The organism is Desulfuromonas thiophila, from assembly GCF_900101955.1.
GTDB lineage: Bacteria > Desulfobacterota > Desulfuromonadia > Desulfuromonadales > Desulfuromonadaceae > Pseudodesulfuromonas > Pseudodesulfuromonas thiophila.
Genome location: NZ_FNAQ01000015.1, coordinates 4,423 through 57,817, shown reverse-complemented (window position 1 = coordinate 57,817; position 53,395 = coordinate 4,423). Strand labels below are relative to the sequence as shown.

51 protein-coding genes, 1 other RNA gene and 1 pseudogene are annotated in these 53,395 nt (G+C 61.3%); 19 read left to right on the top strand and 34 right to left on the bottom strand.

Going from position 1 to position 53,395, the window contains the following annotated elements; translation table 11 throughout:
- A pseudogene (locus BLR80_RS10610) lies at positions 1–250 on the bottom strand (hypothetical protein); the annotation flags it as partial.
- A gap of 257 nt (positions 251–507) precedes the next feature.
- Here BLR80_RS10610 and ssrS point away from each other — a divergent pair.
- The 3 genes from ssrS (at position 508) to BLR80_RS10595 (ending at position 2,589) form a co-directional block, all read left to right on the top strand.
- Positions 508–688: non-coding RNA, 6S RNA (gene ssrS / locus BLR80_RS10605), on the top strand.
- Between the two features lie 132 nt (positions 689–820).
- Positions 821–2,026, top strand: a complete 1,206-nt coding sequence (locus tag BLR80_RS10600) for a TraB/GumN family protein (protein WP_092079809.1) — start codon at positions 821–823, stop codon at positions 2,024–2,026.
- A 98-nt stretch (positions 2,027–2,124) separates the two neighbouring features.
- Entirely contained in the window at positions 2,125–2,589 is a 465-nt protein-coding gene (locus tag BLR80_RS10595; RefSeq protein WP_092079806.1) for a ferritin-like domain-containing protein, read from the top strand.
- A gap of 143 nt (positions 2,590–2,732) precedes the next feature.
- Here BLR80_RS10595 and BLR80_RS10590 read toward each other — a convergent pair whose 3' ends face one another.
- Positions 2,733–6,179, bottom strand: a complete 3,447-nt coding sequence (locus tag BLR80_RS10590) for a pyruvate carboxylase (RefSeq protein ID WP_092079803.1) — start codon at positions 6,177–6,179, stop codon at positions 2,733–2,735.
- A 340-nt stretch (positions 6,180–6,519) separates the two neighbouring features.
- Here BLR80_RS10590 and BLR80_RS10585 point away from each other — a divergent pair, with 340 nt between their 5' ends.
- A complete protein-coding gene (locus BLR80_RS10585) occupies positions 6,520–7,899 on the top strand; it encodes a sigma-54-dependent transcriptional regulator (RefSeq protein ID WP_092079800.1) in 1,380 nt (459 codons plus the stop codon).
- A 26-nt stretch (positions 7,900–7,925) separates the two neighbouring features.
- Here BLR80_RS10585 and BLR80_RS10580 read toward each other — a convergent pair whose 3' ends face one another.
- Genes BLR80_RS10580 through BLR80_RS10570 form a run of 3 tightly spaced genes read right to left on the bottom strand, consistent with a single transcriptional unit; the run spans position 7,926 to position 10,614 of the window.
- Positions 7,926–8,828, bottom strand: coding sequence for a selenium metabolism-associated LysR family transcriptional regulator (locus BLR80_RS10580; RefSeq protein ID WP_092079797.1), 903 nt, complete (start codon positions 8,826–8,828; stop codon positions 7,926–7,928).
- Positions 8,829–8,833: 5 nt separating this feature from the next.
- Positions 8,834–9,721, bottom strand: coding sequence for a methylenetetrahydrofolate reductase [NAD(P)H] (gene metF / locus BLR80_RS10575; RefSeq protein WP_092079794.1), 888 nt, complete (start codon positions 9,719–9,721; stop codon positions 8,834–8,836).
- Entirely contained in the window at positions 9,715–10,614 is a 900-nt protein-coding gene (locus BLR80_RS10570; RefSeq protein ID WP_171906420.1) for a histidinol-phosphatase, read from the bottom strand. Before BLR80_RS10570 ends, metF begins: the two co-directional genes overlap by 7 nt.
- A 192-nt stretch (positions 10,615–10,806) precedes the next feature.
- Between BLR80_RS10570 and BLR80_RS10565 the strand changes: the two genes are divergently transcribed.
- The gene (locus BLR80_RS10565; RefSeq protein ID WP_092079788.1) at positions 10,807–11,193 is read left to right on the top strand and encodes a Rid family detoxifying hydrolase; all 387 of its coding nucleotides are present in this window, start codon (positions 10,807–10,809) and stop codon (positions 11,191–11,193) included.
- 34 nt (positions 11,194–11,227) lie between these two features.
- On the opposite strand, the gene BLR80_RS10560 is transcribed toward BLR80_RS10565, so the two are convergent.
- Complete coding sequence (locus BLR80_RS10560; protein ID WP_092079785.1) at positions 11,228–12,097, bottom strand: tetratricopeptide repeat protein; 870 nt, start codon at positions 12,095–12,097, stop codon at positions 11,228–11,230.
- The gene (locus BLR80_RS10555; protein WP_092079783.1) at positions 12,094–12,801 is read right to left on the bottom strand and encodes a uracil-DNA glycosylase; all 708 of its coding nucleotides are present in this window, start codon (positions 12,799–12,801) and stop codon (positions 12,094–12,096) included. The genes BLR80_RS10560 and BLR80_RS10555 overlap by 4 nt, the downstream gene beginning before the upstream one ends.
- 108 nt (positions 12,802–12,909) lie before the next feature.
- On the opposite strand from BLR80_RS10555, the gene BLR80_RS10550 reads away from it, so the two are divergent.
- Positions 12,910–13,818 carry a zinc dependent phospholipase C family protein gene (locus tag BLR80_RS10550; protein ID WP_092079780.1) on the top strand — a complete coding sequence of 303 codons (909 nt, stop codon included), beginning with the start codon at positions 12,910–12,912 and terminating at the stop codon, positions 13,816–13,818.
- Positions 13,819–13,831: 13 nt separating this feature from the next.
- On the opposite strand, the gene coaBC is transcribed toward BLR80_RS10550, so the two are convergent.
- The 20 genes from coaBC to BLR80_RS10450 all read right to left on the bottom strand — a co-directional run bounded on the left by coaBC (position 13,832) and on the right by BLR80_RS10450 (position 33,053).
- Positions 13,832–15,079, bottom strand: coding sequence for a bifunctional phosphopantothenoylcysteine decarboxylase/phosphopantothenate--cysteine ligase CoaBC (coaBC, locus tag BLR80_RS10545; RefSeq protein WP_245691489.1), 1,248 nt, complete (start codon positions 15,077–15,079; stop codon positions 13,832–13,834).
- Positions 15,076–15,708: an MBL fold metallo-hydrolase gene (locus BLR80_RS10540; protein WP_092079777.1), complete on the bottom strand. Its 633-nt coding sequence runs from the start codon at positions 15,706–15,708 to the stop codon at positions 15,076–15,078. Before BLR80_RS10540 ends, coaBC begins: the two co-directional genes overlap by 4 nt.
- Entirely contained in the window at positions 15,698–16,903 is a 1,206-nt protein-coding gene (locus tag BLR80_RS10535; RefSeq protein WP_092079774.1) for a 3'-5' exoribonuclease YhaM family protein, read from the bottom strand. The genes BLR80_RS10540 and BLR80_RS10535 overlap by 11 nt, the downstream gene beginning before the upstream one ends.
- Positions 16,904–16,982: 79 nt before the next feature.
- The gene (locus BLR80_RS10530) at positions 16,983–18,611 is read right to left on the bottom strand and encodes an NAD(P)/FAD-dependent oxidoreductase (protein ID WP_143012138.1); all 1,629 of its coding nucleotides are present in this window, start codon (positions 18,609–18,611) and stop codon (positions 16,983–16,985) included.
- A complete protein-coding gene (locus tag BLR80_RS10525) occupies positions 18,608–19,810 on the bottom strand; it encodes a hybrid sensor histidine kinase/response regulator (RefSeq protein ID WP_245691487.1) in 1,203 nt (400 codons plus the stop codon). Before BLR80_RS10525 ends, BLR80_RS10530 begins: the two co-directional genes overlap by 4 nt.
- Positions 19,811–19,992: 182 nt before the next feature.
- Entirely contained in the window at positions 19,993–20,442 is a 450-nt protein-coding gene (locus tag BLR80_RS10520; protein WP_092079771.1) for a universal stress protein, read from the bottom strand.
- The gene (locus BLR80_RS10515) at positions 20,439–20,849 is read right to left on the bottom strand and encodes a response regulator (RefSeq protein WP_092079768.1); all 411 of its coding nucleotides are present in this window, start codon (positions 20,847–20,849) and stop codon (positions 20,439–20,441) included. The genes BLR80_RS10520 and BLR80_RS10515 overlap by 4 nt, the downstream gene beginning before the upstream one ends.
- A 124-nt stretch (positions 20,850–20,973) precedes the next feature.
- Complete coding sequence (locus BLR80_RS10510; RefSeq protein WP_092079765.1) at positions 20,974–21,792, bottom strand: purine-nucleoside phosphorylase; 819 nt, start codon at positions 21,790–21,792, stop codon at positions 20,974–20,976.
- Between the two features lie 3 nt (positions 21,793–21,795).
- Positions 21,796–22,554, bottom strand: coding sequence for a tetratricopeptide repeat protein (locus tag BLR80_RS10505; RefSeq protein WP_092079762.1), 759 nt, complete (start codon positions 22,552–22,554; stop codon positions 21,796–21,798).
- A 58-nt stretch (positions 22,555–22,612) separates the two neighbouring features.
- The gene (locus BLR80_RS10500; protein WP_092079759.1) at positions 22,613–23,527 is read right to left on the bottom strand and encodes a PfkB family carbohydrate kinase; all 915 of its coding nucleotides are present in this window, start codon (positions 23,525–23,527) and stop codon (positions 22,613–22,615) included.
- Entirely contained in the window at positions 23,524–24,402 is an 879-nt protein-coding gene (mtnP, locus tag BLR80_RS10495) for an S-methyl-5'-thioadenosine phosphorylase (RefSeq protein ID WP_092079756.1), read from the bottom strand. Before mtnP ends, BLR80_RS10500 begins: the two co-directional genes overlap by 4 nt.
- 68 nt (positions 24,403–24,470) lie before the next feature.
- A complete protein-coding gene (gene rlmN, locus BLR80_RS10490; protein WP_092079753.1) occupies positions 24,471–25,502 on the bottom strand; it encodes a dual-specificity RNA methyltransferase RlmN in 1,032 nt (343 codons plus the stop codon).
- Positions 25,503–25,616: 114 nt separating this feature from the next.
- On the bottom strand, positions 25,617–26,030 hold the full coding sequence (gene ndk / locus BLR80_RS10485; RefSeq protein ID WP_092079750.1) for a nucleoside-diphosphate kinase: 414 nt from the start codon (positions 26,028–26,030) through the stop codon (positions 25,617–25,619).
- 92 nt (positions 26,031–26,122) lie between these two features.
- Positions 26,123–27,022 carry a sensor domain-containing diguanylate cyclase gene (locus BLR80_RS10480; RefSeq protein WP_092079747.1) on the bottom strand — a complete coding sequence of 300 codons (900 nt, stop codon included), beginning with the start codon at positions 27,020–27,022 and terminating at the stop codon, positions 26,123–26,125.
- Positions 27,023–27,027: 5 nt separating this feature from the next.
- Positions 27,028–27,657, bottom strand: a complete 630-nt coding sequence (gene rdgB / locus BLR80_RS10475; protein WP_092079744.1) for an RdgB/HAM1 family non-canonical purine NTP pyrophosphatase — start codon at positions 27,655–27,657, stop codon at positions 27,028–27,030.
- Positions 27,654–28,376, bottom strand: a complete 723-nt coding sequence (gene rph / locus BLR80_RS10470; RefSeq protein WP_143012139.1) for a ribonuclease PH — start codon at positions 28,374–28,376, stop codon at positions 27,654–27,656. Before rph ends, rdgB begins: the two co-directional genes overlap by 4 nt.
- Before the next feature lie 171 nt (positions 28,377–28,547).
- Positions 28,548–29,615, bottom strand: coding sequence for an N-acetylmuramoyl-L-alanine amidase family protein (locus BLR80_RS10465; RefSeq protein ID WP_092079739.1), 1,068 nt, complete (start codon positions 29,613–29,615; stop codon positions 28,548–28,550).
- Entirely contained in the window at positions 29,612–30,637 is a 1,026-nt protein-coding gene (locus tag BLR80_RS10460) for a DHH family phosphoesterase (protein ID WP_092079736.1), read from the bottom strand. Before BLR80_RS10460 ends, BLR80_RS10465 begins: the two co-directional genes overlap by 4 nt.
- Positions 30,638–30,691: 54 nt before the next feature.
- Entirely contained in the window at positions 30,692–32,434 is a 1,743-nt protein-coding gene (locus BLR80_RS10455; RefSeq protein WP_171906419.1) for a chloride channel protein, read from the bottom strand.
- Positions 32,418–33,053: an epoxyqueuosine reductase QueH gene (locus BLR80_RS10450; protein ID WP_092079730.1), complete on the bottom strand. Its 636-nt coding sequence runs from the start codon at positions 33,051–33,053 to the stop codon at positions 32,418–32,420. Before BLR80_RS10450 ends, BLR80_RS10455 begins: the two co-directional genes overlap by 17 nt.
- A gap of 64 nt (positions 33,054–33,117) precedes the next feature.
- Here BLR80_RS10450 and BLR80_RS10445 point away from each other — a divergent pair, with 64 nt between their 5' ends.
- On the top strand, positions 33,118–33,888 hold the full coding sequence (locus tag BLR80_RS10445) for a UDP-2,3-diacylglucosamine diphosphatase (RefSeq protein ID WP_092079727.1): 771 nt from the start codon (positions 33,118–33,120) through the stop codon (positions 33,886–33,888).
- On the opposite strand, the gene BLR80_RS10440 is transcribed toward BLR80_RS10445, so the two are convergent.
- A complete protein-coding gene (locus BLR80_RS10440) occupies positions 33,837–35,279 on the bottom strand; it encodes a M16 family metallopeptidase (protein WP_092079725.1) in 1,443 nt (480 codons plus the stop codon). The two genes, BLR80_RS10445 and BLR80_RS10440, sit on opposite strands and share 52 nt — an antisense overlap.
- The gene (locus tag BLR80_RS10435) at positions 35,276–36,736 is read right to left on the bottom strand and encodes a M16 family metallopeptidase (protein ID WP_245691484.1); all 1,461 of its coding nucleotides are present in this window, start codon (positions 36,734–36,736) and stop codon (positions 35,276–35,278) included. Before BLR80_RS10435 ends, BLR80_RS10440 begins: the two co-directional genes overlap by 4 nt.
- Positions 36,737–37,751: 1,015 nt before the next feature.
- Here BLR80_RS10435 and BLR80_RS13120 point away from each other — a divergent pair.
- Positions 37,752–40,484: an Rne/Rng family ribonuclease gene (locus tag BLR80_RS13120; RefSeq protein WP_092079719.1), complete on the top strand. Its 2,733-nt coding sequence runs from the start codon at positions 37,752–37,754 to the stop codon at positions 40,482–40,484.
- Between the two features lie 122 nt (positions 40,485–40,606).
- Here BLR80_RS13120 and BLR80_RS10425 read toward each other — a convergent pair whose 3' ends face one another.
- The 3 genes from BLR80_RS10425 to BLR80_RS10415 all read right to left on the bottom strand — a co-directional run bounded on the left by BLR80_RS10425 (position 40,607) and on the right by BLR80_RS10415 (position 43,183).
- On the bottom strand, positions 40,607–40,837 hold the full coding sequence (locus BLR80_RS10425; protein WP_092079716.1) for a hypothetical protein: 231 nt from the start codon (positions 40,835–40,837) through the stop codon (positions 40,607–40,609).
- Positions 40,838–41,095: 258 nt separating this feature from the next.
- On the bottom strand, positions 41,096–42,067 hold the full coding sequence (locus tag BLR80_RS10420; protein WP_092079713.1) for a polyprenyl synthetase family protein: 972 nt from the start codon (positions 42,065–42,067) through the stop codon (positions 41,096–41,098).
- 150 nt (positions 42,068–42,217) lie between these two features.
- Positions 42,218–43,183, bottom strand: coding sequence for a helix-turn-helix transcriptional regulator (locus BLR80_RS10415; protein ID WP_092079710.1), 966 nt, complete (start codon positions 43,181–43,183; stop codon positions 42,218–42,220).
- A gap of 309 nt (positions 43,184–43,492) precedes the next feature.
- On the opposite strand from BLR80_RS10415, the gene BLR80_RS10410 reads away from it, so the two are divergent.
- From BLR80_RS10410 to BLR80_RS10390, 5 genes are all read left to right on the top strand, one after another.
- Positions 43,493–43,795: a cytochrome c3 family protein gene (locus tag BLR80_RS10410; RefSeq protein WP_092079707.1), complete on the top strand. Its 303-nt coding sequence runs from the start codon at positions 43,493–43,495 to the stop codon at positions 43,793–43,795.
- A gap of 61 nt (positions 43,796–43,856) precedes the next feature.
- Positions 43,857–44,123 carry a hypothetical protein gene (locus tag BLR80_RS10405; RefSeq protein WP_092079704.1) on the top strand — a complete coding sequence of 89 codons (267 nt, stop codon included), beginning with the start codon at positions 43,857–43,859 and terminating at the stop codon, positions 44,121–44,123.
- 112 nt (positions 44,124–44,235) lie between these two features.
- The gene (locus tag BLR80_RS10400; protein ID WP_092079700.1) at positions 44,236–44,859 is read left to right on the top strand and encodes a DedA family protein; all 624 of its coding nucleotides are present in this window, start codon (positions 44,236–44,238) and stop codon (positions 44,857–44,859) included.
- A 148-nt stretch (positions 44,860–45,007) separates the two neighbouring features.
- Positions 45,008–46,036 carry an agmatine deiminase family protein gene (locus BLR80_RS10395; protein WP_092079697.1) on the top strand — a complete coding sequence of 343 codons (1,029 nt, stop codon included), beginning with the start codon at positions 45,008–45,010 and terminating at the stop codon, positions 46,034–46,036.
- Complete coding sequence (locus BLR80_RS10390; protein ID WP_281241645.1) at positions 46,033–46,917, top strand: carbon-nitrogen hydrolase; 885 nt, start codon at positions 46,033–46,035, stop codon at positions 46,915–46,917. Before BLR80_RS10395 ends, BLR80_RS10390 begins: the two co-directional genes overlap by 4 nt.
- Positions 46,918–46,936: 19 nt before the next feature.
- Here BLR80_RS10390 and BLR80_RS10385 read toward each other — a convergent pair whose 3' ends face one another.
- Complete coding sequence (locus BLR80_RS10385; protein WP_171906418.1) at positions 46,937–47,788, bottom strand: 4Fe-4S binding protein; 852 nt, start codon at positions 47,786–47,788, stop codon at positions 46,937–46,939.
- A 38-nt stretch (positions 47,789–47,826) separates the two neighbouring features.
- On the opposite strand from BLR80_RS10385, the gene gloB reads away from it, so the two are divergent.
- Positions 47,827–48,579 (top strand): hydroxyacylglutathione hydrolase, encoded by a 753-nt coding sequence (gloB, locus tag BLR80_RS10380; RefSeq protein WP_171906417.1) that lies wholly within the window; start codon positions 47,827–47,829, stop codon positions 48,577–48,579.
- Here the strand turns inward: gloB and BLR80_RS10375 are convergent, their stop codons facing one another.
- Complete coding sequence (locus tag BLR80_RS10375) at positions 48,580–49,839, bottom strand: MFS transporter (protein WP_092079688.1); 1,260 nt, start codon at positions 49,837–49,839, stop codon at positions 48,580–48,582.
- Positions 49,840–50,082: 243 nt separating this feature from the next.
- Here BLR80_RS10375 and BLR80_RS12990 point away from each other — a divergent pair, with 243 nt between their 5' ends.
- From BLR80_RS12990 to BLR80_RS12985, 5 genes are all read left to right on the top strand, one after another.
- On the top strand, positions 50,083–50,220 hold the full coding sequence (locus BLR80_RS12990; protein WP_171906416.1) for a hypothetical protein: 138 nt from the start codon (positions 50,083–50,085) through the stop codon (positions 50,218–50,220).
- Positions 50,221–50,644: 424 nt separating this feature from the next.
- Positions 50,645–51,226 carry a hypothetical protein gene (locus BLR80_RS10370; RefSeq protein ID WP_092079685.1) on the top strand — a complete coding sequence of 194 codons (582 nt, stop codon included), beginning with the start codon at positions 50,645–50,647 and terminating at the stop codon, positions 51,224–51,226.
- Positions 51,223–52,386, top strand: coding sequence for a hypothetical protein (locus tag BLR80_RS10365; protein ID WP_092079682.1), 1,164 nt, complete (start codon positions 51,223–51,225; stop codon positions 52,384–52,386). The genes BLR80_RS10370 and BLR80_RS10365 overlap by 4 nt, the downstream gene beginning before the upstream one ends.
- Positions 52,383–52,949 (top strand): hypothetical protein, encoded by a 567-nt coding sequence (locus BLR80_RS10360; protein ID WP_092079679.1) that lies wholly within the window; start codon positions 52,383–52,385, stop codon positions 52,947–52,949. Before BLR80_RS10365 ends, BLR80_RS10360 begins: the two co-directional genes overlap by 4 nt.
- A partial coding sequence (locus tag BLR80_RS12985) for a hypothetical protein (RefSeq protein WP_216095209.1) occupies positions 52,950–53,395 on the top strand: 446 nt, incomplete at its 3' end.

Genomic DNA, 53,395 nt, shown 5'->3' with positions numbered 1-53,395 from the left:
GCATGGCCTGGTTGAGTTCAGTCTGGACGGGATCATTCTGGCGTTTTTTCAGCGACTCGTCGATCCCGGCCAGCGCTTTCTCTCGCCACTGCTCCAGGCGGTAGATCTCAATGCTCAGTTCGCGGGATAGCGCATCAACGGATTCGCCCCGCAGCAGACGTAGGACCACTTCACGCTTGCGGGCGGCACTCCAGCGCTGCCCCTCGGCCAACGGTCCTGTGACGGTTTCGTTCTGGTTCTGTTTGGTCATTGTCAATCTCCTTGGACACGGGGACATTACCCCAAATCAGTGTCCAAGAAAACCGGCGCCGCTCCACAGACTGACAATCTGATAATGGTAGCACGGCTGCACGATGAAACCAAGCCACCAGCGGCCCCTCCTCAACGACGGTTCGCTGCCTCCGTTTTACCCTTGCCAGACAAGATGAGCCTGACATATACTTTAGACAACAGCAGCACATAAGGAGAACTTCCTCTCCAGGCTGTTGCTAAAAACAACGATGATGCAGCTCTCTGCCCAGTGCGTGAAATCTGAACGCCCACGCGGAATATGCATGAATCGGGGTTTCTTCCAGAGGTGTTGTGTGCCAGCCCTCCCCGTAGAGGGACGCCTGATACGCCCACAAGGGACCCCACCTGTTTGGCTCTCGTTGTGAGGCCAAAGATTCACGGCTGGCGTGGAGAGCGCTTCATCTAGGCATCAGGTCACCCTGCCTGATGCCTTTGTTTTGTCTATCGTTGTTCCTCTTTTCCGCTGTCGGCGGCCACTTTTTGTCGCAGGGCGGTTCCCCGTCGGATACCGTCGCCTGCCGGAATTCCCATGTCCAGCACCGTACCCGAGAGAGCCACAGAGGCCCCGACTGCAACGGGCGATCTGCACCGCATCCACCACAACGGCCGCGAAATCCTGCTGGTCGGCACCGCCCACATCTCCCGCGCCTCGGTTGAAATGGTGCAACACACCATCGCCACCGAACAACCTGACGCTGTTTGTGTTGAACTTGATGCCCAGCGCTACGCGCACCTGACTGAACGTAACCGCTGGGAACAGCTCAATATCCGCCAGGTCATTCGTCAAGGCCAGATTCCCTTTCTGATGGCCAACCTGGCTCTGGCATCGTTCCAGAAACGTATGGGGCTGCAGACCGGTGTGCGACCTGGCGAGGAGCTGGCCGCCGCTGCCCAGGCAGCCGAAGAACGCAGCCTGCCAGTCCATCTCATCGACCGTGACATCCGCACTACCCTGCTGCGGGCCTGGCGCAAGACCGGGCTATGGCAGAAAATACAGCTGGTCACCACGCTCTTTGCCGGCCTGTTCGAAAAACACGAGATTGACGAGGAGGAACTTGCCCGCTTGCGCCAGTCCGACAGTCTCTCCTCCATGCTTGAAGAAATGGGTGATCTCTTGCCCGCCGCCAAAAGTATTTTGGTCGACGAGCGCGACCGCTGGATGGCCCATCAGCTTCGTCAGACGGCGGGTGCGCGGATCGTCGCCGTGGTCGGCGCAGCCCACATTCCCGGCATCTGCCGCCATCTCGCCCACAACGAAAGCGACGCCGCCCTGGCCGAACTGGCCAGCATTCCCGTCAAACCTCTTTATTCACGGCTGCTGCCCTGGCTGATTCCGTTGCTGGTCGCCGCACTGTTTGTCATTGGCTTCTTCTTTGCCGACCGCGAACAACTCTACCAAGCTGCCGGGGCCTGGATTCTGGCCAACGGCAGCCTCAGCGCTCTGGGCACGCTGGTTGCCTGGGGCCATCCGCTGACCGTGGTGGCCGCCTTCGTCGCCGCCCCCATCACCTCGCTGAATCCCACCATCGGCGCCGGCTTCGTCACCGCCTTCGTTCAGGCGCTGCTGGTCCCCCCCAAGGTGCGCGACATGGAGGCTGTGCTGGAGGCGGTGGTGACCCTGTCAGGCTGGTGGCGTAACCGCCTGACGCGGATACTGCTGGTCTTCTTTCTGTCTTCCCTTGGTTCGAGTCTCGGCACACTGGTGGCCTTCGGCTGGCTCAAGCAACTGCTGTGAGCAGGCGAAGCGGCAGGCGGCGATTGCAATATCAACGAAAGTTGGATACAATCGCGGCACTTTGTTGATGTTTTACCCATAGCGGAGGGATCCCAAACATGGAACAGCAAGAACTACAGCGGGCCATCAAGGCGGCCATGCAGACCGAAAAAGACGCCATGGATTACTATAAGTACGGGGCCGAGAAGATGGCGGACCCTAAGGCCCGGCAGTCTTTTGAAATTCTGGCCAACGAAGAGAAGCAGCACGCCCACATGTTTTTCAATATCTACAAGGGCGATGATGTGCCGTCTTTCGATGCCTTCATCAGCGCACCTCCCAATACCGAATCCTCCTGGTGGAAATCGCTGCAACAGGCCCTGCTGGCCGACTTTGACGAGCGCAAAGCGATTGAGCTGGCGATTGAGCAGGAAGAAGCCCTGGAAAAAGATCTGCTGGCCATGGCAGCGAAGATTAATGATGCCGATGTCAAGGCAGTCTATCTGGCCAACGCCCGTTCCACCCACAACCATTACGAACTCTGTGTCGAGGAATACAACGCTCTGCTGGGCAAATCGTCCTGATCACTGTTCATTCTCGCAGCCACACATAAAAAAACCGCCGGAGCCTGTGGGCTCCGGCGGTTTTTTTATGCAGATTTTGCTGCTCTGCCGCTGCTGATGCGGGCCCCGGTCTGCCTGACGGCAGGCCGGGGCCCGTGATCTTACTAACCCAACACCAACAGCAGATCGCCCTGCTGAACCTGATCGTTCTGCTTGAACAGAATCTGCTGGACAACGCCATCCACCTTGGCCTTGATGTTGGTCTCCATCTTCATCGCCTCGGTGACAATCAGGGTATCACCTTCCTTCACCTCGTCACCCACCGCGACATTGAGCTTGAAGATCTTGCCCGGCATGGGGGCACCAACCTGCTTATCGTTGCCCTTTTCCGCCTTCTGGTGCTCCACCTCGTCGGTTTTCACCGAACGGTCCTTCACCAGGATCTGGCGCGGTTCACCATTGAGCTCGAAGTAGATATTGCGGGTGCCATCCTCATGCACCTTGCCAATGGCCGTGAGCCTGACGATCAACGTCTTGCCAGACTCGATTTCGATGCTGGCTTCGTCCCCGACATCCAGGCCATAGAAATACAGCGGCGTTGACAACACCGAGGTATCGCTGAAGCGTTGGCGATGGTTATCGAACTCCTCGAACACGGCCGGATAGAGCACCGCCGAGGTCACATCGCGATCCTTCACCGGATGACCCAACTTGTTTTCCAGTTCCTTCTTGCGGGCGGCAAAGTCGACCGGCTCAAGGAACTCTCCCGGCCGATGGGTAAAGGGCTCCTCGTCCTTGAGAATGATCTTCTGCAGTTCCTTGGGGAAACCACCATGGGGCTGGCCCAGCATGCCCTTGAAGAAATCAACCACTCCCTGTGGGAAGGTCAACTCCTGACCACGCTGCATCACATCCTCCGGCTGCAGGTTGTTCTGCACCATGAACATGGCCATGTCGCCGACAATCTTCGACGACGGTGTCACCTTGACCAAGTCGCCAAACATGTCGTTGACCTTGCGGTACATCTGCTTGCACTCTTCCCAGCGGTGCCCCAGCCCCAAACCCTCGACCTGCGGCTTGTAGTTGGAATACTGGCCGCCGGGGATCTCGTGCTCGTACACCTGAGCCGTACTCGAACGCAGTTCGGACTCGAAGGGTTCGTAATAGGTCCGTACAGTCTCCCAGTAATTGGCCAGCTGCTGCAGGCCTGTGGTGTTGACGGCCGGCTCCCAGATAGTGCCCTTGAGGGTCGACAGCAGCGCATTCATGCTCGGCTGCGAGGTCAGACCCGAGATGGACGAAAGTGCCGTGTCGACGATGTCGACACCAGCCTGGGTCGCCATCAACAGCATGGTGCCACCATTGCCGGAGGTGTCGTGGGTATGCAGATGGATCGGTATGCCGATTTCGTTCTTAAGAGCCTTGATGAGTTTTTCCGCGGCGAACGGCTTGAGCAGACCGGCCATATCCTTGATGCCGAGAATATGGGCGCCCATCTGCTCGAGTTCCTTGGCCATGCCGACATAATATTCCAGCGGGTACTTGTCGCGCTTGGGATCGGTGATGTCGCCGGTATAGCACATGGCCGCCTCACAGATGGCGTTGTTTTTCTGCACCGCCTCCATGGCCACCTTCATGCCCTTGGTCCAGTTAAGCGAGTCGAAGATGCGGAACACATCGATACCGCCGGCGGCCGCCTTGGCGACAAAGTCCTCCACCACATTGTCGGCATAGTTGGTATAACCCACGGCATTGGAACCACGCAGCAGCATCTGGAACAGCAAATTGGGAATTTGCGCCCGCAGTCGGTCGAGCCGTTCCCAGGGATTTTCCGTCAAAAAGCGCATGGCCACATCAAAGGTGGCACCGCCCCACATCTCCAGCGAGAACAACCCGCCACCCAGATGGCTGGTGGCATGGGCAATGCGTTCCAGATCGTAGGTGCGCACACGGGTAGCCAGCAGCGACTGATGCGCATCGCGCATGGTGGTGTCGGTCAGCAACAGGCGCTTTTCCTTGAGCACCCAGTCAGCCAGCCCCTTGGGCCCTTCAGCCATCAGGATGTCACGGGTACCACGTGGCCGGATAGCGTCAAGGGGAATCTCCGGCACCGTCGCCTCGCGCAGCTCGCTGAAATGCAGACGCTTCTTGATATTGGGATAGCCGTTGACCGACACATCGCCGATATAGTGCAGCAGCTTGTTGGCGCGGTCTTTTTTCTCGCGAATATTGAACAGTTCCGGGTAGGTATCAAGATAGGAGGTATCGCACTGACCGGCCCGGAAAGGCGCGTGATTAACCACGTTTTCGAGAAAACCAATGTTGGTCTTAACGCCGCGGACACGAAATTCCTGCAGCGCGCGGTTCATGGTGCGACAGGCGTCGTTGAAGGTCAATCCCCAGGTGGAAACCTTGACCAGCAGTGAATCGTAATGCGGTGTGATCACCGCGCCGGAATAGCCATTGGCCGCATCGAGACGCACACCGAAACCCACCGCTGTGCGATAGGCTTTGATGATGCCGAAATCCGGCGCGAAGTTGTTGGCCGGATCTTCCGTCGTCACCCGGCACTGGATGGCGTAGCCGCGCAGCTCAATATCCTTCTGGCTCTTGATACCGATTTCCGGATCGGAGAGCTTATAACCCTGTGCGACCAGAATCTGCGTTTGCACCAGATTACGCATCGTCACCAGTTCGGTCACGGTATGTTCCACCTGAATGCGTGGGTTGGTTTCGATGAAGTAGAAATCCCCGTTTTTATCCATCAGAAACTCGACGGTACCGGCATTGACGTAGCCGACCTCGCGGGCGATCTTCATGGCGTAATCGCACACCAGACGCCGCTTGTCCTCGCCCAACGACGGTGAGGGTGCCAGCTCAATCACCTTCTGGTGACGACGCTGGATGGAGCAGTCGCGCTCGAAGTAGTGCACCAGATTACCGTGCTGGTCACCCATGATCTGTACTTCGATGTGCTTGGGATTCTCGATGAATTTTTCGAGGAACACGGTACCGTCGCCAAAGGCCGCTGCCGCCTCGGAGGCGGCCGATTTCAGCCCTTCGAGCAGTTCCTTCTGGTTGCGCACCACCCGCATGCCACGGCCGCCACCGCCGGCCGCCGCCTTGACAATGATGGGATAGCCGCATTCCTTGGCGAACAGCAGGGCGTCCTCCTCGCGATTGACCGGTTTGGGCGTGCCCGGCACGATGGGAACACCGGCAGCCAGAGCGACCTCGCGGGCCGCCACCTTGTTGCCCAGGCGCCGCTGAATCTGGGCCGTCGGGCCGATGAAGGCAATGCCAGCCCGCTCGCAAGCTTCGGCAAACTCGGCGTTTTCCGACAGAAAACCGTAGCCGGGATGAATGGCGTCGACCCCTTTGGCGCGGGCCAGCTCAACGATTTCATTGATCCCCAAATAGGCATCAATCGGGCCCTTGCCCTTGCCTATTTGATAGGCCTCATCAGCCTTGTAGCGATGCAACGACAGTCTGTCCTCGGCGGAATAAATGGCCACGGTGCCAATACCCAGTTCAGTACAGGCACGGAAAATACGGATGGCGATTTCGCCACGATTGGCAGCCATGATCTTCTTGAACGGTCGTACAGCCATGCAACCTCCTAAAAACAGAAAAGGATGGGATTCAGAGAACCAAATACAGTTTTAGCACCAGCAAAAAACAAACGTTTTTTTTAGTATAACTGTAAAATATGCTTTTATTTCAATTACTTAGATGAAACATTCAAACAGACCGCTGCTGCCCTGTCAAGGACAATTCCTCAAGCCGACAACAGCTGAGCGAAATGTTACCAGATTTCGCGGAGAAAACCCGCGCCGCGTTATCCCCGCAAAAAAAACCGGCCCGGCAACAGCAGGCGTGCTATGATCCGTCAATTTAATGACAGAACAGCAGAATGCTGGGCGTCTGCGGTAGAAAAGGGGGGGAGAAGCGATGTCAACGACGGTTTCGATTCTGCTGATCGATGACGATGCCGGCAGCCGGCTGGCACTGTGCAGTCTGCTCAAGCAGGCCGGCTATGGCGCCCATTGCGTTGCCAGTGGCGAGGATGCCCTTGATTGGCTTGACCAGAACACGGCGGCTATCGTCATCACCGACCTGATGCTGCCGGGCATGGACGGACTGGAAATTCTACGGCGGGTCAAGGAGCGGGCACCGGACACCAATGTCATTCTTATCACCGGCAATGCCTCGGCCCACAGCGCCCTGGAAGCCATGAAAAATGGCGCCTTCGACTACATTACCAAGCCCCTCAACGCCGAAAAGCTCAAGATCATCATCGCCAAGGCCCTGGAAACCCAGCATCTGCTGAAAGAAAACGCTTTTTTGCGCCAGCAGTTGCGCGCCCGTTACAGTTTCACCAACATCATCGGCACCAGTCCGGCCATGCAGCAGCTGTTCGCCCGCATGGAAAAAATCGCGCCAACCGACTCCTCCCTGCTGATTCTGGGCGAATCCGGCACCGGCAAGGAACTGGTCGCCCGTGCCATCCATTTTAACGGACCACGCAAAGACCGCCCCTTTGTCGCCCTCAACTGTGGCGCCATTCCGGCGGAGTTGCTCGAAAGCGAGCTGTTCGGTCACATGCGCGGTTCCTTTACCGGCGCCATCGCCAACAAAATGGGCAAGTTTGAACTGGCCAACGGCGGCACCATTTTTCTCGATGAAATCGGTACCATGCCGGTTCACCTGCAACTCAAGCTGCTGCGGGTGCTGCAGGAACAGGAGGTCGAGCCGGTTGGTGGCAACCACCGCATCAAGCTCAACGTGCGCGTGATCTCGGCGACCAACGCCGACTTGGAAGAGATGATTGTCAAGGGACAGTTCCGGGAGGATCTGTTTTACCGCCTCAACGTCATTCCGCTGACCCTGCCGCCACTGCGGCAGCGGCGCGAGGACATCGCCCTGCTGTCACAGCATTTTCTGCGCAAAAGCTGTCAAGCCCTGCAGCGTGATCTGGTCAGTCTTGATCCCACCGCGCTGCAGATCCTCGAAGGCTACAACTGGCCGGGCAATGTGCGGGAACTGGAAAATATCATGGAACGCATGGTGGCACTGTGCGACGGCAGCCAGATCAATGTCCAGGATCTGCCGGCTCATATCTGTGGCGCCCGGCAGGCGTCACTGGCACGCGACGGACTGCAGGACCTGCCGGAAGACGGCATCAACATGCCACAGCTGCTGCGCCAGCTTGAAAACCGCTGGATCCGCCAGGCGCTGCAGCGCAGCGCCGGCGTCAAGGCCCAGGCGGCAACATTGCTGGGCATCAACCGCACCACCCTGGTGGAAAAGATGCGCCGTCTGGGCCTGTGACCGGCGCCACGGCCTTGTTCTGCCGCTCAGGCCGGCACAGACTCGCTTTCCAGCAAATGACGATAGAAGGCCTCAGCCAGCGGACTGAGCTGGCGATTACGCCGCTGCACCAGATAGAACCGGCGCGGCAAGGTCAGTTCATCAATCCGGACTGGGCACAGCAGGCCACGCGCAACGTCCTCGGCCACGGCCAGGGAGGACAAAATCGCCGCGCCGATACCACTGCGCACAGCCTGGCGCACCGCTTCGTTGCTACCCACCTCGGCCACCACCTGAAACTGGGTCACATCAACACCCACCTGTTTCAGCGCCTGAGTCATCTCCATGCGGGTACCACTGCCTGGCTCACGCAGCACAAAGGGGCTGTCAAGTAACTGCGCTGCTGCCACTCGCCCCGCCCGGCTCCAAGGATGCTGAGGATGCACCACCAGCACCAGTTCGTCACCAAACAGGGGCTGGCAGTCAATGCGCTGATCCTTCCACTGGGTACCGATCAATCCCAGTTCCAGGGTGCCCTTGAGCACCTCTTCCACCACCTGAGTGGTCCCGGCAATGCGCAGCATCAACTCGACGGCATGATAGTTCTGCTTGAACTGCTCCAGCAACGACGGCAGCAGATAAGCGCCGGGGATGGTACTGGCTCCCAACGATAAGCGCCCAGAAAGATTACCCTGATACTGGCGAATAGCTTGCTCGGCATCATTCTTCAGTTGGATGATCCGCCGGGCATACTGATAAAGAATCTTGCCAGCATGGGTCGGCTGTGCCCGGCGGCCAAGGCGATCGATAAGCTTTTCGCCAAACTGTTCTTCCAGGGTACGCACATGCTCACTGACCGAGGGCTGCGACAGCTGTGACGCCTCGGCCGCGCGGGTAAAACTGCCCAGATCAACCACCTTGCAAAACACCTCAAGCCGTCGAATATCCACTGGCCTTATTCTCCCTGGCACGCCGCCGGCAATCCCAGCCGGCGGAAGATCTCCCGCGTTGCCGCCGCGCTGTTGAGTGTATAGAAATGAACGCCGCGCACCCCCTGGCCCAGCAGATCGGCCACTTGCGCGGTAGCCCAGTCGATGCCAATACGCTCGACCTCGCCATCGTCGGCCGCCGCGGCCAGCCGCCGCAGCAGCGCCGCCGGGAAACGGGCTCCAGCGGCCAGTTCGGCCAGTCGCTCCATGCTCTTGCGACTGCGCAAAGGCATGATGCCAGCCAGCACCGGCACCCGAATGCCGGCCAGTTCACAGCGCTCGCAGAAGTCGTAGAAGTCACGATTATCAAAAAACAACTGCGTCACAATATAGTCGGCTCCGGCCGCGACCTTCTGTCGCAGATACTCCATCTCCAGCAAACGATTGGGCGTCGCCGGATGGCCCTCGGGAAACCCCGCCACGCCAATGCTCATGGTTGGAAATTCCTGCCGCACAAAACGCACCAGATCGGCCGCCCGGACAAAACCGTCGGCCGGCGGCTGCCAGTTGGGCTGGTCACGCGGTGGGTCACCGCGCAGAGCCAGCAGATTTTCAATGCCCTCATTCTGGTAGCGCGTCAGAATCTCCCGCACCTCCTGGCGGGAAGCCGCAACGCAGGTCTGATGCGGCACCACGGTAATACCGGTCTGACGCTGAATGCGCAACACCAGCTTGTGGGTCTGGTCACGGGTCGAGCCACCAGCGCCATAGGTGATACTGACCGAGGTTGGCTGCAACGGCACCAGGGCAGCGATCTCCTGCTCCAGCGCCTGCCAGCCGGCCGGGGTTTGCGGCGGAAAGAATTCAAAGCTCAGCGAGGGCTGCTGGCGGTCGAGAATCTGCTTCATCAGCATGGAACATCCTTTGGTGAGATCCTGGTGGGCGACCAGCACACCGGCAGCGCCCCCAGTTCGGCAAGAAGACGATAGGCCTGGTCGATGCCCTGGCCGACATCGGCCACCCGGTGGGCATCATCGCCGGGAACCAGTGGAATGCCCAGGGCTACGGCGCGCTGCAACAGCGGCAGGGCCGGATAGGGCTCGGTTGCCCCCTTCAGCAGCGCCCGCATGTTCAGATCCAGCGTCAGACCCCGCTGGCGGATCGCCGCCAGATTGCGTTCGATGCGTTCGGCAACCGCTGGCAGTTCCAGATGCTGGCGGTAGTCGCTATCGAACAGACGAATAAGATCAAAATGACCGACCAGCTGGGGTTCAAGGGTCACGATCAGATCGTACTGGGCATCAAAGTAAGCCCGATAAAGAGCTTCGATGCCACCACAGTGCCTGACCGCCTGGTCATAATCCTGCGGGGAAAAATCGAAATTGACCCCACCGACATGGTGCACCGAACCGACCAGATAGTCGAGCCGGTGATCACGGCACAAGCGCCGGACCTGTTCGGCGGCGCCCGGATACCATTCGCTTTCCATCGCCACATCCAGTTGCAGGCGACCGGCATACTGACGCTGCAGGCGCCGCGCTTCGGCAACATAGGCGCAAAAGCGCGTCTCCATCTGCGTCACCGTCAGACCGGCCGCTACCTCATCGGCGTAGCGGTAGTTGGGCGCCGGCGGCGGCATGTGTTCGGTCAGGCCGACACGGCTGAAACCCTGCTCACAATAGGCCTGCACCAGCGCTTCAAGGCTGTCGGCGGCATGGAGACAAAAGGAGCCGCTGTGACCGCCATGGGCCGAGATCTTGGGAGAGGCGCCGGCGGCAACCATGGTTCCGGCAGAGACGGAGATCATAAGTGCTCCCAGGTACAGGGGTTGAAGACAAGCCTTCCCGGCAGTGGCAACCGCCCTGGTCAGCCAACCTGATGCCTTTCGCGCATGCATCAAACTTTACAGTGCGGCCAGGCAGCGCTAAAGTCGCAAGCGGTTCAAGCTTGCGCCGGCCGGCGCACATCCCACCTCCAACCCCACGCAAAGGATGAATCCATGAAACAAGTGATCAGCAGTCCGGCGGCACCCGCCGCCATCGGTCCCTACTCGCCCGCCATCGCCATTGGCGATACCGTCTATTTTTCGGGCCAGATTCCGCTCGACCCCGTTAGCGGCGAACTGGTCAACGGCGGCATCGAAGCCCAGACGCGCCAGGTGCTCGCCAATCTGCAGGCCCTGTTCAGCGCCGCCGGAGTACGACCGGAGCAGGTTGTCAAAACAACCGTCTATTTGACCGATCTGGCTGATTTTGCCACCGTCAACGCTCTTTACGGCGAACTGTTCGGCCCGCCGGCGCCGCCGGCGCGGGTCTGCATCCAGGTGGCCGCCCTACCCAAGGGTGCCGCCATCGAGATCGACTGCATCGCCAGTCGGCAGGCCTGAGCACCGCCTCCGGAAAGAACGGCACTTGCCCCGTTCAGGGCCGATGCGGCGCCTGCCAGGGAGCAATGCGCTGTACCAGCAACCAGTCACCCGCCTGTTCAATCAGCTGCGGCGAATCAAACGGGCGCAACGCCTGCAGCCGCGCCGCCAGGTGCGGCTGCAGCTGCGATGGCACCAACGCGCCCACATAACCGCCACTGCGTTGCTCCTCGGCTTCGCCGTAGGCCCGCGCCAGATCCTCGAAACGCTCGCCCTGAGCCAATCGCTGCAACAGCTGATGCGCCTGCTCGGCCTGGGTCAGACGAATGCGCCGCAGGTAGATCAGGCCACCATCATCGGCCCAGGGCTGTGGCGGCAAGGCGATCCCCAGATCGGCCAGGCGCCGCTGCATATCAAAACCAGGCAGCCCCAAGCGTTGCGCCAAGGCGGCCGCCCGCCCGGCGCTGGCATAGTCGCCCTGACGCAGCAGGGTTTCCGCCAGATAATAGTACCCCAGGGAAAAACCCGGATTAAGCTGCACCACCGCTTCAAACGCCTGCCGCGCCGCAGCGATACGGCCGGCCGCCAAGCGGTAGGTGCCCAGTTCGAACAGCAGAAAATCCTGTTGCCCGGTCAGGGGCAACAGCTGCTCCATTTCGGCTATGGCCTGATCGGCAAACCCCAGATCGTACAGCACACCCGCCAGCTGGCGACGGTACGCCGGCTCACCCGGCGCCAGAGCCACCGCCTCACGCAGACTGTAGAGCGCCCACAGCGGCCGGCCGGCCGCCAGATGCTGACGGGCCAGCTGGGCGTGAATAGCGGCAGCATCGGGCACCTTGGAAACCGCTGCCGTCGCACAGCCACCACTGCCCAAGGCCAGCAGGCCCGCCACAACCAGAACCAGCAGCTGCCGCCGGCTCATGCCGCCACCTGACGCAGGCGTTGCAACACCTGTTTCATGTCCTGCCACACCTCGCGCTTGCCGGCCGGATTGCGCAACAGGTAGGCCGGATGGTAGGTCGGCATCAACGGAATACCGTCGTATTCCTGCCAATGACCACGCAACTGGCTGATCGGCGTCTGACTGCGCAGCAGGGTCTGGGCGGCAAACTTGCCCAAGGCCACGATCAGCTGAGGACGGATGGCCGCCAGCTGACGACGCAGAAAAGGCTCGCAGGCCGCGATTTCCTCTGCCTGAGGATTGCGGTTTTGCGGCGGCCGGCATTTGATGACATTACAGATATAAACCTGCGATCGCTGCAGACCCATGGCCAACAGAATATTGTCAAGCAATCGGCCGGCTTCGCCGACAAAGGGATCCCCCTTGAGATCCTCCTCGCGGCCCGGCCCTTCGCCAACCAGAACCAATGCCGCCGCCGGATCACCGCAACCGAACACCAGATGGTGGCGCTGACGCGCCAGGCCACAGCGCTGACAGTCCCCCAAGTCGGCCCGGATCTGGTCCAGGCTTTCGCGCTCGGTCGAGCCGGAGACCCTCGCTGAGGCTGCCGCCGGCACCGCTGACGGCGGCGGAGCGACGCCATCGAGCCAGTGCAGACCAAGATGGTGCAGATCATTGAGCAGGCTGTGGCCCTGCAGCAGCAGGTCGGCCAGATTCTGAGGCATGGAGCGATCCTTTACAAGGCTGGCGGTACGGACTATGGTGGACGAAAGGATATCCGCTGCCGGTTACCACCCCGCGCACCGACAGCAACCGCCACCAAGGAGCCGGCAATGATTGTGACAGGTCTGGCGTTGTTGCTTTTCCTGCTGCTGCCCGAAGCCGCCTGGGCCTGGGGTTTCGGTGTCCACCTGCAACTGGCCAGCGAACTACTGGCCCAACCCCAGCTGCTGCCACCGGCGCTGCAGGCTTTGCTGACCGCTCACAGCGCCGATTTTTTCTACGGTTGCATCAGCGCCGACATCACCCTGGGCAAAAAATACACCCATTACCTCCGGCATTGTCACAGCTGGCAGATGGGTCGCCGCATTCTAGCGGCGGCCACCACGCCGGAACAGCAGGCCTGCGCCTGGGGTTATCTGGCCCATCTGGCCGCCGATACCATCGCGCACGGCGAAATGGTCCCCTTCAAAACCGTCTGCAGTTACAACAGCCTGCTGCTTAACCACGCCTACTGGGAACTGCGCTTCGAGGCCCAGGTGCCACGGGCAATCTGGCTGCAAGCTCGGCAGCTGGCACGACACGATTTCAGCGACAATGACCGCCTGCTGCGCGACCAGCTGAGCACCACCCTGTTTTCCTTCGCCACCAACAAGCGCCTGTTCAACTCGATGCTGCTGATCAGCCGCATCCGCCGCTGGCGCAAGCTGCTGCGCAGTCTGGACAAACGCTCGCGCTGGCATCTGGCACCGCCGGAACGACAGGACTATCTGGTGCGGGCCCGGCAGGCGGCTCTAAGCGTATTGCAGGAGCCACAGAGTCCCTACTTCCGTGCCGATCCTACCGGCGAACGCGCCCTGCAGCTGGCCAATCAGCTACGCACCAACCTGCGCAACCTGTGGCTTGATGGCAAGCTGCCAGCCGAACTCAGCGCCGAGCTGCTGCCCCAGATCGCTACATTGTTCCGCGACAGTGTCACGGCACCGGAAAAGCTGCTGACCTGGAGCGGCCCACAATCATAAAACGCTGCAACGATCAAGGCTGTGAATCCACCGCCCGCTGGCAGCGCAGTGCCACCAGCCGATCAAGCAAGGCGTGGGCCACGGCCCATTTGGTCAGACAAGGCAACGCCTCACAACGGCCATCGGCATGCAGAATCTGTACGATATTGGTCGCACATTCAAAACCGGCACCGGCTTGGGTGACATCGTTGGCCACGATCAGATCCAGCCCCTTGCGCTCCAGTTTGTCACGCGCATGTTCGAGCAGGCGCTCGGTTTCGGCGGCAAAACCCACCACCAGCCGATCCCCCTTGCAAGCAGCAATCTGACTGAGGATATCCGGCGTTTTTTCCAGCGCCAGAGAGGGCGCGGCCATCTGCTGTTTTTTGAGTTTCTGCGCCGCCATCTGGCAGGGCCGGTAGTCCGCCACCGCCGCCGCCTTGATCACCAGTGTCGCCGCCGGCAAGGTCGCCAACACCGCGTCAAGCATCTGCGCCGCACTTTCCACCCGCCGCAAATTGACACCAAGAGGTGCCGGCAACGCTGTCGGGCCACTGACCAGTGTCACCTGCGCGCCGCGCTGACGCGCCGCCCGCGCCAGGGCATAGCCCATCAGGCCGGACGAATCATTGCTCAGATAGCGAACCGGATCGATACGCTCGCGCGTCGGGCCGGCCGTGACCAGCAGGTGCTCACCCGCCAGATCCTGGGACGTCAGCAGCCACAGGGCCCGCTCGAAAATCTCCTCCACCGGTGCCAGCTTGCCCTTGCCCTCCCAGCCACAGGCCAGGCTGCCGCAGACCGGCTCGACCAGCGTCGCACCACGCTGGCACAGGCGCGCTAGATTGTCCTGTACCACTTGGTTTTCATACATGTTGACGTTCATCGCCGGCGCGTAAAGTACCGGCGACCGGGTCGCCATCAGGGCCGTGCTGAGCAGATCATCGGCAATACCGCCAGCCACCTTGCCGATCAGGTTGGCTGTCGCCGGCACCACCACAAACAGATCAGCCCGGTCGGCCAGCGAAATATGTCCGATTTCCTGCTCCTGATACAAATTGAACAGCTCGGTATGCACCGGTCGGCCGCTGAGGGTCTGGAAGGTCAGCGGCGTGACAAATTCCTGCGCGTTGCGCGTCATCACCACATCCACGGTGGCACCGGCCTTGGTCAACAGGCGCAGCAATTCGACGCTTTTATAAACGGCAATACCGCCGCAGACCCCCAGGACAATGCGCTTGCCGGCCAGCGGCTGGTCCACCGGCGCTACCGCCTCACTCACAGGTAGTCTCCGTTGATAAAGGGATTGAGGCTTTTTTCACGGCCAATGGTACTGTCCGGTCCATGTCCCGGGTGCACCTGGGTGGCTTCGGGCAGAATCATCAGATCGTTACGGATATGACCGAGCAACTGATCAAGATCGCCGCCGGGCAGGTCGGTGCGGCCGATGGAGCCGGCGAACAGGGTATCGCCACAAAACAGATGGCCCTCACCATACAGGCAGATACCGCCTGGCGAATGCCCCGGCGTATGAATGACCTCGAAGGACAGATCGCCGATCTCGATCAGATCGCCGTTGTGCAGCAGGCGGTCAGGCTCCGGTGAGGGCGGCGTCTGCAGACCATAACTGGCCGCCTGACGGGCTGCCTGGCGCAACAGCGGCAGATCGGCGGCATGCAGAGCCAGTTCAGCACCGCTGGCCTCAACCAGACAGGCGTTGGCGCCCACATGGTCAAAATGGCCATGGGTATTCACCACCAGAACCGCCTGCAAACCGGCCTCGGCCAAGGCTGCCAGAATGCGTGGGCCCTCGTCGCCCGGATCAATCACCAGGGCCTTGGCCGTGCGCGGGCAGCCCACCAGATAACAGTTCACCTGCAACGGGCCTACCGCCAGCGTTTTAACGATCATGCGCCTCCTCCCGGTCGGAAAAGAGTTCCAGATTCAGTCCGGCAAACTGGTCGGCCAGACTCGCCTTGAGGGGGCCGGACCCAGGTCGTACGGTTTTGGCTGCGGTCTTTTTCGCTTCAGCCTCAGTTGTCATTGCAGGCGCGGTTGGCGCCGGGGCCTGCGTTGCGCAGGGTCGCGTCACAACCTGGACCGACGGAACCGACTCAGCGCCGGGAGACAAAGGGGCCGCGCTGGTGGTCCGGCCAGCAGTTGGCGGCCGAAAAAAATACCGGTCATACAAGCGGTGATAGCTGGTCCAGTCACTACCGGCCGCCGTTTCACGCTCGATATGGGCGCTGACACCGTTGATCTTTGAATCAAGATCATCAATGAAATTGAGCACCACGGCCTCCAGCGTCTTGGGCCGCTTGGGCGAGCCGTAATCGTACTGGCCATGATGAGCCAGCAACAGATGTTTGATCAACATGGCCTTGAGCGGTGGAAAATCCGCCAGCTGGCGCAGACGCTCATCAATCATCTCGACACCCATGACGATATGGCCGATCAGCTTGCCTTCATCGGTATAATCAAAGCTGCGGCGATAGCGCAATTCGGCCACCTTGCCAATATCGTGCAACAGGGCGCCACACAGCAGCAGATCGGCATTGATGGCGGGATAACGGCGGCAGACATCACCGGCCAGGCGGGCGACACTAAGGGAATGCTCCAGCAACCCGCCAAGGTAGACATGGTGCATCGACTTGGCGGCCGGGGCCTGGCAAAACAGGGCGACGAAATCCGCATCGGCAAAAAAAGCCTGCAGCAGCCGGCGATAGTCACCATCCGTCATGGCAGCAATCAACCCCAGCACCTCCTGCAGCATCTGCTGCGGATCGGCGCTGCTGACCGGCAGAAAATCGGCCAGATCCACCTGTTCCTCGGCCACCGGCTGCAGATCACTGACCACCAGCTGCATCTTGCCCAGGTAGACACTGGCCTTGGCCCGCACGCGAATGAAATCGTCCTTGGCGAACAGGCTGTCAAGCTGATCCACCCGATCCCACACCCGCGCCTCGACCTCACCGGTGCGGTCCATCAGCCGCAGGGTCATGTAAGGCTTGCCATTCTTGGCCAGCGCCAGGGTCTTGTCGCGCACCAGAAACAGGCTGTCGACCTGATCGCGTTCGCGAATTGCTTCAATATAGACTGATTTCACTCCGGTTTATCCTTCCTGTAAAGCCAGCCGGCTCAGCAGCCGGTCTCTTGAGGGTTCCTGTCAGGCAGGCAAGCAGTCGTCAGACGCCGGAAGGTCGCGCGGCGTCAAGATCCGCTGCCAGCTGCCGGGCCACCCGCAAACCATCGACAGCCGCACTGACAATGCCGCCAGCGTAACCGGCGCCCTCGCCGGCGGGGTACAGACCACAGCAGCGAGTCGCCTGCAGATCGGCCCCGCGCAGAATCCGCACCGGCGCCGAGGTGCGGGTTTCCGGCGCCAGCAACACCGCCGCGCCACTGACGAAACCCCGCATGCGCCGATCGAACTGCGGCAAGGCCTGGCGCAGCAGAGTATAAACAAAATCGGGCAAAAGCTCACGCAATTCGGCCGGGCGCAACCCCGCCCGGCAGCTGCTGTGCAGATCTCCACCACGGCCCTGGCCCAGAAAGTCGAGCAGGTTCTGGGCCGGCACCCGGTAATCACCCGGACCGCCACAGGCACGCTGCTCGATCCGGCGCTGGAAGGCAATGCCCGCCAGAGGGTCCCGCAGCCCACCGAAATCCTCCGGTCGCACCGTCACCACCAGGGCGCTGTTGGACAGCGGGCCATCACGCCGCAGCCGGCTCATGCCGTTCACCACCACCGTATCGGGCTCGCTGGCGCTCTGCACCACCTCGCCGCCGGGACACATGCAGAAGGAATAGACCCCCCGGCCACTGACGCTGTCATTCCAGGTCAGGGCATAGTCGGCCGGCGGCAGATGCGGATGCTGTTCGCGGCCGTACTGCATGCGGTTGATGGCCGTGACCGGATGTTCGATGCGCACTCCCACGGCAAAGGGCTTGGCTTCGAGTTCCAGCCCGGCCGCCGCCAACAGCTGATAGGTATCGCGGGCGCTGTGACCAGTGGCCAGCACCAGGGCATCGCAAGCACTGTAGCGGGACTCACCAGCGCGGTCGCGCCACTCAAGCCCCTGCAGACAACCCTTTTCAATCTGCAATCCGGTCAGACGGCTGTGATAGCACAGTTCGACCCCCAGAGCCAACAGCCGCTGGCGGAAATGCAGCAAGACCCGCCGCAGTCGGTCGGTGCCGACATGGGGCTTGGCCTGTACCAGAATATCCGCCGGAGCGCCACAGTCGACCAGGGTTTGCAACACATGGGCCGTCGCCGGATGGCGGATGCGGGTGGTCAACTTGCCATCGGAAAAGGTTCCAGCGCCACCCTCGCCAAACTGGACATTGGTATCCGGCAGCAGCGGCCCGCCGGCCCAAAATGCCGCCACCGCCGGCACCCGCTCCTCGACAGGGGCCCCGCGCTCCAGCAGCCGCACCCGATGACCACATTGAGCCAGTTCCAGCGCCGCGAACAATCCGGCCGGGCCCATGCCGACCACCACCAGACTGCGTGGCCGGCGCGTGCGTATCAGCGCCGGTGCCACAACCGGCGGCGGCACCGGTTCCAACCCCGCCATGTGCTGGGCCGGCAACGGCAGCGACACCCCTGCCTGCAGTGAAAATTCCAGCGTGTACAGACGCAGAATGCGCTGTTTGCGACGGGCATCAATGGAGCGGCGACAGATGCGCCAGTCAGCCAGCTGTTCAGGCTTCAATCCCAGTTGCTGCGCCAGCCGCAGCGGCAACTGGCTCTCGTCCTCCTCCAGGGTCAGGGCCAGTTGCGCCAACCGCCAGCGCAGCGGCCGGCTCATTGGGCCACCTCAGCCGCATCGGCGGGGGCAAGAGGAAATTCCAGCACAAAACAGGTACCTTCTCCCGGCGCGCTTTCCACCCGGATACGTCCCTGACAGCTTTTGACAATGCGCAACACCACCGACAACCCCATACCCGCACCCTTGGCGCGGGTGGTAAAAAAGGGATCGAAGATACGGGTCTGGTTGTCACAGGCAATGCCGGGGCCATTGTCGGTCACCTCGACCCGCAACAGCTCATCCAACTGGCGCAGACGGATGGCCAGCTGGCCACCTTCCGGCAGCACCTGCAGGGCGTTGGCAATCAGATTAGTGAAAATCTGCACCACCTCGGCAAAATCGCCCTGCATCGGCAGGGCATCGGCCTGCAGGTCACAGCGCAGATCAATTCCCTGACAACGCAACTGTTCGCTAAAGCGCTGCAACGCCTCATTGATGGCTTGTTGCAACAGCAGTGGTCCACGCAGGCCTGCGGGCTGGCGACTGGCATTCAGCAGTTGCAGCACCAGCGCATCAATGCGGTCAACCTCGCACAGAATCTTGTCGGTATAGCCCTGAGCCTCACTGCCCGGCTTGACCATTCCAGCCAGCAATTGGGCAAAAAGGCTGATGGCATTGAGGGGATTGCGCACCTCGTGTGCCAGACCCGCGGCCAGATGCCCGACGGTGGCCAATTTTTCCGCCTGTATCCGCTCCTGGTGCGCCTTCTCCAGCGCCAGGGTTTTTTCGGCCACCCGCCGTTCCAGTTCCAGGTTCCAAGCCTGCACCTCCTGCTGCAGGCGCTGCTGCTCGGCTTCGAGACGCTGGTTGGCCAATTCGATGCGGCGCACCCGCAACACCTTGTCGATCCGGTCAACCAGATCCTGCGCGGTGAAGGGTTTAAGCAGATAATCGCTGGCGCCGGCCTTCATCACCTCGACGGCCACCTGCTCGCTGCCCTTGCCAGTAAACATCATCACCCGCACATCGGGAAAATCACGACGAATGGCCTTGAGCACCGCCATGCCGTCCATCTGGGGCATCATGTAATCGAGCAGCACCACCGCCGGGCCAAACTGCTCCACCATGGCCAGCGCCTCACGGCCGTCGCGGGCCGTGGCCACCGGATAGCCCCGCCCGCTCAGCAGCATCTGACACAGATCGACGATCACCGGTTCGTCATCGACCACCAGAATCTTTTCGCGCTGTTGCGTCTCCACCTTGGCTCCTGCATTTGGATATGGGCGCGACCGGACCGGACACCCCGGCTGGCCAGCTCAGACCTGGCCGCCAGCGCGACGGTGACAGCCACCGGACACAAAGCGGGCGGGCCCGCTGTCGAAGGCCCGCCCGCAAATCCGGCAGAAACCCCGCACCGGCGCTAAGCCGGCCGGGGCGGCAATTACGCCTGCTGGGTTACCGTCAATACCGGAATGGGCGATTTCCGCACCACCTTCTCGGCCGTACTGCCAAACAACACATGATCCAGCCCGCTGCGGCCATGGGTTCCCATCACGATCATATCGACGCCAAGTTCCTTGGCCTGCTCGATCACCACTTCGTGGGCAATACCCGACACCACCCGACGATCGCAGCAACAGGAACCGTTATCGACATACTTGGCGCAAAACTCATCCATCAGCTTGTGCGCGCCTTCCTCGATTTCCTTGGCCAAGGCGTCAAAGGTCATATGCGGCACGTAAAAGCCTCGCAGATCGACCGGCTCGCTGATGACATGCAGAATCGTCAGCTTGGCATCGCAGGCCTTGGCCAAACCAAAGGCATACTCGAAAGCGGCTTTGGAACACTCGGAGAAATCGGTGGCAAACAGAATGTTTTTGAACGTTTTCATGCGCTACCTCCATAGCATTGTGTCAACAGACAGGATGAATGAGCGTGAAACAGCTTGTCGAGCACCAGTTTGAGTTCACTGACCTTGACCGGCTTATGGACGAAGTCGAAGGCGCCAAGATTGATCGCCTGCAAATACAGATCGACATCGCCGTGGGCAGTGACCAGAATAACCTGTACGGTGGGATAGTGCTGCCGTACCTGTTCGAGCAGGCTCAGGCCGTTCATGCCCGGCATGCGGATATCGCTGAGCATCAGATCCACGGGCGCTTGATCCAGCTGCGCCAGCGCTGCCGCCGCGTCAGCGGCATAGCTTACCTGATAGCCATCACGCTGCAGCAGGGCACCCAGCCCCAACCGGCTGTTTTCTTCGTCATCAACGATCAATACCCGCTTGCCTGCCCGCATCGCCCCATCCGTTCCGCCATCTGTTCCCGTGATTTCGCCAGGGTGCCACACAGGGCTAGGCTAGCACGGCAGCGCCGGCTGTCAAGCCGGCCAGGGGTCGGCAAGAAGCTGAAAGCAAGCGGCGTCAGGCTGACGGTTCGGGCCAACAGGCCAGCAATTGCGGCAACAAACGCGCCAGCGCGCTGGCACGCCGGCCGGCCCAATCAAGCACCTCGGCATGAGCGAGAGGCTGCGGCGTCAGCCCTGTCGCCGGGTTGGTGGCCAACGACAGGCCGGCCACCTCCATACCGAGATAGCGGGCCAGAATCGCCTCACCCGCCAGCGACATGGAGACCAGATCGGCCCCTGCGGCCCGCAAAAAACGTACCTCGGCAGCGGTTTCATAACTCGGACCGGTCACAGCCGCCAGCACCGCCTGGTGCAGTTGCAGCCCGGCCGCAGCAAACAGGGGCTGCCAGATGGCATGAAGCTCCTGGCAATACAGTTGGCTCAGATCGACAAAGATATCGCCGGTCAGGCCGCGCAGCGGATTGTCGCCTTGCAGGTTGATATGATCGCGGATCAGGGCAAAATCACCCGGTGCGATAGCCGAGCTGAGGGCACCGCAGGCGTTGGTCAGCAAAATACGCCGACAGCCCAGCGCCGCCGCCAGCCGCACCGGCAAACCGGCCTGCCAGGCCGTCAGCCCCTGATACAGATGCAACCGGCCAGCGAACAGCGCCACCTGACGCCCCGCCAGCCGGGTTCGCACCACCTCCAGCCGATGTCCGGCGACGGCGGACACCGGCGTCAGATGACTGTAATCACAGCAGGCTTCAAGAGGCAGCTGTTCAAGCAAAGGGGCAAAGCCGGACCCCAGCACGACAGCCAGATCGCAGCGCGGCCAGTGCGCCAGTTCCGGGCAGCCACACACCAGCTCCTGGTCAGCGGCAGGGACCGACATTGGCTAGTTTTTTTCCAGCAAACGGACCAAATCGCGCGCCTGGCGGCCCAAAGCCGTGTCGTCCTCGCGGTTGGCGATTTCACGAAACTGCTCCAGCGCCTCATCGTAGCGTTCGAGCTTGACCAGACTTTCACCATAGAGGAAACGGATGCCGTTGTCGTTCTCTTCCAGCCGCAGGGCCTGGGTCAGGGCATCGCACGCCAGATCATGCTTGCCCATATCAAAGTAGGTTTCTCCCAGCAGATAGAGCACCGTCGGATTGCCGGGGAACAGCCTGAGCGCCTTCTGGAACGCCATCACCGCCTGCACCGGCTCGCCGCCCCGACTCAGGGCCACCCCCAGACCGGTCAGGGCCCGCACCGGATAGGGAAACAGCAGATTGTCGGCCACCTTGCGAAACAGCCTGGCGGCCTCGTTCCATTCCTGGCGGTCAAGATACAGCGCCGCCAGGTTGTTTTCGATTTCCGGATCGTCCGGCTTGAGTGCCAGTGCCCGCTGATAGTGCTGCAGCGCCTGGTCATAAGCACCGCGCAACTGATAGGTCTGGGCCAGCAGAGCCTGACTCTGGGCGTCACGCGGCTCCAGCGCCACCGCCTTGTGCAACTCCTGCAGGGCACGGGCGTAGTCACCCGTGGCAACATAGGACTGCCCCAGCCGGTAATGGGAGCGGGCCACCTCGCGGCTGGTCGGACCAGCCGGCGCACAGGCTCCCGCCAGCAGCGACAGCAGCAGCACCGCGATACAACAGCGCCATCTATTCATGGTTCCCTCCCGTTCCCGTATCTGGCCTGGCGGACCGCACCGAACGGCCCCAGACCCCTCAGTCGTCCAGATCACCAAAGGCGGTCAGCAGCCGAAAACGCTGATAGCGCTCACGCACCTCGGCAAATTCCAGGCTGCGCAGCCGGTCGAGACTGAAGGCCTCGACGGTAAAAGACGCCATCACACTGCCAAACACAATGGCACGGCGCAGGGTTTCCGTCGACAGATCCCGCACGCTGGCCAGATAACCCAAAAAACCACCGGCAAAGGTATCGCCGGCGCCGGTGGGATCGAATACCGCCTCCAGCGGATAGGCCGGCGCTGAAAACACCGCCCCTTCGCTAAACATCAGGGCGCCGTATTCGCCCTGCTTGATGACCAGCACCTTCGGCCCGAAACTGCGGATGCGGGCGGCAGCACGCACCAGATTGACCTCCTCGGCCAGCTGGCGGGCCTCGCCCTCGTTGATCAGCAGCACGTCGACATATTTCAGGGTTTCCAGCAGGGCCGCCCGCTTACCCTCGATCCAGAAATTCATAGTATCGCAGGCCACCAGCTGTGGCCGCACCACCTGCCGCAGCACCTCCAGCTGCAGTTCGGGATCGATATTGGCCAAAAACACATAGTCGGCATCGCGATAGCTCGGCGGCAGCTGCGGCTTGAAGCTGGCAAACACATTGAGCTGGGTATCGAGGGTCTGGGCCTCGTTGAGATCGAAGCCATAGCGGCCACACCAGCGGAAGGTGCGACCGGGTGCCGTCGTCACGCCACTCAGGTCGATGGCGCGCTGACGCAGAAACTCCAGATGTTGCGGCGGAAAATCCTCGCCCACCACCGCCACCAGCTGCACATCGGTAAAGAAACTGGCGGAGGTCGAAAAAAAGGTACCGGAGCCCCCCAGAATCTCTTCGCCCTTGCCAAAGGGGGTTTCCACCGAATCGAGGGCTACCGAGCCGACCACCAGAATGCTCATGCCGTTTCGTCCTTGAAATATTTGTCCAGAATCAGAGACAGCCGTTGACGTGCCGCCGGAGCGATGGCCGCCGGAGCGGTCATGACGGCAAAGCGGGCAGCCTCACCGCAGCCGCAGCGCCGTTCGGCGGCCAGTCGGCCGGCCAGTTCAGCGATGATGCGGCGCGCCATGGCAACATTCTGCCGCACAATAGCCAGCACCGCTTCCACCGAAACATCCTCGTGGCCCTCGTACCAGCAATCATAATCCGTCGCCAGGGCCAGGGTGGCATAGCAGATTTCCGCCTCGCGCGCCAGGCGGGCTTCGGGCAGATTGGTCATACCGATCACCGCCGCGTCCCAGCTGCGGAACAGGCGGGATTCAGCGCGGGTGGAAAAGGTTGGCCCCTCGATACAAACATAGGTACCGCCCTGATGAACGGTAGCGCCGGCGGCATGAGCCGCCTGATACAGACTCTCTGCCAATGCGGGGCAAAGCGGATCGGCGAACTGGACATGGCCGACAATGCCGTCACCGAAAAAGCTGTTGGCGCGCTTGCCAGTGGTGCGATCAATAAACTGATCCGGCACCACCATATGACCGGGCGCGATCTGTTCCTTCATAGAGCCGACAGCCGACACCGACAGAATGCGATCGACGCCGAGCATCTTCATGCCATAGATGTTGGCTCGATACGGCACCTCGGACGGCAGATAGCGGTGACCACGACCGTGACGCGGCAGAAACACCAGCCGCACCGCTCCCAGCCGACCGCAGATATAGGCGTCCGACGGCTCGCCGAAAGGGGTCTGCAGGCGGATTTCCTCGACCTCGGTCAGCTCCTCCATGGCGTACAGGCCACTGCCGCCGATCACCCCCAGGGTCAGTTCAGACATGGATTCTCCTTGTGTGGATAAAGGCACGCTGAGGGCGCGCCACAAAGGCTGGTATTGTGCCAGAGACCTCAGGCTTTTTCCAGCTTCCCCTTCAACTGGCCACAGGCAGCGGAGATATCCTGCCCCTTGCTGGCCCGTCGTACCGCCACCAGGCCGCGCTGCAGCAGATGGCGCTGAAATGCCTCGATGGTGGCCTCTGTGGGACAGCGGTAGGCCGCGCCCTCGTGCTCATTGAACGGAATCAGATTAACCTTGGCCTTGACGCCGTGCAACAAGGCCACCAGTCGGCGGGCATCCGCCAGACTGTCATTGAGATCGCGGATCAGAATGTATTCGAAGGTCACCCGCCGCTGGGCGGGCAGCGGGAAACGGCGACAGGCGGCCAGCAACTCACGCAGCGGATAGCGGCGGTTGACAGGCATCAGCACATCGCGCACGGCATCGGTGGTGGCATTAAGGGACACCGCCAGATTAACGGTGATACGGCGGCCCAGCTCGTCCATCTGCGGCACCAGGCCGCAGGTCGAGACGGTAATCTTACGGGAGCTGTAGTCAAGACCGGCCGGATCATAGAGAATCTCCAGCGCCCGCACCACCGCATCGAGATTGTGCAGCGGTTCGCCCATGCCCATGAAAACAATATTCTGAATCGGCCCATCCTGCAATCCGGCGCAGACCTGGCCGACAATTTCCGCCGCCGTCAGATGGCGCTGAAACCCGAACTGGCCGGTCAGGCAGAAGGCACAACCCATGGCACAGCCAACCTGCGACGAGATGCACAGGGTAGCGCGACCGTTCTCCATCGGAATGCGCACGGCCTCGACGCTGGCTCCATCCGTCAGCCGCAGCAGGTACTTGCGGGTGCCGTCGCTACTAACCTCGACCGCTTCGGGGATCAGTGTCGAAACCAGGGCACGCTGCTCCAGCTGCTCGCGCAGCACCTTCGACAGATCGGTCATGGCAGCAAAGTCACTGACCCCGCGCTTGTAAATCCAGCGGAACAGCTGCTCGGCGCGAAACCGCTCCTTGCCCAGCCCGGTCAGAAAATCAACCAGCTCCGACCGGCTCAGTCCCCGAATATCAACCCGCTGCGTTTCCATGGCTTCCCGTACGACGTTTGCGACAGCCTCCGGCCACCGCCACGACGAAAAAAAGCCCCCCGACCAGTCCGAAGGGCTTTGTGTGCGTTCCTGTGCACCCGTTGTGCTGCCGGATCAGAGCAGTTCCAGACCGGCAAAGAAATACGACAGCTCGAAAGCCGCGGTTTCCGGCGCATCGGAGCCGTGGGTAGCGTTTTCACCAATGGAGGTGCCGAACTCACGCCGCAGTGTGCCTTCAGCAGCCTTGGCCGGATCGGTGGCGCCCATCAGATCACGCCATTTCATGATGGCGTTATCGGCCTCCAGGGCCATGACAACGCAGGGACCACTGCTCATGAAGTCGGTCAGTTCGCCAAAGAACGGCCGCTCACGATGGACATAGTAGAAGCCCTCGGCCTCGACCTTGCTCAGGTAGAGCTTTTTCAGACCAACGACCTTGAAGCCTTCCTGATAGATGCGGGCGAGAATCTTTCCGGCGTGACCGGCGGCAAAGGCGTCCGGCTTGATGATGGCAAAGGTTCTTTCCATGGGATGTCATTCCTTACGATGAGGTGTCAAAAACAGGTAAAACGGACTGCCGGCTTGTAGCACTGCTGCCGGCAAAAGTCAACCGCCGCCGGTCAGCTCCAGAAGGTCACCTGATTGTGTCCCATATCCTTCGACCGCTGCAGGGCCTTGTCAAGACGCTGCAACAGTTGGGGCAAGTCCTCGTTTTCCTCCACCATTACCGCCCCGATGCTGACACTCATGGCAAAGGGCAGATCCAAACAGGGTTCGCTGCGCACCAGTTCGAGGATCATATCGGCCACCTTCAGTGTGGCCTTGCGGCTGGAATAGGACAACAGCACACGGAAGTGATCGTTTTCAATCCGGCCCATCACATCGGCCCGGCGCAGCGAGGCGCGCAGATGCCGCACCAGCCAGCACAGCAGCCGATCCGCGGCGCCTCGGCCATAAACCTGGCTGTAACAGCGGAAATAATCCACCTCCAGGGCGATCAGCGAAAAGGGGTTGCGATAGCGTTTGAAGCGAAACCATTCGCGCTGCAAGGCATCGTCAAAGGCCTGGGCTGTCAGAATGCCGGTCAGCGGATCAAGCAGGGTCTGGCGCCGCAGTTCCGATTCAACCTCCTTCAACTCCAGCCAGGGGGCCGCATCGGTGAAGATCTCCACCGCGCCGAGGATGTTGCCCCCGGCATCGCGCACGGCCGCCGTCTTGACCATCACCGGAATCCGCTGGCCCTGCTTGTGCGCCAGAAATACCAGTTTTTCCTGCGGCTCACCGCTGTCGATACAACGTTTGAGCGGACAGTGCTGCTGGCACAGGGGGGTATTCTTCTCGTCAACATGGTGCAGCGGGCCATCAGCGCACAGTCGCCCCACCAACTCGGCGGCAGCATAGCCGGTGAGCAGTTCAGCGGCATGATTCCAGTACAGAATCCGACGTTCGGGATCGACAAAGTAAACCGCCTCGCCGAGATGGTCGAGCATCTGCTTGTAGCTTTCCGGTGTCAAATCCATGCACTCTATCCTGTCTGCTGAGGAAGTTCCTGCTGGCTCAAGGGATCACCGCCCTGCCGCAGGGCCGCCAGCAGGGCGGCCAGGGCTTGCCCCCGATGGCTGATGCGGTTTTTCGCTGCCAGATCAAGCTGCGCCAGACTGCAGTTCTGCCCAGGCAGCCAGAACAGCGGATCATAGCCGAAACCGCCCGCGCCCAGCGGCCGGGTCAGTATCTCGCCATCGAGCCGCCCTTCGAACAGACGACAGCGGCCAGCGGCGTCGCACAGCGCCATCAGGCAGCGAAAGGCCGCCTGGCGCTGGCCGGCCGGCACCCCGGCCAGCCGCGCCAGCAGCAGGGCGTTATTATCGGCATCCGTGGCCTGTGGCCCGGCAAAACGGGCAGAATAAACTCCGGGAGCACCAGCGAGGGCTGCTACCTCCAGTCCGGAATCATCGGCCAGACACAGGCAGCCGGCCTGACGGGCAATGGTGAGAGCCTTTTTGGTGGCATTGGCGGCGAAACTGTCGCCATCTTCCTGCGCCACCTGCAAGCCGGGATAATCAACCAGGCCTTCCACCCGAATATCCGTGCCCTCCAGCGCCTGGCGAATTTCGCGCAGCTTGCCGGCGTTGCCGGTGGCAACCAGCAGTTTCATGCCGGCTCCGCCAGCACCTGAAGCTGCAACCGCGTCAGGGCAGCGCAGCCGGCCCGCCCCAAGCGGCGCAGGCCATCGAGCTCGACTTCGTCAAAGGGACGCCCTTCAGCGGTGCCCTGGATTTCAATAAAATGGCCAGAACCGGTCATCACCAGATTCATGTCCACCTCGGCACTGCTGTCCTCGGCGTAGTTGAGATCAAGCAGGCAACGACCCGCCACCAGACCGACACTGACCGCCGCGACGCTGTCGCGCAGGGGATTCGTCACGATCTGGCCGCTGGCCTGCAAACCGCCAATGGCGTCGGCCAGCGCAACATAGGCGCCGGTGATGGCTGCTGTGCGGGTACCGCCATCGGCCTGCAGCACATCGCAATCCAGCCGGATGGTCCGCTCGCCCAGAGCGTCGAAATCGATAATGGCCCGCAAGCTACGGCCGATAAGACGCTGAATTTCATGGGTGCGCCCGCCCTGCTTGCCGCGCGCGGCCTCGCGGGCATTACGCTGCTGGGTCGCCCGCGGCAGCATGGCGTATTCGGCCGTCACCCAGCCACGGCCCTGACCACGCATGAACGGTGGCACGCCGTCTTCGACACTGGCATTGCACAGTACCAGGGTATCACCGAACGCCGCCAACACCGAACCCTCGGCATAGCGGGTATAGCGCCGCTGCAACCGCACCGGCCGCAAGGCATCGGGCTGACGGCCATCGACGCGCACAAACAGATCGGTCATGCATTTCTCCTTCGTGGGCAGACGGTTGAAAAACAGCCTGCGGAATCCATGGCTGAACACGTAAAAATAAAAATGGCCTTGTTACTCTTTTGTCCAAACGGGCTATACCGCTTCCACCCGCCAGACAAAGCACCAGTGCAAGAGCTGCGGTCCCGCTCAGGGCCGGTTCTGCCGCTGCAGATAGGTACTGAAATCTTTCAGACCCTCAAGCAAGGCCACGGCCAGAGCCTGCTGGCCGGTGGTCTCGGTCAGGCGGGTCTGTTCGTCGGCACGGGTCAGATAGCCCAACTCGATCAACACCGTTGGCAAGTCTCCCTGCGGCAGGGACAAAAGCGTGGTCTGGCTGACCTCAGCCACGGCAAAACCGGCCTCGCGCAAGGCGGCGCTCAACTGCAGCGCCAGTCGCAAGCTGTCCGGGCTGGTGGCACCCGGCGGCAGGGCGTCGCCACCAACCACGTACAGATGGATGCCGTGCGCCTGGGGGCTGAGGGAGCCCTGGGCATGGAGCAAAAGCAGGGCATCCACCGGCTGCTGCTGCAGCATCTCCAGCCGCTTGGCAGCTGGCGGGCTGTAGTCGGCATCGCGACTGAGCACAACCGGACAACCCAGCTGCATCTTGATCTGGCGTTCCAGCTGCTGCGCCACCTGCAGCACCACGTCCTTTTCCTTGACGCGGCCAGCGATCACCCCGGCGTCATCGCCACCGTGAGCCGGATCGATAGCAACACCCCGCAAACCAAGTGCACCCTCCGGCCGTTTCTGGCGCAGCACGAAGGAAAACAACCGATCGAGCAGAGCATCGGCAGGCTCCTGCTGGCGCGGCGGATCAAGATTGCGATAGTACAGCGCGGCCCCGAGCTGCGGCCGCAGCACCTCCAGCACAAAGCTTTCAGCCACTCGCAGGCGACCATCGATAAAACGGGCCGGGTGTGGCAGGGCGACAAAGCGCTCACCAATCTTGAGATACTGACCACCGGGGAAAAAGGTCGCCGTGCCGGCCGGCAGCTTCAGATGGTAGCGATGCTGGGTGCGATGCCAGAACCCCGTCAACCCCAAGGCCGACAGCACCTCGTCAATGGCCAGATAAGGCACCTGATCGACCTGGTAGACCTCCTCGATGCGGGTGACTTGACCCGCCTGACGGCCAATTTCGACCACCGCCTGGGCTGATCCGGCCAGCACCAGCCATGCCAACAATCCGGCCATCAGGGCATAGCGGTTCACAACAGTGCCTCGCCGGCCTCGGGATCATAGCCCAGCACGGTAAAAAGCCGCTCCGTCAGCAGCTGCTGCAGCTGGTTCTGGGCCAAGACATCACCCGCCACCTGGCGGATTTGACCACCGGCGATCATGCCATGACCGCCGGCCGTGCCCAGCTCCGCCACCAGCTGGCGGATGATGGTGCCGGCCCGCCAGTCCTCGCGATCGGTTCGCAACGACAACACCTCCTCACCGCGATGCCAGCCCATGCCCAGCACCAGATGCACCCCCTCCATGCGCAGCAGAAAATCCGCCATCTCGGCCACGATATCGGGTTGGGGGATCTGCGCAAGATTGAATACCAGCGCCTCACGGTAGACCCGCGCCGATTCCAGCGCCTGGTTGAAACTGGCGAAATAGCTGCGCGGCACCTTGGCGTGAGCGATATCGAACAGCACCCGGTTGTTGCTCAGCAGCAGCAGTTGCTGGTAGGCCAGTCGATCCGGCGGCGTCCACTCACGGCCGAGATCCTGGGTTTCCGAACGAATGGCATAAAACAGAGCTGTCGCCAGCCGGCTGTTGAGATAAACCTTCTGCTGCTGAAGGTATTCGAACAAAATGGTGGCGCAGGCACCGTAATCGGGCCGGATATCAACAATCTGGTTATCCTCGGACCGGCAGCGCAGCGGATGATGGTCGATGATGATATCAATGGGCAACTGACCCGACAGGCTGGTGTTGCCGGTACCCGGCTGGGCATCAACCAGACAGAACAGATCAAAGGTGCGCACATCCACCCGCGCCAGAGGCTCAACAGCAATCTGCAACCGTTCGACCATGGTACGGTTTTCCCGCCGACCGATCACGCCGCCACAGGCGATGCGCGGACTGTTACCGGTTTTGGCCAGCAACAGATGGGCCAGGGCATGAGCACTGGCCAACGCATCGGGATCGGGATTGTCGTGTGTCAGAATCAGGATGTTGCGGCGGCCACGCGCCCGCGCCACAATGCGCTCACTGAAGGACAGGGAACGGTCGGAATCCATCGGGTCTATCCTCTGTTTTGCCGGCAACAAAGGCCCGGCACCAGCATAACGGGTTCAAAAACCACCCAGTTTGAGAATATTCTGATTGTATGCCTGTATCAGGGTGTTTTTTTTGAGCACCCCCAGCACGCGCCGCTCATCCTCCTCGGCCACCACCGGCAAGGTCGAGATATGCCGGCCCTCGAACAGTTCAAAGGCGGTTTCAAGGTTCTGGCCGGCAGTGATGGTCACCACCTGACGCGTCATAATTTCCGACGCCAGCACCAGATGAGCCAGTTCACCCATCTCACTGAGACAGACCTTCAGATCATGCATGGACAGCATGCCAACCAGCCGACCCCCCTCGTCCACCACAACAAAATGGGGATAGCTGCTGTCCTGGGCCAGTTGTACCAGATCGACCAAGGGCATGGCCTGGCCAATCTGTTCGAAATGACGCTCCATGAAATCGGCCACCTGCAGCGAGCGCAACAGATTGACATCGCGACCGCGTACAATGCGCACCCCTTTACGCACCAGGCGTGTTTCGTAGATCGACAAACCGTAGCCGCTCTGTACCACCAGAAGACTGGCGATACAACACAGCATCAGCGGCAGAATGATCTCGTAATTATAGGTCAGCTCGAAGATGGTAAAGATGGCCGTGATCGGCGCCAGGGTGGTGCCACTGACCAGAGCCGCCATGCCCACCAGAGCATAGGCCGGCGGCGGCGCCACCAAGGCCGGTGCCACCAGACTGGCCAAGGCGCCCACCAAGCCACCCAGCAGACCACCCAGCACCAGCGAAGGGGCAAAGATGCCACCGGAAAAACCGGCGCCGACACACAGGGCCGTGGCCAGCCACTTGGCCAGCAGCACGGCGCCCATCATCAGAGGCAACATCTGTGCTGTCAAGACCTGATTCATGGTTGGATAGCCGACGCCAAGCACCTGGGGCAGAACCAGGGCTATCAGGCCCAACAGCAAACCGGCACAGGCCGGCCGCCAGCGCGGGGCGATACCCAGCCGACTGAAGACATCCTCCACCAGGCAGGTGCTGCGGATAAAGAGGATGGCCAGACCGCCGGCCAAAAGGCCCAGCAGCAAATAGAGTGGCAACTCCCAGTAGCTGTGCAGCTGAAAAGCCGGCACCGCAAAGGCCGGCAGCGCGCCGAAAAAGCGGTGCGACACCACCGTGGCCGCCACACTGGAAACGGCGATCTGGCTGAGATAGCTGACCTGAAAATCCACCAGAATGATCTCGGCGGCAAACAGCATGCCGGCCATGGGCGCGTTGAAGGTCGCAGCGATACCGGCAGCGGCGCCACAGGCCAGAAACACCCGTTTCCATTCGGCCGGCAGATGCAGCAGCTGCGCCAGTGACGATCCCACCGCCGAACCCATGTGGACCACCGGCCCTTCCCGTCCGACCGAGGCGCCGCAACTGAGCGACAGCAAGGTCGACAGCAGTTTGCACAGACTGGTGCGGTGGCGAATGTTGCCTTCACGCACCACCACGGCCTCAATGACTTCGGGAACGCCGGCACCACGCGTTTCCGGCGCAAAGTGCGCCACGGCAGGCCCCAGCACCAGTCCGCCCAGCGCAGGAATCAGCACCACCTGATACCAGGGCAGACGCGCGGTCGCCGCGATCAGGTCAACCGGTTCGTCCCATAGCAGCGCCGTACCCTCCAGCAGCAGATAACGAAAACAGACCGCCAAGGCCCCCGTCGCCAGGCCGATCAGGGCCGCCAGCAACAGATAAAGCACCAGCCGGCAGTGGCGCAGCCGGCGGTGATCTTCAGCGACTGTCGCCATGGTCGCCAGCGGCAGCCCGGGCCGCATCCTGCCGCTGACGCTGCTGCAGCGAAAACTGACAGCCACAATAACGCTGGCGGTAGAAACCATTCTGCCGTGACAGCTCCAGGCTGCGCTGAAAGCCCCCCTGTTTTTTGAAGTTGGCCACAAAAAACTCCAGCCCCAGCTGACGGCCGAGCGCTTGGCCGAGACGGTTGATGGCAACGGCATCCTTGTGCGGCGACACCGTCAGGGCAGTGCCGAACAGCCCGAAACCGTGCCGGCGGGCACACAGGGCCGTCAACTGCAGGCGCAGGCGGAAGCAGCGGTGGCAGCGCCGGCCCCGTTCGGGCTGGTTTTCCAGCCCGGCAATGGCGGCGAACCAGTCAGCCGGCCGGTCGTCGGCCAGGAGCAGCGGCAGTCTCTGCCGAGAGCACCAGCGTTGCAATTCGGCGCGGCGCTGCTGGTATTCCGTCAGGGGATGGATGTTGGGGTTGCAGAAATACAGGGTTGGGGCGTAGCCCGCCTGCTGCAGCTGTTCGACCACCGCGGTGCTGCAGGGAGCACAGCAGACCTGTAGCAACAGGGGCGTCGGCCCTGGCACGGCGCGACGGGAATCAGCGGCCCTCTCAGCAATCATCTCTTTTCCCTCCGGTGCGTTTTGAGGCTGTCACCAGCGCGGTGGGATTGCTATAGTGCGCGCCATGAGCCGAACCCTGATTCTTGCCGATGCCCACCTCAAACAGCCGACCGATCCCGCTTACCGCGATCTGCTGCAGTTTCTGCAGCAGCAACAACAAAGCGACCGGCCCGATTGCCTGATCCTGTTGGGCGATCTGTTCGAATTCTGGATCGGCTACCGCCACTGTGTCTTCAGTGCCTATCTGCCCCTGCTGCAGCAACTGTGGCTGCTGCAACAGAGCGGTACCCGGCTGATCGTCGCTGAAGGCAACCACGATTTCCATCTCGGCCCCTATTTCAGCCAGACCCTCGGCGCCACCCTCATTGCCGACAGCGCAACCATTGCCCTCTACGGTCACCGCCTTTGGCTGACCCACGGCGACCGCATTGGCGCCAGCCACAGCTACCGGCTGTGGCGCTGGCTGCTGCGCAGCCGCGCCAGTCGCCTGCTGCAGCAGCTGCTGCCAGCCGATGCCGTCTGGGCGCTGGCCGAACGGCTCAGTGCCCTCAGCCGGCGCCATTCGCGGCCCCGGCCTGGCCTGCCCCTTCCGGCCCCGCCACGCCCGGCCCTGCAGCAGGCCGGCCAGGTTGCCGCCGCCGCCGGCTGCGATCTGCTGTTGTGCGGCCACTTTCACCAGCCCTGGCGTCTGTCAGCTGACACCATCGAGGTGGTCGTGGTGGGTGACTGGGCGGAAAAACGGTGCTACGCCGAACTCGATGCGGGGGGCCTGCGGCTGTGCCGTTACGGTGAGGCGACCGGCGCTTCTGACAGCAACGTTTCCACCGCCACCTGACGCAGCGGCCCGCCGGGCGGCAGATGCAGACTTTCAGCCGCCCCCACCAGAATCAGCTGCTGACGCTGCGGCTGCAAATAGCGCCGCGCCACCTGCCGCACATCTTCCGCGCTAACGGCAGCAATGCGCTGGCGATAACGCTGCAGATAATCCGGCGCGAAACCGTAATAATCCTGTTCCATTACCCGCCGCACCAGCTGATGACTGTCGGCAAAGACAAAAATAAAGGCATTGATCAGGCTCTCGCGCGCCAGCTCCAGTTCGGCGGGCGTGACCGTTTCCGTGCGCAGACGTTCCATTTCCTGCCGCATCAGATCGACCGCCTCGGCCACCTGGTCATTACGGGTCTCACAGCCGGCGACAAAGGGACCGGGCAAGCGCCGGCCAACGGAAAAGGCACTGTAAACCGAATAGACCAGCCCGCGATTGGAGCGAATCTCCCGCATCAGGCGCGAATTGAACCCGCCCCCGCCAAGTATGTAGTTCATCACCTGCACGGCATAGAGATCCGGGTTGTCCTTGTCGATACCGCGCTGAGCCAGCAGCACCGTCGTCTGCGGCAGCGGTCGGTCGACCAGCAGGCTTTCCGCCGCGGCCTCCGGCGGCAGTGGTGGCAAGGGCACCGCTGTCACCGGCGCCTGCCAGTGGCCGAAGGCGTCATTGACCAAGGGCAGCAGTTCCCCGGCATCAACCGCGCCGGAAACCGCCAACCACAGGTGGGCCGGCCCGGCATGGCGCTGATAGAAGGCGCGGACCTGCTCCAGATCAAAGGTCGCCAGCGTTGCCAGCGTCGGCGGCTGGCCCAGAGGGTGACTGCCGTAAAGCTGGCGGGTCAGCAAATATTGCGCCGCGCCCTGAGGCTGGTCAGCACGCCGGCGAATGTTTTCCTGCAACTGCTGGCGGGCAATGGCAAAACGCTCGGCATCGAAACGCGGCTGCTGCACCAGCTCAGCCAACAGAGCCACCCCCGCCGCCAGATCTTCCCGCAACAGCGACAGATGCAGTTCAATACTGTAGGGCCCGCTGTCAACCCGCAGATTGGCCGCCAACGCATCAAGATCCTCATCAATCTGCTGCGGACGGCGCTTTAAGCTGCCACCACTGCGCAACCCCTCGGCCACCAACTCCACCAGTCCGCTCTGATCAGGCGGCACTGCACTGCGACCAAAAGCCAGCAGCACCGTGACATCCACCAGCGGCACCCGTTCATCGGTCAGCAGATACAGGGGCACCTGGTTATCCAGCTGCATTTTTTCCGGCAAGCGCCAGCGTTCCTGCAAGGGTGGCAAGCTGATCGCATCGGGCCGGGCGGCCCAGCCGCCGCTCGGCAGAAACAACAGCAAACCAACAACAGCAGCACGTAGCGCGCACCTTATTCCCCGCCTGTTCATGACGCCTCCTGCGACACCAGTTCAACCACCGTGCGGTTGTCGGCCTTCAACCAGCGGGCCGCCGCCTGCTGCACCTCGGCAGCGGTCAGGCTGCGGATCACGGCGTCATAGCGGTCGAGATAGCGCCAGTCACCGGTGACGACCTGAAAATGGGTCAGCATGCCGGCCAGACCACGATGGCTCTGCAGCTGGCGTAGATGATCGGCCCGCAGACGCTTGCGGGCGCGGTCAAGCTGTTGTTGCGTCGGTGGCACGGCGCACAGTTGTTCCAGCTCGGCATAGAGCGCCGCCTCCACCTCGGCAACCGGGTGAGGATGACGCGGCACCAGATGCAGCACAAACAGATTGTCGTAACGGCCACCGGGCGCGCCAAAGGCCGACACCTGCGTCACCAACTGCTGTTCGAGAACCAGCCGGCGATGCAGCAGAGAGGTGGGGCCGTCGGTCAGCAACACCGCCAGCAGATCGAAGGCATAGTCGTCGCGGCTGGGCACGGTGGGTTTGTGGTAAGCCACCAGCAACTGGGGTTCAGCCTGAAAGCGCACCTGCACCCGCCGCTCGCCGCGTTGGGGCGGCTCCACCGCCGTCACCGGCGGCACGCGCTCGCCCGCGGGAATGCCCCCAAAATAATGCTGCGCCAGACGGTGGGCCTCAGCCGGTTCGACCGCACCGACCAGGGCAATACAGCAGTTGGCCGGCTGATAATAGCGTTCCATGAACGCCTGCAATTGCTCCTTGCGCAGAGCGGCAATATCCGATGACCAGCCAATCACCGGGTGACGGTAGGGATGCACCTGAAAGGCCGTGGCCAGCAGGGTTTCGTACAGCAGACCAAAGGGCCGGCTTTCATAGGAACGGCGCCGTTCCTCTTGGATCACCCCTTTTTCGGTGTGAAATTCGCGCAGCACCGTGTTCTTCATGCGGTCGGCTTCAAGGGCGAACCAGAGCTCCAGCCGGTTGGCCGGCAGGGAAATCAGATAGGTGGTCAGATCCTTGCTGGTAAAGGCGTTGAAATCGACGCCGCCATGCCGGGCGTAGATCTCGGAAAACTCGTCCTTGACCACCAGCTGGCGGTGCTGCTGCTCCAGTTGTTTCACCTGCTGACGCAAGGCCTCCAGCCGTTGCGGCGGGCAATTCGCCTCCTGCTCACAGCGCTGCAGACGCGTGACCACCTCATCAAGCTGACGCAACAGCGGCTCCTCGGCAGCAAAGTCACGGGTGCCGATCTGATGGGTACCTTTAAACCGCATATGTTCAAGGAAATGGGCAATGCCGCGATTGCTGTCCCGTTCATCCACCGAGCCGACCCCCAGGGTCAGATAAGCCGTGAAGGTCATGGCGGTCGGCTGCGGCACCACCAGCAGCCGCAAACCGTTGTCAAGCACGAACTCGTGAACCTGCTCCTGCAGGGCCAGAGCCGCTGCCCGGCCGCACGGCAACAACAGCCAGGTCAGCACCAGCAACCGCGCCAGCCAGATAGCACAACCTCGGCAGCCAGCAGCGCCGCGAAAGGAACCCCTGCCACTCGGAAGCGGGATTATTTCTTGCTCAGGCTTCATTTGTGCCCTCATCTGCTCAATAAAAGAAAACGCAACACATTACCGGGGCAGAAGCATAGCACAGCGGATCAGGAGGGAAAAGCGAGGCACAAAAAAAGCCCTGTTCCGGAGGAGGGGAGGAACAGGGCAGACAGGCTCCAAGGGGGAGAGCCTGTGTCTGTTGCCGGCAGAATCTGCCGTGGCTTGGCAACGAAAAACATCCTATCACATGCGGTCGATGGCACCGATAACAGGCTGACATTCATTCTGGGTACAGACCGGAAACCGGTAAAAAGGAGTCTGCGGAGCATCACAACAGCACCGCGTGGTCCCGCTCAACGTCGATCCAAACACCAGCTTTTTCGAAAAATTCATGGGATTATATACCCTGAGACACATTCAGCAAGCCTGAAATCTGTTTACCGCCAATAAACCCGCAACCCTGCCACCGTGAAATAGCAGATGACAAGTGATGACCTTCTGTTATGATGGCGCCACCTTTTCCGGCGCCGCCAGCCCGCTCTTTCCCGGAGCTGCGCGCCCGCTTATGTCCGCCGCGCCATCTTGGTAAACCTCGCATTTTCGGCCTTTCCGGTTGAAAAATCGTTCGCGGGGCTTTTTAACCCGCCGCCAGAGCGCGCGGGCCGAGACCACGAGCCAGCGAGCAGCCAGCGTACCCTTGTTTTTTCCCGTCACCCGCTCTCTGGCTGGTGGCGGATCGCCCGTCAGCCGCCAGTTCCACCGGCGGCCACAGGCCCGCACAGAGTTCCAGCTCCCGTGCCGCCCGCCCTGCCGGCTGGTCGCGGCGGGGCGGCGCCACCGCGTGACGGCATTGCCGCAGTGGCGCCTGTTAACCACTTAAAAGGGCGCGTTGGTTCAGGCCAGCACGCCAGAAGGGCAACGGCCGTGTTGCGCCTTCACCAGGAAACCCTGCATGAGCAAAAAAATGCTGATCAATGCGACGCTGCCCGAAGAGGAACGCGTCGCAATCGTCGAAGACGGTCTGCTGACTGAGTTGGACATCGAGGTCGCCGGCCGCGAGCAGACCAAAGGCAACATCTACAAGGCGGAGGTCATCCGCGTCGAAGCCGGGCTGCAGGCAGCCTTTGTCGATTACGGCGCCGCCCGCCCCGGTTTTCTGCAAATCGGCGACATCCACCCCGCTCTCTGGCCCGCCGCCCGCAATGGTGAAAGCGGCGAGCGGCGCCGCCCCGCCATCAACGACATTCTCAAGCGTGGCCAGAAACTCCTGGTTCAGGTGGTCAAGGAGGAACGCGGCACCAAGGGCGCGGCTCTTACCACCGAGTTGTCCCTGGCCGGCCGTTACATGGTACTGCTGGCCGAAAGCAATTCGCGCGGCATCTCGCGCAAAATTGAACACGAACCTACCCGCCGCAACATCAAAAAAGCCCTGGAGCAACTCGACCTGCCCGAAAACATGGGTTATATCATCCGCACCGCGGCCATCGACCAGCCGCCCGAAGAACTCAAGCGCGACTTCGACTACCTGCTTGGCATCTACCACAGCATTATTGATCACGCCCAGAAGGCCGGAGCCCCTGCCCTGATCTATCAGGAATCCGGTCTGGTGCTGCGCAGCATTCGCGACTATTTCACCCCCGAAATCGATGAGGTGCTCATCGATGACCGCGAGGTCTACCAGCAGGCCCGCGAATTCTTCCTGGCGGTCATGCCGCAGTATGCGCCGCTGGTCAAACTGCATCAGGAACGGCGCCCGATCTTCGCCCGTTACCAGATCGAAGAGCAGATCGCCCAGCTGTCGAGCAACACGGTCAGCCTGCCGTCAGGCGGCTCCATCGTCCTAGATCAGACGGAGGCGCTGGTCGCCATCGACGTCAACTCCGGCAAGATGTCAGGCGAACAGGATGTTGAGGCCACCGCCACGCGGGTCAATCTCGAGGCGGCGGTAGAGATCGGCCGGCAGCTGCGGCTGCGTGATCTTGGCGGCCTGATCGTTATCGACTTCATCGACATGCGCCAGCGCAAGAATGGCCGCGAAGTGGAAAAGGCGCTTAAACTCTCCCTCAAGAACGACAAGGCGCGCGTCACCCTCGGCCGCATCAGCACCCAGTTCGGCCTGTTGGAAATGAGTCGCCAACGCATCAAACCAAACCTGGGAGCCACGTCCACCCACAGTTGTCCCCACTGCCAGGGAACCGGTCGCATCCGCAGTGAGGAATCCCGCGCCGTGGCATTGCTGCGGCGCATCCAGGCTGCCACCGCCAAGGGTCAGATCGACCTGGTCAATGCCCGTGTGGCCCTCGATGTGGCCAGTTATCTGCTGAACAACAAACGGGCTGACCTGCACGATCTGGAACAGCGCTACGGCCTGAAAATCACCATCCAGCCGGAGCCAGGCTACCTGCCCGATCAGATGGACATCGACTGCAGCAAGGCCCCGCGCGAGGCGGGCGAGGAAAACACGCCGCAACGGGCATTGGTGGACATGGACCTGTCCGAGCGCAGCCGGCCGCTGGAAGAACGTCCGCTTCCGAGTGAAAGTGCTATTGCGTCTGCCAGCGAAGCCGCTGCTGAAGACCTGTCCAGCGACACCACCGAAGGGGATACGCCCGTGGAATCAGCCTCCTCGGCAAGCGAGGGCATGACTCCGGCCCGTTCCAGCCGGCGGCGGTCACGTGGCCGCGGCCGGCGCAAAAAAACCGCCAATGGCACGGCAGCCACCGAAGCAACTGACACGCTCCAGACCGATCCGGCAACGGCAGCCATGGGGACCAGCCCGGATAGCACTTCGCCACCTGCCGACAAGTCCCCCACCACCCCGACAACCGACGATATCAACGATGCGGCGGCGATCAAGACAACCGCTGCGGAGGAAGACGCCAGTGGCTCCAAGCCGGCCAAACGTCCGACACGGCGGGGCGGTCGCCGCAAAAAAACCACTCCGACGGATAAAGCCGTAGCACCAGCAGAGGCGGTATCGGCCAAGGCTGCCGACTCCCCCGCCCCGACACCGGCAGCACCGGCAGCACCGGCAGCACCGGCAGCACCGGCAGCACCGGCAGCACCGGCAGCACCGGCAGCACCGGCAGCACCGGCAGCACCGGCAGCACCGGCAGCACCGGCAGCACCGGCAGCACCGGCAGCACCGGCAGCACCGGCAGCACCGGCGACCGGCAAGCAGGCAACAGCGACAAACCTGGCGGAAACGGAATCCGTTAAACAGCCGACTCGCCGCCGCACCAGTCGCAAGGCTCCTGTGAGCAAGGCAGAACCGAGCGACACCCCAGCCGCCAACCCGGCGGGTGCTGCAGCTGCGTCCTCCGCCCTGCCACGGCCTGCAACTGACAGCAACAGCGGAGCGGCAACCGAAACGGCCCCCAGCGAAACAGCGGAAACGGCCAAAAAACCGGCGCGGCGCCGCACCGGCCGTAAAGCTGCCGCCAGCACAGTACCGGCAACAGCCCCGTCCGGCGATTCTGCCAGCCTGGCCATGCCGTCTGACAGTGACAACAGTGAAAAGAAACCCGCCCGCCGGCGTACCAGCCGTAAAACCACGGGCAGCGACACGACCACCTCTGCAGCCGGCAGCGAAACCACAACGGCCGAAACCACCAAGAAGCCCGTGCGACGCCGGCGTACCAGCAAAACGGCCAGCAGTGCCGCTGGTCCCGAAGACATCGCCTGAACACGCAGAGCATCTGCCCGGCTAGCGCCGGACGCACCACTAAAAAACCGCTCCGGATAATCTTCCGGAGCGGTTTTTTATCGCTATGGCAAGAAACAGGGGCTGCTGCGTTATGGCATTCTTCAGTTGCTTCGACCGCGAATCTGGCGCGACAGAATCGCCAGGGGCAACAGGCGCCGATGCCGTTCCAGCAGCAGCTCAAGATCGGTACCATCGTTGATGATGGTATCGTCTGGGGAAAATTCCGTTTTGGCGACAAAGCCTTCATCACCGCGCCGGTAGATGCGTATAGGGTAGCGGTGATCACAAAAGACGAAGGTACTTTCGTGAACAATCTGATCTTCTGGCGTCATCGGCAAATCCCTGCATAAAAAGGAAAACGTCGGCCACGGTATTCTGTAACCGACGCATGCAGAGACTGTTCCAACAACCAAACCCCGGTGCTGCTGCCAGGTCAGCCCGGCGCCCGCGGCAGAAATCTCGGCATTTAACGCCGCGGAAACGTCAAATTGCGAACTACCTGCCCCTCACCAAAAGTGCGAAAAGCGCCCCGGCCGAACCCCTCCAAGCATCGGGCGCCCCGTCTGTCCCCCGGACACGCGGACCGCCTATCAATGCGAACGACTGACAACATAATCCGCCAGAATCTCCAGCGCCCGCCGCACCTCATCCTCGGGAAAGGCCGCCCGCAAATGGCCCTTGGCCTTTTCAACCATCTGCTGGGCCCGCTGTCGGGTGTAACCGATACCATCGTAGCGTTCGATCAGTGCCACCACCTGGCTCAGGCTGTCTTCCTGCAAAGGCTCTTCCTCCACCACGCGCTCGACCAGTTGACGTTCCTCGGCGGTGCAGCGTCGCAGGGTTTCGATCAAAGGCAGCGTCATCTTGCCTTCTTCCAGGTCATGACCCCGCACCTTGCCGAATTCCTTCTCGTCGGCCACATAATCCAGGGCATCGTCCATGAACTGAAAGGCAATCCCCAGATCCATGCCGAAATCGTGCAGGGCCTGCTGGCAGGCCGCATCGACTCCACCCAGAATGGCGCCACAACGGCAGGCAGCGGCGATCAACACGGCGGTCTTTTCGCGCACCACCTGCATATAGCGTTCTTCACTCAGATCGAGATCGCAGGTGCTGATGAGTTGCAGCACCTCGCCTTCGGCCATCTGGGTGGTCGCGTCGGACAGGGCCTGCAGAATCGGCAGGCTGCCAGCCCGTACCATGATGGAAAAAGACTTGGCAAACAGGAAGTCGCCCACCAGCACCGATGCCTCGTTGCCCCACACCCGGTTGGCCGAGGCCGCGCCGCGTCGCAGTTCGGCGCTATCGACCACGTCATCGTGCAGCAGGGTGGCCGTATGGATGAACTCGACCACGCTGGCAACCCCGATATGCGCCTCGCCCTGGTAGCCGGCCAGCCGGGCCGCCAATAACACCAGCATGGGCCGCATGCGCTTGCCACCGCTGGCCAGCACATATTCGCCAACCTTGCGGATCAAATAGACATCGGAATCAAGATCGCGCTTGAACTGCTGTTCAACCGCCCGCATCTCCGCCGCAACCAGCTTCAGCACAGATTCCATTCTGGTGTGTCCTACCCGTTAAGCAAACAGTTGAGAAGCCCGTCGGCACATGAAAACCGGCGGCAGTATAAAAGATCGCGCCACGGACGTCAGCGAAAAACCGCGCCGACCGTTCTTTAACAGAAGGTTAAAATCTCCTCCGGGACTTTTTCAACGACGCCCATCCATGGGCTCAGCAGGCAGTTTTTCAACAGCCTGCTGAGGGGGCGGGCCGGGCGCAAAGGCAGCCTGCTGCGCATCCCAGTGATAGGCCCCAGCACTCCACAGGGCCTCGATGGCGGCAAAGTCCAGTGGCAGAGCGGGAGCCTGTTCGATGATTTCGGACGCCGCCAGCATCTCGTCGTCATTGATGTGGCCGTCGCCGTTAAGATCGGCCCAGTGCAGCGGACTAACCACCAGTTGATCGGCGCCCAGCACCAGTTGCCGCCGGGCTTTCGACGCACCCTGCATCACCAGTTCGCCGACAAAAGGCTGCGGCGAATGAGCAGGACCAGCCGCCACCTGCACCAGATAGTGCAGTACGACCGGAGCGTTTTCCAGTCGAATCATCCAGCGCAGCAAACCACTGGCGGCGTCAACACTGTCCGGCGCCGGGTCGGCGGCAATCAACTGCCAACCCGGTGGCAGGGTTTCACGCACCACTGCCCGCGCCGATGAGCCTTCAATCACCAGCTGTACCGGAATTCGCGTCGCCGGTGCGGCATAGCTTGGCAACAACCGCTGCGCCCGCAGCGTAGCGGCGGTCCCCGGCCAGAAGGCCCACAACAAGCCAACCAGCCCGGCCGTGAGCAGCAGGCCCAGCAGCAGCGGTCGGCGACGCCAGAACGGCAACCGGCCGGCCGAGGCCGCGCCGTCAGCGTCTGGAGCCACCGGCCCGTCCTGCAGGATCTGTTCGACCGCCACCTCCAGAGCTTCGGCCAGACGCTCGGCATTCTGGCGCCGGATGCTGGGATAACGATTATTCTCCCAGCGCGAAATGGTGTCAGTCGTCACACCGACCACCTTGGCGACATACAGCTGGGTCAGGTTCCGCTGCTCACGCAGCCGGCGCACCGCAGCACCATCGATCATCAGCGTGGCATCGCTGCGACCGGTGAAATCGTCCTGCTCAGACATGGCGTTCTCGTTTCGCGAACAAACCAAGGAAAAAGGCCGGCAAGGCTGCCGACCGCTCTGCGACCCTAGCAGATTGACTATCAAAAGGCAATTCCATGGCCCGGTAACAGCGCCAGCCAGCCGCGCCGGACCACTCAACAAACCCTTGAAATTCGGCAAAAAAGACCCGACATCGGGTGGAACTGGAGCCGATGTCGAATGCAAACCGGCGACCACTGGGCTAAACAGGAAGCAAAGACAGCACCCGCCGGGCGGCACAGACGCCGACCGCAGCCAAGGGTCTGCCCTCACCACCTCAGGAGGTCCATCATGAAAAAACAGCGCCACATCACAGCCCCGTTACTGTCTCTGTGCCTGCTGGCCACACTGCTGGCGGCACCGGTCCTGGCCGCAGATGTCTACACCTATGAAGGCAAGGGAACCGTCACCTTCAACCACAAGGGCCACGGCGCCGTGCTCGACTGTAGCCGCTGCCATGAGGGCGAACCGGGCCGTATCCCCATCGAAAACAAACAGCAGGGCCACGATCTGTGTCTGAATTGTCACAAGACGGAAAAAGCAGCCGGCAACGCCCAGGCCCCCGTCACCTGCAGTGCCTGTCACGTTCAGTAGACAACCGCCGGAGTTCGTTCCTGCGGCAGAACGCGCAACCTTCCTTCCAAGGAGAATCCCCATGAAACAGACGATCGTGAAATCGCTGCTGTCACCTCAGGTCACCCTGGCCCTGCTGCTGGGCCTGGCCCTGGCAACGCCAGCTTTGAGCCAGAGCCTCGCAGGAACCATCCGCTCCATCGACCAGCAGCAGCTGACCATCGCACTGGAACAGCCCTGTGATCAACTCGCCGTCGGTGACCGCGTCATCCTCAGGCCGGAACAGAAAAAAGCCGACAAAAAAGTCCAGGCGCCCCGTCCGGGCATGGACGCCCTGACCGGCTGTTAGCCCCGGCAGATACCTCTTCGACCCGGCAGCAAACCCTGCCTTGCCCCGTCAGCACCACCGCCGGGCAAGGCAGGGTTTGCTATTTCGGCCAAATTGCAGTAAGCCTTGGCAGATGGAAACCTGGCTGACCGACCTGCTGACGCAACTGACCTCGGGCCCGCACTATTACGGCCTCATCGCCTTGACCGCCCTGGTCGAGGGCCTGCTCGTCATCGGCCTGCTGGTGCCCGGCAGCGTCATCTGCGTCAGTGCCGGCGCCCTGGCGGCCCAGGGCCACGGACAGCTGGCCCTGGTCTGCCTGGCCGCCATGGCCGGAGCCATTGTTGGCGATCTGCTCAATTACGCCATCGGTGGCCGGGGCGGCCAGCGTATCAGCCAGTGGCTGGCACGCAGCCGTCATGCCCGTCTGCTGCGACGGGCCGAACTGTTCTTCGCCGCTCACGGCGGCAAAAGCCTGCTGCTGGCGCGATTCTTCGGCCCGCTGCGCGGTTTTGTCACCTTTGTTTGCGGCGGCCTGCAGATGCCACCAGGCCGTTTTGCCCTTTACACCACCGGCAGCGGCCTGCTGTGGGGCCTGATCTATCCCGCTGCCGGCTATCTGGGGCTGCGCACCTGGCAACAGACCCATCCCGCCGTCCTGAGTCTGGCGGGGCTCGCTCTTGCCGGCCTGATGCTGGCGCTGTGGTGGCGCTACCGCAGCCGCCGGAACCACCATCCGTCCGACCCGCCCGCCTGAAAAGTCGCAGCGCTCGCTGCAGCAGCATCCGTCTTGGCGCCGACCGCCCTTTCGTGGCATACTCCGCCGCATCCAACAAACCTTATTCACGCCAATTCCGTACTTCAGGCGGCCTCGCCGCCCTTCTTCTCAGCCTGAAAGGTTTTTCATGCCCACTGCCATCCGTCTGCCCGCCGAATGGGAAGCGCAGGACGCCGTCCTGCTGGCCTGGCCCACCGCCGCAAGCGACTGGGCACCGATCCTGCCCCAGATCGAACAGGTTTTCATTGAGCTGATCCGTCAGATCAACCGCTTCGAGCCGGTACTGCTGGTCGCGCCGGATGCCGCCCTGGTCCGCCAGCGGCTGCAAGCCGCAGGGCTGGACGGTCCCCGCCTGCAGCTGTATGAACTGCCAACCAACGACACCTGGGCGCGCGATTTCGGCCCCATCAGCGTTGAAATCGACGGACGAGTAGCCCTGTACGACTTCGGCTTCAATGGCTGGGGCCTGAAATTCGCCGCCGATCAGGACAACCAGATCAACCGCCGGCTGGCCGCGGCCGGCGCCTGGGCCTGTGACCTGCAGTGCCAGCCGCTGATTTTCGAGGGCGGCAGCTTCGAAAGCGACGGCGCCGGCACCCTGCTGACCACCAGTACCTGCCTGCTCAGTCCCAACCGCAACCCGCACCTGAGCCGGCCGCAGTTGGAAACGCAGCTGTGCCAGTTGTTCGGTCTGCGCCAGGTGCTCTGGCTTGATCACGGCTATCTGGCGGGCGACGACACCGATGCCCACATCGACACCCTGGTGCGGCTCTGTCCGGACGACACCCTCGTTTATGTCCGTTGCAACGATCCAGCCGACGAACACTACGCCGCCCTGCAGGCCATGGAGCAGCAACTGGCCAGCTTCCGCACCCTCGCCGGTGCGCCCTACCGCCTGCGGCCGCTACCCTGGCCCGCCGCGCGCTTCGACGAGGACGGCCAGCGTCTACCCGCCACCTACGCCAACTATCTGGTGCTCAACGGCGCCGTGCTGGTGCCCACCTACGACGATCCGGCCGATGGCGAGGCCCTGGCGGTTATGGCCAGCGCCTACCCCGACCGCACCATCATCGGTGTCAACTGCCTGCCGGTGATCTGGCAGCACGGTTCGCTGCACTGCCTGACCATGCAACTGGCGAAAGGAACCCTGGCATGAACCCTCTGCGCACCGCCCTGATTCAGCAACGCTGCAGCGCCTCGCGGCAGGACAATCTCGATCACAGTGCCCGCGCCATTGCCGAGGCCGCCGCCCAGGGCGCCCGTCTGGTGGTGTTGCAGGAACTGCACGCCAGCCTGTATTTCTGCCAGCATCAGAGCTGCGAACTGTTCGACCTGGCCGAACCCATCCCCGGCCCGACCAGCGATTTCTTCGCCACGCTGGCACGCCGCCATGCCATTGTGCTGGTCTGCTCACTGTTCGAGAAACGCGCCGCCGGTCTGTACCACAACACCGCCGTTGTTTTCGACAGCGACGGCCGCGAGGCCGGCCGCTACCGCAAGATGCACATTCCCGACGATCCCGGTTACAATGAGAAGTTCTACTTCACGCCGGGCGATCTGGGATTCACGCCCATCGATACCAGCGTCGGCCGCCTCGGTGTACTGGTGTGCTGGGACCAGTGGTACCCGGAAGCCGCCCGCCTGATGGCCCTGGCCGGCGCCGAACTGCTCATCTACCCCACCGCCATCGGCTTCGATCCGGCCGACACGGCGGCCGAACAGCAGCGCCAGCGCGAGGCCTGGATCTGCATCCAGCGCAGCCATGCCATCGCCAACGGCCTGCCGGTCATCAGCGTCAACCGCGTCGGTTTCGAGCCCGACCCCAGTGGTCGTACCGCCGGTGCCCAGTTCTGGGGCGGCAGTTTCGTCGCCGGGCCACAGGGCGAAATCCTCGTCCAGGCCGACGACCAGAGCGAAACGGTGCTGCTGGCCGACATCGACCGGCACCGCAGCGAAACGGTGCGGCGCATCTGGCCCTATCTTCGCGACCGCCGCATCGACGCCTACGGCGAGTTGAACTGTCGCTACCGCCGCTGACCCTTTTTTTCGCAACGGGTCACAGATACAGGGCGCTCTGTTTAACCTCGGGGCTGGCGGCGGCAAAACCGCGGATACGCTGCTCCATGGCGGCAGCATCGTAGGGAAAGGCCTGCTGGGGGCAGATGCGGGTGCACTGATGGCAGCGGATACAGCGGTCATTGGCCTGCGGATAGTCCCCCTGCCAGTCGAGCGCCCCCACCGGGCAACTCAGCACGCAGCCACCACAGCGGATACAGCGGTCATGACGTGGCTGATGCGGGCCAAGCAGCTGTTTGGCGGCCTGCAGACTTTTACTCCAGCTGTGCTGCTCCACCTCCGCCGGCAGATAATGCAGTCTGTCCAGTGCCAGCAACGGCGGTTCAGCCCCGGCCAGCCGGGCCTGCTCCAGCCGCTCCAGCACGGCGTCAACCAGCTGCTCCATCAGCGCCAGATCGGCCGCGTCCGGATGCCCCTGGGCCAGGGGCGCGGTGCTGCGCCACAGGGAAGAATGCTCGGCCAGCACCTTGGCCGCCGCCAGACTGCGCCAACCGCGGGCCGCCAGTGCGCTGGCCATCTCCGGCAGGGCCACGCCGCTGCACACCGCTCCCCAGGTCACGAAGGGCACGGCGTAATGACGGTCGCCCGGCGGCAGCGTGGCGACAAAATCGAGCACCGGCGGCAGGGCATGATCGACATAGACCGGCGAACCGAGCCAGAGACAGCAGGGGCCCGGCGCCAGGCAGGCCGGCGTCTGGCGACCGGCCAGATCAATGCTCTGCACCGGGACGTTGCGCCGTCGCAGGGCGGCTGCCAGGGGCTGGGCCAAACGGCGGGTCGTGCCGGCCGGCGAAAGAAAGGCGATGCAATGCACCAGGGAATCTGCGGCCATATCAACCTCCATTTTTGATGCGAAAACAGCGGGACCACATGTTCAGGATTCGGATTCTACGTCAACGGCAGGACAATTACAGCTATTTGATCCAATCCGGCCAGCAGGTCTGGTGCATCGACCCAGCCGAAGCCCAACCTGTGCTGCAGCTTTTGCAGCGGGAACGGCTGCAACTGGTCGCAATCCTCAACAGTCACGCCCATGCCGACCACTGCGGCGCCAACCTGAGCCTGCAGCAGGCCAGCGGTTGTCCCATCTTCGGTGCCGATCAGCGCATTCCCGGCCTGACGACCGAGCTGACAACAACGGCACAGGACGCCGCCCTGCCCTTCCGGGTACTGTTCACGCCGGGTCACACCCGCGGCGACTGCTGTTACCTGCTGACCGACGGGGTCGAAACGCCGGCCCTGTTCAGTGGCGACTGTCTGTTTATCGGCGGCTGCGGCCGCCTGTTCGAGGGCAGCGCCGCGCAACTCTACCAGTCGCTGCAGCAATTCAACACCCTGCCCGACCATTGCCAGCTGTACTGCGGTCACGACTACGCCCTCGACAACTACCGTTTTGCCTCCCGCCTGCTGCCCGACTGCCGCGAAATCCGCCACCAGCTGCAGCACTATGAAGAACGCCAGCGGCAGGGCCAGCCCAGCGTGCCGGCCCAGCTTGGCGACGAACGGCGTGCCAACCCCTTCCTACGCTGTCACCAGGCCGCCCTGGCCCAAGTCCTCGGCTGCCCGGCCGCCGCACCGGTCGAGGTCTTCCGCCGCCTGCGCCTGGCCAAGGATCAGGCCTGATCAATCGGCCAGACGACGCAGCAGCCCCGCCAGACCGCCGGCCGCCAGCAACGTCAGCAACGCCGAGCACTGCAAGCCCTGCCCCGGCGTCATAACCAGCGCCAGACCATTAAACAGCTGACCGGAAAACAGGATACCGCCAAAAGCGCAGAAATTGGCCGCCGCGATCACCTGGCCACGGGCATCGGCCGCCGGCCGGGCCTGCAGAAAGCTGGCCTGCGGAATCAGAAACAGCCCACCACAGGCGCCACTCATCACCAGCGCCGGCAACAACAGCCACTGTTGCCAGTCCGGCGCCAGCAACGCCGCGCTGCCCACCAGCGCCAGCCCCAGCGTCAGCCCCAGCAGGGCCGGTACCAGCACGAAGCGCCAGCGCGTCACGCTCGTCAGGCGGGCGGCCAGAAAAGCGCCGGCGCAGATACCCAGCATCAGCGCCACACTGAGCAGACTGGTATGGCGGGCCGACAGCCCCAGTTGCTGCACCCCCAGACTGTTGAGCTGCAGCACCACCAGCGAAGCCAGAAAATAAAAAAACGCACTGCCGGCCAGGGCCAAAGCCAGCAGCGGATCGTGGCGCAGTTGCCACAGATCCTGCAGCGAACGCCAGGGCCCCAGCCAGGGAAAGGATCGCGGGGTACGGCGGGCACCAAAGGGCGCAATGACCAGAGCGGCGCAGATACCCAGTCCCGAAAAGCCCGCCGCCGTCAGCGCCACCAGCCGGCGACCCTCCCGCACCAGCGGCCCACCGCCGGCATCGAGCAGCACCCCCGCCAGGGCGATCCCCAACAGAATCGCCAGGGTCGACACCAGCTTGAGCCGGGCATTGGCGCGCACCAGCTGCCGCGCCGGGTAGAGCTCTGGCACCGCACCATTGAGCGCCGGCCCGAACAGCGCCGACTGCAACGCCAACGCGAACACCATGGCCAGAATCAGGCGCCAATCCTGCCACAGCAGACCCAGCCCACCAACACCGACCAGCAACAATTCCAGTATCTTCACCGCCAAAATCACCCGCTGTTTGTCATAACGGTCGGCCAGCCAGCCGCCAGCGGCGGAAAACAGCAGAAACGGCAGGGCAAACAGCAACGTGGCCCAGCCCTGCAGCTGGGTCAGCCCCTGACTCACCGCCACCAGCAACGCCGCCTGTTTGAACAGATTGTCGTTACCGGCACCGAGAAAATAACAGATCGCCATAGCGGAAAAGGAACGCCGACGATGGCAGGGCGGCCCCCCACTGCTCCGGCGCAACGAATACATCATGTTTGAGCTCCCCAAGGCTTATTCACGACAGCCCTGCCCTTGCTGGTCATATTCGATGTCACAGAATGGCAGGAAATTAATTATTGCCTGACAACCACTAAAAACCATATTGAGTAATAAAAAAGACTATCAGATATAAAATTATAATATTTGAAAAATTTCTGTTTTTTGTAAAAATGAATAGTCTAATTTATAAAATTTATAAGAAGATGCTGACAAATAATCCCGACAGCAGGTGTCCGCATGAATCCGTCAGCGCCGCATTCTGACAAGAAAACAACAAAAAAGAGGATTTTGTGGTCCGAACTGTTGCTGCTTGCGATTGCGCTGTTGTTTCTGACCCACGACATCATCATCACCAACATTCTGGCCTACTTGTAGAAGAAATTACAGCGCTGCACCTGAGGGGAAAAGAGATAGGTCGAGATATCCCGGCGTTGAACAAACTGAAAACACGTCCGACAGTAGAAGACATCATCAGCAAGGTCAAGGCAGCCATTCAGAATGATGAAAAGCGAGCCCGCCAAGTCAGCCTGTATCTATGTCATCGCTACAGTGGATCGTGACTGCGGAACTTGGGAAACCACTTCAATATTGGAGAGTCGGGCATCTCTGAGGCAAGCCGCCGCTTCGGAGTAAAGCTGGAAAAGGACACATCATTGCGGGCCATCGTAGAGACGTTAAGGAGTCAGCTCAATGTGTGAAATGTGTAGACGCGACCCCTGTGGGGTTATGGGTATCAAACCTACGCTTTTTATGAATATCCGCAACCATGTTGGCGGCAAGCCGCCTGAAGGAGAGGTTCATGATCGGATTACTTTTTATTGCTGCTGCAGTCGTTTACCTGATCATTTCAATCGGGGTGATCCGGCTGGTGGTGCGTTGGGCAAAAAAACGCGGACGACGGCCTGTACTTTGGGGATTCGTCGCCGCTTTGGTGATGTATCACTTGGTGTTCTGGGATTTTATTCCAACCTATGCCCTGTATAAATACTACTGCGCCACCAAAGCGGGATTCTGGGTTTATAAGACGCCGGAGCAGTGGAAGACGGAGAATCCGGGGGTGGCGGAGACGCTGACGTGGCGGGAATTATCCCCACAGTTCAACAACTCAGATGATTCGTGGGGATTCAAAGTTAACGAGCGATTTATTTGGGAAATCGAGACTCTAGCGACCCCATTTTTGCCAGTACGACGTACAGTGGAAACCATTGTTGATGTAGAGAAAAATGAAGTTGTTGTTAAGCGCGTAAGCGTCCGTGCTGGTTACAAGGACGGGATGGAGCTAATAAAATTTTGGACTTCAATGGGACCTTTTGTACCGAAATCTAAAGAATTTGGTGAATTACAGGACAATTTTAAACAAATTGGGAGGTACATAAAATGAGTGACGTGAAAAAATATTATGATCTGGCTACTTTGGCAGAAGCAAGTTATATTTTGTTCGACAAGCTGAATAATGTTTATTCTGATGAAAAAGTTCGACTTGCACTTCAAAATACCGATGTAAACCACGGCTCTTTCTCCGCCACCCAAGCTGCAGATTTTGTCGATCACTGGCAGGTCATATCTCATCAAAAGAACACTCCTGAAAGCGGTTTTTCCGCCACCCTGTTCCGCAACAAAGACACCAACGAATATATCTACGCCTGTCGAGGGACCGAGGGAGCCTTTTCAGATGATTTATGGTCGGCTGATTACGGCGACATCGTAACCGACGGCCTGGCTATCAAACAGATTGTCGATATGTATAACGACTGGATAAGGCTGCATACGGCGAATAAAGGGGTCTATCAGGCTGCTTATCTGGAACGTCAGGAGGCTGAATCTGATAATTTAAGAGGTTTGTCCGGCCAGGCTCTTATCGATTACCTTGAAGAATTACGTTCCAGGTCGGATATCGTCATCGACGAACCCGGCGGTGTTGTTTACCGGATTCAGTTTGCTGATTCCACCACGGTTTTTAATGACGAGCGGGCTCAGGGCCTTGGCAAGCTGACCGGATCGGAAAGTTTGTCGGTCACCGGGCACAGTCTCGGTGGACATCTTGCCGCTGCATTTACACGGCTTTTTCCAGGTCTTGGAGCGGAAGCCATTACGATTAACGGAGCCGGGTTTGCGACAGGTCTGACCCCCGGCCTGAGTGGCAACGCACAACTCAATATTGCCAATCTTTTCGGAATACTTGAGGGCAACGAGGATTTTGATGCATCGAAAATTCAGAACCTCTACGGCTCTGCCGGGCCTGAGTTCGTCACCATGGATAATTATCTGGGGCTGGTGCAGCAAGGCGCCCATGATGAAGTATTCATCGAGCGTTGGGGGCCTAGCCAGACCTTCGGTCATGGCAAGGGACAGATGACCGATTCTCTCGCCGTCTTCGACCTGTTCTCGCAAGTCGACGCATCCCTGACCCTCAGTACCATCACCAGCCTGCTGGAGATCTCCGCAAACAAAGCCGACCATACCCTCGAATCAGCAGTATCAGCATTGGGAAAATTGTTCGTCACTGGGTTTAACCCGCGCGGGTGGAGGTCTGCGGCATGAGCGGATTATACCTGCTGGCTTTGATCGGGGTCTGGCTGTTGGTTGGCTGGGTTATTTATCGCTCCTGGCGGAGATGGCAGCCGCAAGAGGCGAAACGAAAGGTTTTCCACCTTGTTGCGGGTCTTCTTCTTTTCTCGCTCTGGTTTGGCGGGGCCTTCTGGGAGGTTGCCGGAAAAAAGATGTACTGGGATGCCCAGGTACGAAAACTGTGCGCGATTGATGGAGGCGTCAAGGTTTATGAGACGGTGAAGTTGACGCCGGAGATTTACGAATACTATGCCGGTAGAAACTGGGTACTGCCGGATAAATCTGATGCAAAATCATCGGATGAGTATTTTTATGAAGATGACATTATATATTACCACCGAAAAGATCCACAGGTAACACGGTCGCTAACCCGAGTTATCCGTCGCAGTGACGGTAAGGTTTTGGGCGAATATATCCGCTATGGCCGAGGCGGAGGCGATTTACCGGGCCCCTGGCACGGGTCGAGTTTTTCATGCTCAGATATAACAAGGTCACCAAGTTTTGAAAAATCTATTTTTACTAAAGGGGGTAAATAAATGAGCACCACAACTGATTATTTCCAACAAGCTGAATTAGCACTTGCATCGTACGCAACTCTTTATTTTGAGATCTCTGGCAAGGATTATACCGATGCCTTAAAGGACAATGGTGATGGCATGTCCCAGAAACAAGCTGAAACCTTTACAACGAACTGGCGAGTCATTGACCAATACGATGGCAAGGTCGAAGAAACCTACACAGATGAGTTCGGTCAGGAACAGACATTTCTCAATCCGACGGGATTGTCGGCCACGGTCTTTGAGAGCATTGCTGATGGGAAACGTTATCTTGCTGTCAGAGGGACTGAAATTACCGATTTAAACGATATTGTGGCAGATGGAGGCATCCTTTTACACGGGATTCCCGACCAGTCTGCACAATATCAGGCATTAAAAAGCAAGGTCGAACAATGGCAACAAACGGGGGTGTTATCTGGTTCATT

Excerpts from the sequence above, each read along its gene's own strand:
- BLR80_RS10600 (WP_092079809.1), top strand. The coding sequence starts at position 821 with ATGTCCAGCACCGTACCCGAGAGAGCCACAGAGGCCCCGACTGCAACG.
- BLR80_RS10595 (WP_092079806.1), top strand. The coding sequence starts at position 2,125 with ATGGAACAGCAAGAACTACAGCGGGCCATCAAGGCGGCCATGCAGACC.
- BLR80_RS10590 (WP_092079803.1), bottom strand. The coding sequence starts at position 6,179 with ATGGCTGTACGACCGTTCAAGAAGATCATGGCTGCCAATCGTGGCGAA.
- BLR80_RS10585 (WP_092079800.1), top strand. The coding sequence starts at position 6,520 with ATGTCAACGACGGTTTCGATTCTGCTGATCGATGACGATGCCGGCAGC.
- metF (WP_092079794.1), bottom strand. The coding sequence starts at position 9,721 with ATGCTGATGAAGCAGATTCTCGACCGCCAGCAGCCCTCGCTGAGCTTT.
- BLR80_RS10570 (WP_171906420.1), bottom strand. The coding sequence starts at position 10,614 with ATGATCTCCGTCTCTGCCGGAACCATGGTTGCCGCCGGCGCCTCTCCC.
- BLR80_RS10565 (WP_092079788.1), top strand. The coding sequence starts at position 10,807 with ATGAAACAAGTGATCAGCAGTCCGGCGGCACCCGCCGCCATCGGTCCC.
- BLR80_RS10560 (WP_092079785.1), bottom strand. The coding sequence starts at position 12,097 with ATGAGCCGGCGGCAGCTGCTGGTTCTGGTTGTGGCGGGCCTGCTGGCC.
- BLR80_RS10555 (WP_092079783.1), bottom strand. The coding sequence starts at position 12,801 with ATGCCTCAGAATCTGGCCGACCTGCTGCTGCAGGGCCACAGCCTGCTC.
- BLR80_RS10550 (WP_092079780.1), top strand. The coding sequence starts at position 12,910 with ATGATTGTGACAGGTCTGGCGTTGTTGCTTTTCCTGCTGCTGCCCGAA.
- BLR80_RS10540 (WP_092079777.1), bottom strand. The coding sequence starts at position 15,708 with ATGATCGTTAAAACGCTGGCGGTAGGCCCGTTGCAGGTGAACTGTTAT.
- BLR80_RS10530 (WP_143012138.1), bottom strand. The coding sequence starts at position 18,611 with ATGAGCCGGCCGCTGCGCTGGCGGTTGGCGCAACTGGCCCTGACCCTG.
- BLR80_RS10520 (WP_092079771.1), bottom strand. The coding sequence starts at position 20,442 with ATGAAAACGTTCAAAAACATTCTGTTTGCCACCGATTTCTCCGAGTGT.
- BLR80_RS10515 (WP_092079768.1), bottom strand. The coding sequence starts at position 20,849 with ATGCGGGCAGGCAAGCGGGTATTGATCGTTGATGACGAAGAAAACAGC.
- BLR80_RS10510 (WP_092079765.1), bottom strand. The coding sequence starts at position 21,792 with ATGTCGGTCCCTGCCGCTGACCAGGAGCTGGTGTGTGGCTGCCCGGAA.
- BLR80_RS10505 (WP_092079762.1), bottom strand. The coding sequence starts at position 22,554 with ATGAATAGATGGCGCTGTTGTATCGCGGTGCTGCTGCTGTCGCTGCTG.
- BLR80_RS10500 (WP_092079759.1), bottom strand. The coding sequence starts at position 23,527 with ATGAGCATTCTGGTGGTCGGCTCGGTAGCCCTCGATTCGGTGGAAACC.
- mtnP (WP_092079756.1), bottom strand. The coding sequence starts at position 24,402 with ATGTCTGAACTGACCCTGGGGGTGATCGGCGGCAGTGGCCTGTACGCC.
- rlmN (WP_092079753.1), bottom strand. The coding sequence starts at position 25,502 with ATGGAAACGCAGCGGGTTGATATTCGGGGACTGAGCCGGTCGGAGCTG.
- ndk (WP_092079750.1), bottom strand. The coding sequence starts at position 26,030 with ATGGAAAGAACCTTTGCCATCATCAAGCCGGACGCCTTTGCCGCCGGT.
- BLR80_RS10480 (WP_092079747.1), bottom strand. The coding sequence starts at position 27,022 with ATGGATTTGACACCGGAAAGCTACAAGCAGATGCTCGACCATCTCGGC.
- rdgB (WP_092079744.1), bottom strand. The coding sequence starts at position 27,657 with ATGAAACTGCTGGTTGCCACCGGCAACGCCGGCAAGCTGCGCGAAATT.
- BLR80_RS10460 (WP_092079736.1), bottom strand. The coding sequence starts at position 30,637 with ATGGATTCCGACCGTTCCCTGTCCTTCAGTGAGCGCATTGTGGCGCGG.
- BLR80_RS10455 (WP_171906419.1), bottom strand. The coding sequence starts at position 32,434 with ATGGCGACAGTCGCTGAAGATCACCGCCGGCTGCGCCACTGCCGGCTG.
- BLR80_RS10450 (WP_092079730.1), bottom strand. The coding sequence starts at position 33,053 with ATGATTGCTGAGAGGGCCGCTGATTCCCGTCGCGCCGTGCCAGGGCCG.
- BLR80_RS10445 (WP_092079727.1), top strand. The coding sequence starts at position 33,118 with ATGAGCCGAACCCTGATTCTTGCCGATGCCCACCTCAAACAGCCGACC.
- BLR80_RS10440 (WP_092079725.1), bottom strand. The coding sequence starts at position 35,279 with ATGAACAGGCGGGGAATAAGGTGCGCGCTACGTGCTGCTGTTGTTGGT.
- BLR80_RS13120 (WP_092079719.1), top strand. The coding sequence starts at position 37,752 with ATGAGCAAAAAAATGCTGATCAATGCGACGCTGCCCGAAGAGGAACGC.
- BLR80_RS10425 (WP_092079716.1), bottom strand. The coding sequence starts at position 40,837 with ATGACGCCAGAAGATCAGATTGTTCACGAAAGTACCTTCGTCTTTTGT.
- BLR80_RS10420 (WP_092079713.1), bottom strand. The coding sequence starts at position 42,067 with ATGGAATCTGTGCTGAAGCTGGTTGCGGCGGAGATGCGGGCGGTTGAA.
- BLR80_RS10415 (WP_092079710.1), bottom strand. The coding sequence starts at position 43,183 with ATGTCTGAGCAGGACGATTTCACCGGTCGCAGCGATGCCACGCTGATG.
- BLR80_RS10410 (WP_092079707.1), top strand. The coding sequence starts at position 43,493 with ATGAAAAAACAGCGCCACATCACAGCCCCGTTACTGTCTCTGTGCCTG.
- BLR80_RS10405 (WP_092079704.1), top strand. The coding sequence starts at position 43,857 with ATGAAACAGACGATCGTGAAATCGCTGCTGTCACCTCAGGTCACCCTG.
- BLR80_RS10400 (WP_092079700.1), top strand. The coding sequence starts at position 44,236 with ATGGAAACCTGGCTGACCGACCTGCTGACGCAACTGACCTCGGGCCCG.
- BLR80_RS10395 (WP_092079697.1), top strand. The coding sequence starts at position 45,008 with ATGCCCACTGCCATCCGTCTGCCCGCCGAATGGGAAGCGCAGGACGCC.
- BLR80_RS10390 (WP_281241645.1), top strand. The coding sequence starts at position 46,033 with ATGAACCCTCTGCGCACCGCCCTGATTCAGCAACGCTGCAGCGCCTCG.
- BLR80_RS10385 (WP_171906418.1), bottom strand. The coding sequence starts at position 47,788 with ATGGCCGCAGATTCCCTGGTGCATTGCATCGCCTTTCTTTCGCCGGCC.
- gloB (WP_171906417.1), top strand. The coding sequence starts at position 47,827 with ATGTTCAGGATTCGGATTCTACGTCAACGGCAGGACAATTACAGCTAT.
- BLR80_RS10375 (WP_092079688.1), bottom strand. The coding sequence starts at position 49,839 with ATGATGTATTCGTTGCGCCGGAGCAGTGGGGGGCCGCCCTGCCATCGT.
- BLR80_RS12990 (WP_171906416.1), top strand. The coding sequence starts at position 50,083 with ATGAATCCGTCAGCGCCGCATTCTGACAAGAAAACAACAAAAAAGAGG.
- BLR80_RS10370 (WP_092079685.1), top strand. The coding sequence starts at position 50,645 with ATGATCGGATTACTTTTTATTGCTGCTGCAGTCGTTTACCTGATCATT.
- BLR80_RS10365 (WP_092079682.1), top strand. The coding sequence starts at position 51,223 with ATGAGTGACGTGAAAAAATATTATGATCTGGCTACTTTGGCAGAAGCA.
- BLR80_RS10360 (WP_092079679.1), top strand. The coding sequence starts at position 52,383 with ATGAGCGGATTATACCTGCTGGCTTTGATCGGGGTCTGGCTGTTGGTT.